Below are 57,671 nucleotides of genomic sequence, written 5' to 3' on the forward strand. Positions count from 1 at the left end.
TCGGGAGCCGAGCACGCCGGCGTCACCCCGGAGCGCGCGCGGCGGCCGCGTGGGTCCCGGCCCACCACCGCGGACGCCCTGCGCGCCAGCGGCGTCATGGACGCGATGACCGCCGGCGCGGTGACGGCGGAGGACATGCCGCAGACCTCGCTCGACGAGGCCCTGGCCACCCCGCAGGAGATCGAGCCCGACCCGTCGGCCGGCCGCACCCCCGGCACCCGCCCGGCCGGCGAGGCGGACGGGAATGCTGTGGGACACTGAATGGTTCCATCAGTGAGGACGACCCGCCGCGCCTCGATCGGCCCGCGCCCCCGCGCGGGCCTCGGCGCGGCCTGACGAGGAGGAAACGTGAGCGATCGCAGCCTGCGGGGCATGCGCCTGGGCGCGCAGTCCCTGGAGTCCGAGGCCGGCGTCGAGCCCGCCGCCCGGCAGCGGGTGGAGTACCGCACGGAGGACGGCGAGCAGGTGTTCGTGACCTTCTCCGTGGAGGCGGACGTGCCGGCCACCTGGACCTCGAAGACCGGCAAGGAGGCGTTCCTCGTCAGCGGCGAGAAGCCGGCTGAGACCGAGGGCAAGCCCGTGCGCACCCACTGGGACATGCTGCGCGAGCGCCGCAGCCTCGAGGAGCTGGAGGAGACCTACAAGATCCAGCTCAACAAGCTGCGCGCCAGCCGCGGCGAGGACGTCGACGCCTGACCCGCCGCTCCCCCATGCATGACGGGGCCGGATCCGCCATGGATCCGGCCCCGTCGTCGTTCGGGGGCTGTGCGCCTCAGAGGCCGAGGCGGGCGCGCAGGCCCTCCCAGCGCGCGGCCAGGCCCCACCGGGTCACGTTGACCACGGCCTCGCCGATGATGCCGCCGCTCATCTTGGACTCGCCGAGCTCACGCTCCACGAACGTGATCGGGACCTCGACGATCCGCTTGCCGAGGCGGGCCGTGCGGAAGGTCATGTCCACCTGGAACCCGTAGCCCTTGGACTCGATCGCGTCCAGGTCGATCGCACGGAGCGTGTCGGCCCGGTAGGCGCGGTAGCCCGCCGTGATGTCCGTCAGGTCGAGGCCGAGCATGATCCGCGGGTACAGGGACCCGGCCCACGAGATCATCTTGCGGGAGGTCGGCCAGTTCACCATCTTGCCGCCCGGCACGCGGCGCGAGCCGATCACCAGGTCCGCGGTGCGGACGGCCTCCAGCAGGCGCGGCAGCTGCTCGGGCTGGTGCGAGCCGTCCGCGTCCATCTCGACCAGGACGTCGTAGCCGCGCTCCAGGCCCCAGCGGAACCCGGCGATGTAGGCGCCGCCCAGGCCGTCCTTGGTGGTGCGGTGCAGCACGTGCACGGAGGGGTCCTCGGCGGCGCGGGCGTCGGCCCAGTCGCCGGTGCCGTCCGGGGAGGCGTCGTCCACCACGAGAACGTCGGACTCCGGGACGGCGTCACGGAGTCGGCCGAGGGTCAGCGGCAGCGACTCGATCTCGTTGTACGTGGGGATGATGGTCAGCACGCGCATGTGCGGTTCTCGCCTTCCGGCCGGGGTCGTGGGGGCGGCCCGCCGGTCGGACGGGCCATCGCATCCGTTCGAGTATAGGAAGCGGAGGTCTCAGGCCGGCGTCGCGCCATCGCGCGCGTCGCGGGCCACGTCCTCCGCGGCGATCCGGCCGTCCACCCAGGTGGCCCGCCAGCGGGGCAGGGCGGTCTCGGCGTCGAGGGCCGGCAGCAGCGGCGTGCCGGCCCGGGTGTCCGTGCTCCATGCCGCCACCCGGCCGTCCGGCGACTGCACGGCCACCGCGTCCGCGTCCCAGACGCCGAACACGGCCGGGGCCGACACGCTCAGGCGCGGGGCGACGGACAGGCCTGCCGCCGGAGCGTCGGGCAGCGCGCGCAGCGGGGTGCGGGTCGCGGCGGCGAAGGCGGAGCGGGCGGAGATGCGCTCGTCCGGGTCGGGGTGGGACAGCGCCGACCGGACGGCGGCCCACGGGTCCCCGGCCGGGCCGGCGCCCAGGCACACGGAGACGGCGTCGGCCAGCAGGCTCGCCACCGGGGCGTGCAGCACGCCGTCCGCGTCGGGGACGACGGTGGCGCTGACTCCGGCGGCGGCCAGGAAGGCGCGGTCCACGGCGGTGACGGAGTGGGTGACCACGAGCCGATGGCGCACGCGGCCCAGGGCGGCGGTGCCGAGTTCCTCCGCGACCGAGCGCAGGGCGGTCAGGGCCACGTCCTGGGCGGCGGGCCCGGCGTCCGCACCGCCGTCGGGGACGAGGTAGGCCTGCTCCCCCGCCTGGGTCGAGGCCGTCAGGAGACCGGCGAGCGTGGCGGGGTCGGTGTCGGCCCCGACGGGCAGCCACACCCCGGCCGCCTCGGCGTCCACGCGGTCCGCGTGCCGGTAGACGACGGTCTGGACGTCCTCGTCGGCGGGCGCGGCGCCCGTGTCCTCGGGCCCGGCCAGGACCGTCACGACGGCGGTGCCGCGGCTCAGCGCGTCCCGCGCGTCCGCGGGCCGGGCCAGCGGCTCGACGAACACGGGCACGACGACGGCGCCGTCGAGGTCCCGCCGTTCGTCACCCGGGTCGGCCACGCGGTCCGCGGAGTCGTCCGCGCCGAGCCAGGCGATCACCCCGTCCCGGACCAGCAGCGCCTGTGCGTACGGGTCCGTCGTCGAGTGGATGATGCCGTGGGTCAACAGGTGTGCGCTCACCCGCCCACCCTAGCCCGTGTCAGTCCTCGTCCGCGCGGGGCGCCGAGGCCGCCGGCAGCGAGGTGGCCACGACGCCGCGGGAGACGAGGTCCGCGGCCCGGCGGCAGGCCCGGCTGCGACGGGCGTCCCCGGGGACGTTGGCCAGCTGGTCCAGCACGTCGATGACCTGCCGCGCCCAGCGGACGAAGTCGCCCGCGGCGAGGTCCGCGCCCTCGAGGGTGCGGCGCAGGGTGGCCCCCCGCACCCAGCGATGCATGGGCGCCACCAGGCCGGGGTCCGTCCGGGGCGTGGGCTCGAGCCGTGCCTGGGCCTCGTCCGTGCGCAGGCGCTCCTCGATGCGCTCGGCGGCCTCCGCGACGCGTCCGAGCCGGGGGGTCGGCATCGGGACCAGTCCGGGCTCGGTCTCCCCCTTGCCCTGGTACACGAGCAGCGCGGCGACGGCGGCCCACTCCTCCGGCGTCAGGCCGTCCGTGGCCGGATCCTGCAGCACCAGGGAGGTGAACAGGTCCCGCTCGCCGTAGATCCGGCGCAGGGCCTCGCCGCGCTCCGTGAGCGCCGCACGGGGCGAGGACGCGTCCTCCTGGACGTAGCCGTAGGCGCGCAGCAGAGCGACCACGCGGTCGAACGTGCGGGCGATGGTGTTGGTGCGGCCCGCGATGCGCTCCCGCAGGACGAAGACCTCCCGCCGCATGGCCCACCAGCGGTCGCCCCAGCGGGCGTGCTCCTCGCGGTCCTGGCAGCCGTGGCACGGGTGGCGGCGCAGCGCCCGGCGCAGCTCCTCGACCCGGGGCGCGGCCGGGTCCTCCCGGAGGCGGAAGCCCGCCGTGCGGCGGCCTCCGGCGGGCGGGCGGCCCGTGCGCACGGCCTCGCGCATGAGGGCGGCGACGTCCTTGCGCTGCGTGGGCGTCTTCACCTGCACCACCTGGGGCAGGGCGGCGCCCGCCACCGGCTCGACCGGCCCGGCGACGTCGTCCACCGTGATGCGGCGCAGCTGCGCCTTGTCCGTGACGACGCCGACGCGCGGGTTCTGGGGGTTGCCGGCGGGGAACACGACGACGGCCCGTCCGAGCGAGCGGCCGGCGTCGAGTTCGACGACGTCCCCGACCGCGAGGTTCGCGAGCGAGTCCTTCACGGCTGCCAGGTGGGCTCGACGGCGCCCCTGCGAGCCGGACTTCTCCGCGGCAGCGAGCTCCTTGCGCAGGGTGAGGTATTCGGCGAAGTCGCCGAGGTGACACTGCATGGCCTCCTCGTACTTCTCGAGGCTGGCCTGCTTCGAGCGGACTTCGCGGGCCAGCCCCACCACGGAGCGGTCCGCCTGGAACTGGGCGAACGAGGACTCGAGGATGCCCCGCGCCCGCTCCGCGCCGACCTGCGCCAGCAGGTTCGCGGACATGTTGTAGGTGGGCCGGAACGAGGAGCGCAGCGGGTAGGTGCGGCGCGAGGCCAGGCCCGCGACGGCGGCCGGGTCCAGCCCGGGACGCCACATCACCACGGCGTGGCCCTCGACGTCGATGCCGCGGCGGCCCGCCCGGCCCGTCAGCTGGGTGTACTCCCCCGGCGTGATGTCGACGTGGTTCTCGCCGTTGAACTTGACCAGCTTCTCGATCACCACGGAGCGGGCCGGCATGTTGATGCCGAGGGCGAGGGTCTCCGTGGCGAACACGGCCTTGAGCGCGCCGGCGGCGAACAGGTCCTCGACGGCCTCCTTGAACGGGGGCAGCATGCCGGCGTGGTGGGCCGCGAAGCCCCGGGACAGGCCGTCCCGCCACGCCCAGAACCCGAGGATCTCCAGGTCCTCGACGGGCAGCAGACGCGCCGCCTCCTCGACCCGCTCGGCCACGAGCGCCTTCTCCCGCGCCGTGGTGAGGTCGAGCCCGGCCCGGAGGCACTGTTCCACGGCGGCGTCGCAGCCGGTCCGGGAGAAGATGAAGGTGATGCACGGCAGCAGCCCGTCGCGGTCGAGGGCCCGGATCATCTCCGGGCGCGACGTGGACAGCCGCGGTCCGCGCCGCTGGCCGCCGTCGTGACCGCCCGGCCGACCGGAGACCGGCCGCTCCCGGTCCAGCGCGGAGGAGCCGGTCCGGCCTCGGCCGCCGTCGCGACCCGTGCGCCGACCGCCCCTGGCCCGCCCCTTCGGGACGCCCCCGCGCCCGTCGCGGTGCTGCTGCCGCCCGGGGCGCCCCCAGTCGGCGCGCTGGAACCGGCGCTCGGCCTCCTCCCCCAGGCGCTTGAGCTCGGGGTTGAGCAGGGCCTCCCCGTCCCGGTCCGCGGTGTCCTCGAAGGCGATGTCCTCGGCGAACAGGTCGTAGAGCCGGCCCCCGGCCATGACGTGCTGCCACAGCGGCACCGGCCGGTGTTCGGAGACGATCACGGTGGTGGCGCCCCGGACCGTGTCGAGCCAGGCGCCGAACTCCTCGGCGTTGGACACCGTGGCGGACAGGGAGATCAGCTGCACGTGCTCGGGCAGGTGGATGATGACCTCCTCCCACACCGGGCCCCGGAACCGGTCGGCGAGGTAGTGGACCTCGTCCATGACGACGAAGCCGAGGTCGATGAGGGTGTCCGACTGCGCGTACAGCATGTTGCGCAGCACCTCGGTGGTCATCACGACGACGGGCGCGTCCGGATTGATGGAGGTGTCCCCCGTGAGCAGGCCGACGTTCTCCGCGCCGTGCACGCGGGCGAGGTCCGCGTGCTTCTGGTTGCTGAGGGCCTTGATGGGGGTGGTGTAGAACGCCTTCGTGCCGCGGGCCAGGGCCAGATGGACGGCGAACTCGCCGACCACTGTCTTTCCGGCGCCGGTGGGCGCCGCGACGAGGACGCCGTGGCCGTCCTCGACCTCGGCGCACGCGCGGCGCTGGAAGTCGTCGAGGGGGAAGCCCACGCGTGCGGCGAACCGGCCGAGCTCGGAGCCGGCGTGGTGCCGGGCCGCCCGGGCACGGGCGTAGCGCTCCGCCGGGCTCAGCTCGGGCTCGTCGTGCGGGGTCGCGGACGCGGGATGGTGGGCCATGGCCCCACCCTACTGGCGGGTCCGGACACCGTCGTGCTCGTGCGTCCGGGCGCGAGGGCTGCGGCGGGCGCCGCTCAGATCTGATCGAGCGGCTTCGGGCCTGCGGCGAGCTCCGCCTCGACGTCCATCTCGCGCTGGCCCTGCCGACGGTCGCGACGCCGGTCGCCCCACAGGCACAGGACGATGGCCACGCCGAAGAGGACGACGAGCGGGATCGCCATGTAGAACATGGAGATGGCGTCCGCACCGGGGGCGGCGATCGCGGCGATCAGCATGATCACGAAGACGGTGATGCGCCAGTGGTGGACGATCGTGCGGCCCGGCAGGATGCCGAGCATGTTCAGTCCCACCAGCAGCACCGGCAGCACCATGGCCACGCCGAACGCGAGGTAGAGACGCGTGACGAAGCTGATGTACACCGACGCCGTCGGGAGGTTCGCGCCGCCCTCGGGAGTGAAGCCCACGAAGAACTGGACGGCCTGCGGCATCACGAGCCACCCCAGCGCGATGCCGAAGATGAACAGGGGCACGGCCGCGGCGATGAAGCCCAGGGCGTACTTCTTCTCGGCCTTCTTCAGACCCGGCACGATGAATGCCCAGATCTGGTAGAGCCAGACCGGGCTGGACAGGATGAGCCCGATGAACAGGCTGACCTTGAGCATGAGGTCGAACGGCGAGGCCACCGTGTCATAGGCGACGGCCGCCGTGTGTCCCTGGCTGGCGATCTCCTTGACCGGGCGGAACAGCTCCGCCATGACCGGCTGGTAGACGAGGAAGCCGACCACCATGCCGACCGCGACGGCGAGTCCCGACTTCAGCAGTCGGTTGCGCAGCTCCGTGAGGTGCTCGCGCAGCGGCATCTCGCCGGTGGGGTTGTCCCGCCGCTTCCGGCGGCGCCGGGTGCGGCGGGCGACCTCGTCGACCTCGGTCATCGGGTGGGGGTCCTTCCGGCTCAGCGCGGGTCGCGCGGGTCGGTCTCGTCACGCTCGACGACGCGGCCCTCGACCGGCTCGTCCGCGGCGGTGGAGCCGGCGCCGGAGCGCTCGTCCGTGGTGCCCTTGCCCTCGGTGCGCATCTGCTTCACCTCGGAGGAGAAGATGCGCATCGACTGGCCGAGGTTGCGGGCCATCGCGGGCAGCTTCGGCGCCGCGAAGAGCAGGATCGCGAGCAGGATGATGATGACGAGCTGCCAGCCCTGGAGTCCAGCCATGATGAGGGGTCCTTTCGATGGGGTTCCGGGGTCAAGGCTACCGCGCCGGCAGGGCCGCGAGGGCATCGCCCAGCGCGTCCGCCACGGACGTCCGGAGGTCGGCGGGGGCCAGCACCTGGACGGCTCCGCCGTGGCGTCCGACCAGCGCGGCGGCCACGCCGGCGTCGGTCAGATGCACCCGGGTGAGCCGGTCGCCGTCGGGCAGGTCGGCCTGGGCGTCCGGGCGGTAGCCGGCGGCCGCGTCGCGGACGGGATGGGCCCAGCGCAGCAGCACGGGCACCCCCGCGGCGTCGTCGGGGTGGACCCGCCAGCGTGCGGGCCGGGCCCGGGGCGCGAACGTCTCCCCCGTGGGTGCGGGCGCGCTGATCCGGTCCACCCGGAACACCCGGTGGTCCTCGGCGCGACGACACCACGCCTGCAGGTAGAGGCGCGCCCCGTCCTGCACCAGGGCCAGCGGCTCCACGTCCCGCTCGGTGAGGGCGTCGGCATGCACGGAGCGGTAGGTCAGGTGGACGACGGTCCGCTCCGCCACGGCGGCCAGCAGGGTGCGCACCGTCGCGGGGTCCACGGCCACGTCCCAGTGGGCGGCGACGGCGACCGGGGGCTCGCCGGCGGTGTGCGCCTCGGCCTCCCGGAGCGCGGCGTCGTCCGCGTCGTCCGCGTCGTCCGCGTCCGGGGCCCCCGCGTCCAGGACCGCGGCGCGGATCCGGCGCTGAGCGGAGCGGGCGGCCTCGCGGTCGGCCTCGTCCAGCACCGGCAGGTCCGCGACCGTCTGCAGGGCGGCGACGAGGCTGTGCGCCTCGGGGCGCGTCAGCCGCACGGGACCGGCCAGGTCGGCGGCGCGCTCCACGTGGACGCGGCCGGCCACCTCCGCCACCTCGAACTGGAAGCCGGGGAAGTCGCGCTCGGGCATGCCGCAGTAGCGCAGCGTCTCGAGGTCGGCGTCGAGGCGCTCGTCGGTGATGCCGAGGCGGGCGCGCAGCTCCGCCCGGTCCACCCCACCGGCCCGGTTGGCCAGCCCCACGATGTCCAGCAGGCGGCCCACGAGGTCCTCGCTCGAGTCGCGGGCGCGGCGCCGGACGGGCGCGGCGAGCGCCACCTCGAGCAGGGCCGGGTCGGCGGGACCGGCGTGGGTCTCCGCCGCGGCGGCCAGGCCCGCGCGGACGCGGTCGGTCAGGTCCGGGTGCGCGGCCGAGGGCACGGCCCGGCCCAGCAGGCCGCCGATCTCCGCGGCGAGGCCGTCCTCGCGCGGCCCGGCGGGGGCCTCCCAGAGCTCCCAGTCGGGTCCCGGTGCGGCGCCGTCCTCGACGCGGGGCTCGGCCGGCTCACCGACCGCGCGGACGCCCTGACCCCGGCCGGGCGCGAGCCACACCCGGACCCGCTCGGCGTCGGCCTGCCCGGCCAGGCGCGCCACGAGGCCGGCGTGGTCGTGGTCCTCGGGACGGCCGGGGGCGTCCGTCGCCCGCTCGACGCGGCGCGGCTCCCCCTCCATCCGGGTGAGCCGGAAGCTGCGCTCGGCGCCGCGGTCGAGGTCCCAGCCGGTGAGGTACCAGCGGCCGCGCACGAGGGTGAGGAACCAGGCCCGCACGGTGCGCCGGGTGGCCCGCCCCCGCGCGTCGCGGTAGGGGAAGCGCAGCACGGCCTCGTCGGCCACGGCCTGGGTGAGGGCCTCGAGCCGGGGGTCGGCCCGGGGCATGAGGGTGTGGTACCCGGCCAGCTCGTCATCGCCCGTGAGGTCGGTGGCCGGCTGGAACAGCAGGCCCACGGCGCGGACGACGTCGGCGCGCAGCGGCGAGTCGCCCCACAGGCGCCGCGCCCGCACGAGGGCGCGGCGCTCGTCCACGGTCAGGTCGAGGTCGCGCAGCAGCAGCGCGTCGCGGACGACGCGGTGCCGCACCCCCGCCTCGCCCTCGTCGAAGCCCGCGGGTTCGAGCGTCTCCAGCGGGACCCCCACGGCGCGCAGCACGCGGCGGTCCCGCTGGAAGAGCTTCTCGAAGGCGGTGTCCGTGAGCCCCTCATAGCCGACGACCTGCCGTCGGATCCGGTCACGCTCGAGGCCATGCGGCGCCGAGAGCAGCAGCCACAGCAGCGAGATGATGCGCTCGGCGGCCTCGTCGCCGGCGCGCCGCGGGGTGGGTGGGGTCACGGGGCCCGGGGTCAGTCGACCGAGACGAGGTCGCAGACGAAGATGAGCGTCTCGTTCGGCCCGATCGCGGAACCGGCGCCGCGGGCGCCGTAGCCCAGGTGCGGCGGGATCTCGAGGCGGCGGCGGCCGCCGACCTTCATGCCGAGCAGGCCCTGGTCCCAGCCGGCGATGACCTGGCCGACGCCGACGGTCAGGGGCAGCGGGGTGCCGCGGTTCCACGAGGCGTCGAACTCCTCGCCGGTGGACCAGGCCACGCCCACGTAGTGGACCTGCACGCGGGATCCGGCCTCGACGGCCGGGCCGGAGCCCTCGATCAGGTCCTCCACCACGAGCTCGGTGGGCGGGGTCTCGCCCGGGAAGTCGATCTCGGGCTTGGTGCGGTCGTAGTCGCGCTGTCCGAAGGACACGGTGCTCTCCTCTGGGGTTCTCGTGGACGGGGTCAGTTCGCCGACTCGGTGGCGGGCGCCTGGGCGTCCAGGATGTCCACCACGAACAGCAGGGGCTCGTTCTCGCCGATGTCCGGCGGGCTGCCCTGCTCACCGTAGGCCTTCTCGGCCGGGATCGACAGGAGGACGCGCGAGCCCACCTTCTGGCCGGCCAGACCCTCCTTCCAGCCCTCGATGACCTGATTGAGGGAGAACGTGATCGCCTGGCCCGTCTCCCAGGACGAGTCGAAGACCTCTCCGTCGGACCACGTCACGCCCTCGTACTGCACGGTCACGGTGTCGTCCGCACCGACCTCGCGGCCCTCGCCCTGGATCAGCGGCTGGACCACCAGCTCCTGGGGCGCCTCGCCGTCGGGCTTCGCGATGCTCGGCCGGCCGCTCTGCTCGTCCACGGTGACGTCGGGCAGGCGTTCGTCCCGCTCGGTCACCTCCTCACCCTCGGCCTGCTTCGGCAGGATGGCGTCGATCTTGTAGACGAACAGCTGGGCGGGCTGCGTCTGGGTGGAGGGGGAGGCACTCGGCGACGCGCTCTCGGTCTGCGGGACGGAGACGTCGTACTGGGGGCTGTACGCGGCGACGATCGTGCCGGCACCGCTGCCCACCAGCATCTCGTGGATCTCCGGGTTCATGGACTTGAGCTGGTCGTCCACGGGCACGGCCTCCGGTTCGCCGCTGAAGTTCTCGGCGACCACCTCGCCGCTGGCCGGATCGACGACGGCGATCGACATCTTCAGGACGTCGCCCTCCTGCACCTGCTCCCCCTCGCCGGCGGTCAGCACCCGCGTGGTGGGCTGGTCGGTGTCGATCTCCCCGTCGATCTCGACCGTCGGCGCCCCGCCGTCGCCCTCCGTGAAGGTGACACCCGTCAGGGCGTCCGGCTCCCCCTGGCCCTCGCCGACGGCCGCCCGCTCGGGGGCGGCCGACGTGGAGGCCGACGCGGCGTCGCTGTGGGGCTGGTCCGCGCCGTCGTCGCCGGTGGCGCAGGCGGTGGCCAGCATCAGGCCCGCGGCGCCGAGGGACAGCAGCGGCAGCAGGCGGCGACGGCGGCGGGCCGTCGGGGGCTGGGGGGTCTCGAACGAACTCATGCGGGTCACCCTAACGGCGCGTCCTGGACGCGCGCTGTCAGGCGATCCGCTCGAACAGCCGGTCGACGGCGGCCGACGACGTGTCGAACGGGTCCTTCGTCACGATCGCGTGCAGCGGATGGTCCGTGAGCTTCAGGGTCGTCCAGTCGACGGCGTAGTCCAGGCCGCGCTCCCGGGCGCGGGCCACGAAGTCCGCGCGCACGCGGGCCCGGGTGGTGGGCGGGGCGGTCTCCACGGCGGACCGGGCGGCGTCCTCGGGCAGCAGGCGCGCGACGGCGCCGCGCCGCAGCAGCAGGCGGAACAGCCCCCGGTCGGGGTCGATGTCGTGGAACGCCAGGTCCAGCTGGGCGAGGCGGGGCGCGTCCCAGCCCAGGTCGTGGCGGGCCCGGTAGTCCTCCAGCAGGCGCAGCTTGATCGCCCAGTCGATGCGGTCCTCGATGCGGGACCGGTCACCGGTGCGGACGGCGTCGAGCACCTCGCCCCACAGGGTGAGGATCTCCCCCACCCGGTCGTGGTGGGCACCCTCCGCGGCGACGAAGGCGCGGGCCCGCTCGAGATAGTGCTCCTGCAGCTCGAGCGCGGAGGCCTCCCCCTCGCGGAGCGCGATGCGGGCCGTGCCGGTGAGGTCGTGGGAGATCTGCCGGACCGCTCGGGTGGGGTGGGCGACGACGCGGTCCCCGAGCGGGAAGCCCGCCTCGATCATCCGCAGCAGCAGGTCGGTGGCGCCGAAGCGCAGCAGGTGGGTGTGCTCGGAGAGGTTCGTGTCCCCCACGATCACGTGGAGGCGCCGGTACTCGGAGGCGTCCGCGTGCGGCTCGTCCCGCGTGTTGATGATCGGCCGGGACCGCGTGGTGGAGGAGGACACGCCGTCCTGCACGAAGTCGGCGCGCTGGGAGAACGCGAAGTGGGCCGGGCCCTCGCCCTCGGGCCACGTGCCGGCGGGCACGACGCGGCCCGCGCCCACGAGGATCTGCCGGGAGACGAGGAACGGGACGAGCGCCTCGGTGAGCCGCCGGTACTCGGTGCGCCGGCGCAGCAGGTAGTTCTCGTGAGAGCCGTAGGAACTGCCCGAGGAGTCGGCGTTGTTGCGGTAGAGGTGGATCCGGCCGCCGACCCCGTCCGCGGCCATGCGCTCCTCGGCCTGGACCACGAGGTCGTGCAGCAGCAGGTCCCCCGCCCCGTCCGAGGCGATGAGCTCGTCGAGCGTCGAGCACTCGGCGGTCGCGTACTCGGGGTGAGACCCGACGTCGAGATAGAGCCGCGAGCCGTTGGCCACGAACACGTTCGAGGACCGCCCCCACTCGACGACGGGCCGGAAGAGGTAGCGGACGACCTCCTCGGGACTGAGCGGGCGTCCCTCCGGGTTCCAGTGCTGGACGCCGTACTCCGTCTCCAGCCCGAAGATCCGGCGGGCGCGGTCCGCGTCGGTCACTGGCCGCCCTTCTGGACGAAGCCCTTGACGAACTCCTCGGCGTTGGACTCCAGCACCGAGTCGATCTCGTCCAGCAGGCTGTCCAGGCCCTGGTCCTGGGCCGCGGGCTTCACGTGCGCCTGGCCCGCCGCGGCGCCGGTCTCGTCGTCGCCGCCGGACGGGCGTGGGCGGATCTGCTCCCGGGACATGGTGGCCTCCTCGTGCGTCGACGCGGGTCGGTGTGCTCCGTCCGCGTCCACCCATCCTGCCCCACGCGCGGGCCACGTTTCAGCCCCACGTCCCCGGGTTGCCCCGCGCTGGCAGGATGGGGGCATGCGTCTGTGGACCCTTCACCCCCGCCACCTCGACCGTCAGGGCCTGACGGGCGCCTGGCGCGAGGCCCTGCTCGCGCAGGCCGTCCTGGCCGGCCGCACGCGCGGGTATCGGGACCACCCGCAGCTGCTGAGGTTCCGGGAGCACCCGGACCCGTCCGGCGCGATCGGCGCGTTCCTCTCCGGCCTCGAGGCCGAGGCCACGGCGCGCGGCTATCGCTTCGACCACTCCCGGATCGACCGGCCGTGCCCCGCCCCCGACGGCGCGGTGCGCATCCCGCCCGCCGGTCTCGCACCGATCCCGGCCACCACGGGCCAGCGCGACCTGGAGTGGCGTCACCTGTGCGCCAAGCTGGCCGCGCGCAGCCCCGCCTGGCTCGAACGGTGGTCGGACACGCCCGTCCCCGACGTGCACCCGCTGTTCACGATCGTCCCGGGGCCGGTCGCCTCCTGGGAGCGCGCCTGAGGGCGGGCCGCGGTCGGGCCCGGTCTGGCACGGTGGGCGCATGATCCGCGACGAGAGCATCGAGAGCTATCTGGGGCGCCTCGCCTCCGGCGAGCCCACCCCCGGCGGCGGCGCGACGGGCGCGCTCGCGGTCGCCGAGGGCGCCGGACTGCTGGCCATGGCGGCCCGGTTCAGCGCGGCCGAGGAGGACGCTCGGGCATCGGAGGGCCTGATCGCGGCGTGCCTCGGCCTCGCCGACGGCGACGAGCGGGGCTTCGGCGCCGTGGCCGAGGCGTTCGGGCTGCCCCGCGACACCCCGGAGGACCGGGCCCGGCGCTCGGCCGCGATCCAGGCCGCCCTGGCCGAGGCCGTCCGGCCGCCCCGCGGGATCGTCGACGTCGCCGAGCGTGCGCTGGACCTGGCCGAGCGTGTGCTGGACGCGGCGAACCCGAACGTGCTCTCCGACGTCGGTGCGGCGCTCGGCTGCGTCCGGGGCGGCCTCACCGCCGCCGCGGTCACCCTCGAGACCAACCTGGGCCCCCTCCGCGACGAGGGCCTGGAGGGCGTCCTGCGCACCGACGTCGACCGGGCGGACCGTCTCGTCGCGCGGGCGGACGCCCTGCTGGGCCGCGTGCGCGCGGCCGTCGCGGGCTGAGCGCCCGCCCTCGCCTCAGGCCCGCGCGCCGAACAGCGGCGGCAGCGTGGCCACGAGCGCCTCGTCGTCGGGCCGGGGCGCGGCGGCGTCCTCCCACCAGCCGGGCAGGTCCACGGCGGCGCCGACCAGCGGCTCGGCCAGGTGCAGCCGGTGCACCCGCTCCCCCGCCCCGCGCAGCAGCAGCGTCTCCCACGCGGCGCCGGCCACGCGGTCACCGTGGCGGCCCACGAGGTTGCCGCGGGTCCACGCGCGGGTGGCCCGCGGCGGCGTGGCGACGGCGGCACGGATCTCCGCCTCGTCGGCGAGCGTCCGGAGGGCGCCGGCGGCCACGAGGCGGCGGTGCAGGGAGCGGGCCGGGCGCAGGTCGGCGTACTGCAGGTCCACCATCGCGAGGCGGGGGTCGGTCCAGTCCGCGCCCGTGCGGGCCCGCAGGCCCTCGAGGACGCGCAGCTTGGCCGCCCAGTCGGCGCGGTCGCTCAGGGACAGCGGATCCGCGGTGGCGTCGTCGAGGTCGATGGCCCAGGCCTCCAGCACCTCGCGCGTCTGCGGATCCGTCACCCCGAAGGCGGCGCAGTGGGCGCGGGCCGCGTCCAGGTAGGACCGCAGGATCTGCAGCCCGGTCCAGTGCCGGCGCACGGGGCCGTCCGCGGTGCGTTCGAGCAGCGGCACCGTGGCCCGCAGGCCCGGGTCGTGGCTGATCGTCTGCAACGCGGCCACCGGGTCGTCCAGGGTGAGCCGGGGCGCGGTCCCGGCCTCGGCCATCGCGAGGACGAGCGCGGTCATGCCCATCCGCAGCCACGTGGCGTGCTGGCTCAGCGTCGCGTCGCCGATGATCACGTGGAGCCGGCGGTAGGCCTCGGGACGGGCGTGCGGCTCATCCCGCGTGTTGACGATCGGCCGGTGGATCGTGGTCTCCAGCCCCACGGGCTCCTCGAAGTAGTCGGCCCGCTGGGACAGCTGGAAGCCCGGCCGCTCCCCCGCCGGGCCGAGTCCCACGCGGCCCGCGCCCACGAGCACCTGCCGTGCCGCGAAGAACGGCAGCAGGACGGCGGTGAGCTCCTCGAAGTCGAGGGACCGGGCCACGAGGTAGTTCTCGTGCGCGCCGTAGGACTGGCCCTTGCCGTCCACGTTGTTCTTGTAGACCAGCACCTCCGGGGCGCCGTCGGCCTGGCCGATGTGCTCGGCCGCCGCCTGGGCGACCAGGTCCCCGGCGGCGTCCCAGACCATGGCATCCCGCGGGGTGGTCGTCTCCGGCGACGAGTACTCCGGGTGGGCGTGGTCCACGTACCAGCGCGCGCCGTTGGCCAGCACGGTGGACAGCAGCAGGTGCACGGGCTCCCCGTCCGGGCCCACGAGCGCCTCGTCGGTCAGCTGCGAGGGATGCGCCGCCGAACGCGGCAGCCGCCAGCCGCGCGCGTCCACGAGCGGCGACTCCCCCGTGTAGTCCCACTCCGTGCCGGCCACCGTCGAGCCGGACCGGGTCACCAGGTCCGCGTACGCGTTCACGAGCTCGACCGAGAGCACGCTGTGGTGCGCCCCCGGGTTGGCCGGCGCGTGGATGCCGAACTCGGTCTCCGTGCCCATCACCCGGTGCACGCCCCAGCCGGCGGCGTCCCGCCCGTTCGGGGGCACGGCCGCGCCGTGGAACAGCCGGCGCTGGCCCTCGAAGGCGGGGGTCGGGCCGACGTCGACGGCGACGGCCCGGGTGAAGCCGTCCGCGGCCCCGCGGCCGAACGCGCTCATGCCCCGACCCCCCGGACCATGCGCAGCGAGCGCAGCCGAGGACCGCGCCAGCCGGAGGTGCGCGCCCACTCGGCGGGCGCGACCGTGGCCAGCAGGTCCGTCTGGTCCTCCAGCACCGCGGCCACGGCCTCGCGCAGGTGGCCCTCGCGGACGCCGAGCGCGGCCGGGGCCTGGCCGGCGGCCAGGTAGTCGCGCACCGCGTGCCGCTTGGCGCGGTCCACGACGTCGGCCACCACGGCGCCCGAGACGAGGTCGGCCAGGTGCAGGGCGTGGGTCGTGCCGGACACGTCCGTCAGCTCCGCCAGCGCGGTGTCCGCGCCGCGGTCGTAGAGGGCGGCGACCGTCCGGGCGATGAGCGTCGCGCGGGCCGCGTCCGCGGAGCCGGCCGCGACGACGTCGTCGGCGTGCAGGGGCACGTCTACGGTGAGGTGCTTGGCCATGATCTCCGCGGCGCCGTCGGCGTCGGGACGGTCCACGCGGATCTTCACGTCCAGTCGGCCGGGGCGGAGCACGGCCGGGTCGATCATGTCCTCGCGGTTGGAGGCGCCGATGACGATCACGTTCTCGAGGGCCTCGACGCCGTCGATCTCGGTGAGCAGCTGCGGGACGATCGTGGTCTCCACGTCCGAGGAGACGCCGGAGCCGCGCGTGCGGAACAGCGACTCCATCTCGTCGAAGAAGATGACCACGGGGAAGCCGGCGTCGGCCTTCTCGCGGGCCCGGTCGAAGATGACGCGGATCTGCCGCTCGGTCTCGCCCACGTACTTGTTCAGCAGCTCGGGTCCCTTGACGTTGAGGAAGAACGAGCGCTCGCCGTCCGCGCTGCGGGCCGAGAGGGCGTTGGCCACGGCCTTGGCGAGCATGGTCTTGCCGGTGCCGGGCGGGCCGTACAGCATGATCCCCTTGGGGGCGCGCAGGCCGTGCTCGCGGTAGACCTCGGGGTGCAGGAACGGGATCTCGACGGCCTCGCGGATCCGGTCGATCTGCGGGCCGAGGCCGCCGATGTCCTCGAACGTGACGTCCGGGACCTCTTCCAGCAGCACCTCGTCCACCTCGGACAGCTCGACCCGCCGCAGCGCCCATTCGACGCGGGCGTCCACGGTGACGGCGTCCCCGTGGCGCAGGTCGACGCCCTCCAGCGCGGGCGCGCGCCGCACCACGCGCTCCTCGTCCGCCGTGCCGGCCAGGACGAGGCCGCCGTCGGGCAGCGCCTCCTTGACGCGCAGCAGCTGACCCGACCCCGTGCCCGGGGCGACGCCGACGATCGAGCTGGACTCGTCCAGCAGCACCTGGGCGCCGGGGGTGAGGCGGGCGGCGTCGAGCAGCGGGGAGACCGTCACGCGCAGCCGCCGGCCGTTCTGCACGACGTCCGCTCCCCCGCGCACCACGGCGCCGGTCTCCACGCCCTCCTCGGGCTCGCGCGGGGCGTGGACGGCCTCGAGGGTGGCGAAGGTGAACGGCGGATGCGTGACGGCGTCCAGGTTCTCCTTGAGCGTCGTGATCTCGGCGCGCGTGGCCTCGAGCAGCTCGACCATGCGCCGGTTGTTGCGGGCGGCCGTCTGCGTCTGGGCCTCGGCCGCCCGACGGCGTTCGCTCAGGCCGGCGGCGTGCCGCTGGGCGGACTGCAGCTGGTGCCGCAGCCGTTCGGCCTCGGCCTGGGATTGCCGCAGCAGCTCCCGCGCCTCGGCGAGGCGCTGCTCGGCGTGCTCCGTGCCTGATTGCGCGTGGTGGTCCACCGGTGCTCCGTCCACTCAGTCCTGCTCCCCGGTCGGGGTCCTCCCACCGTACGCGTCCACGCCCTGCTCGGCGGCGCGTGACCGCGCGGCCATGAGGCGGGCCTCCTTCGCCGCCTTGCGCGCCTTCTTGTCCGTGACCGGCCGTTCGCCGAGGGCCTCGGGCGTCCACCGGGCCTCGTCGGCCGGCTGCCAGGCCTCGACGTCCTCGGCCTTGAACTCGGAGACCTTGGAGCGCTTCTTCAGGCGCAGCGCCTCCTCGCCCGAGGCCAGGCGGCGGGCCGTGAGGAGGAAGCCGGTGTGCGCGACCATGCGGTGGTCGGGGCGCACGGCGAGCCCGTCCAGGTGCCAGCCGCGCACGAGGGTCTCGTTGGCCTCGACCTGCGTGAAGCGGCCCGAGTCCCGGATGGCCTCGGCCACGCGGGAGAGCTGGGTGGCGGTGGCCACGTAGTTCAGCCACACACCGCCGGGGGCCAGGACCTCGGCGACGGCGTCGAGGCATTCCCAGGGGGCCAGCATGTCCAGGACCACCCGGTCCACGGAGCCCGGCTCGTGGACCTTGGGCATCTCCTCCTGCGCGTCGCCGAGGTGCACCGACCAGGCGGGGTGCTCGGCGCCGAAGAAGGCCTCCACATTGGCCCGGGCGACGTCCGCGAACTCCGGGCGGCGCTCGTAGGAGTGCAGGCGACCGTGGTCGCCCACGGCGCGCAGCAGGGACATGGACAGGGCGCCGGAGCCCACGCCGGCCTCGACCACGACGGCGCCCGGGAAGATGTCCGCCTGCTGCACGATCTGCGCCGCGTCCTTCGGGTAGACCACCGTGGCGCCGCGGGGCATGGACAGGACGAAGTCGTTCAGCAGGGGGCGCAGCACCTGGTACGGCTGGCCGGCCGAGTTCTCGACCACGACGCCCTCGAAGCCGCCGATCAGGTCGTCGTGCCGCAGCACGCCCTGGTAGCTGTGGAACTCCCCGCCGGGCAGCAGGGTGATCGTGTTGAGGCGGCCCTTCGCGTCCTTGATCTGCACGCGCTGGCCGGCCCGCAGGGGGCCGCGGCGCGCGCTCACGCCGGTGGGTTCGGTCATGGGGGGCTCCTTCGGTTCAGGGACGCCGCGTCGCGTCGACGGCGGCGAGGATCGTCTCGCGGGGCACCACGGAGCGCACGAGGCCGTGCGCGTCGGTCAGCACCCACACGGGGGTCTGGGGGTCGGCCAGGCGGGCGGCCAGGTCGGGACCGGCGGCGGGGACGTCGTCGCGGACGAGGACGGCCTCCGGGGCCAGCGCGACGGCGACCGCGGCCAGGGCGGTGGTCGTGCGGCGCGCCGGGGTCAGGCCCGCCGCGGCCGTGAGGTCCAGCACGCCGCGGGGCCGACCGGCCCCGTCCACGGCCACGACGGCGCGGCGGCCGCCGTCCGCCTGGGCCAGGGCCTCGGCGACGCTGAGGTGCTCGGGCAGGGCGATGGCGGGCGCCTCGACCTGCTCGAGCCGCAGGGCCTCCAGCCGGCGGCTCCAGCGCCCGTGGCGCACGGCGTCGTCCGCGCCCCGCCACAGGGTGAGGGCGACCCAGGCCACCAGGAGGACGACGAACAGGTCCGGCGCGCGGCCCGCGAGGGTCGGGGGGCCGAGCACCGCCGCGAGGACGCCCACCGCGACGACGCGCCCGGCCCAGCCGGCCGCCTCGACGCCACGGGCCCGGGAGCCGGTGGCGGCCCAGACGGCGGACTCGACCATGCGGCCGCCGTCGAGCGGGGTGCCCGGCAGCGCGTTGAACGCGGCCAGGAGGAGGTTGGCCCACACCGTGACCTCGAGCAGCAGGGCGGGAACGGACGGGCCGGGCACGGCGCGGGCCGCCAGATGGGCGAGGCCCGCGAGCACGAGGTTCGCGGCGGGGCCGGCCATCGCGGTGAGGACCGTGTCCAGCGGTCGAGCGGACGGGCTGCGGAACTGGGTGTGCCCGCCCCACAGGGTGAGCGCGATCTCCTCGGTGCGCTGGCCGAAGGCGCGGCCGGTGAGGGCGTGGGCGGCCTCGTGGACCAGGACGGAGAGGGCCAGGAGCACGGCGTACCCCAGGGCGACCCCGTAGGCGACGCTGCCGATCGCGGGCAGCGCGCGCTGGATCTGCGGGCCGAACGCGAGGGTGATGACCGCGGCGATCAGGAGCCAGGACCAGGACAGGCGCACCGGCGCGCCGGCGATCGTGCCCAGCCGGACGGAGGCGGGCCCGCTCATCCGGCCCCGTCCGCCCCGGGCCCGCGCGCGGCGGCGATCCGGCGGACCGCGGCGAGGTCGGCCGGCGTGCGGCCGGCGAGCGTCGTCCACTCGACGGTCGCGAGCCCTGCCGGCAGCGGCAGCACGCTGGGCACGCCGACCGTCGGCAGGCCCGCGGCCACGGCCGCGCCGACGCCCACCGGGGAGTCCTCGACCGCCACACAGTCGGCGGCCGTCAGCCCCGGTGTCCGCTCGGCCAGCAGCTGCAGGCCCAGCCGGTACGCCTCCGGGTCGGGCTTGCCCCGGGAGACCATGTCCCCCGAGACGACGACGTCCAGCGTGCCCGCCGGCGCCCGCTCGGCCAGCGCGCGGGCCAGCGGGGCATGGGACATCGTCACGAGGGCGCCCGGCACGCCGGCCTCGGCGAGCGCGACGAGCAGCTCCCGGGCGCCCGGCCGCCACGGCACCCCGCTGACGACCCCCTGGACGACCTCGTCCATCGTCAGGTCGATGATCCGCTGCACGGGCAGGTCCAGCCCGGCCTCCTGCAGACGGCGCGCTCCCTCGTCGAGGGGGCGTCCCACGAGGGAGGCGGCCAGGTCCTCCGACCAGGTGCCGCCGTGCTCGACCACCAGCCGACGCTGGACGGCGTTCCACAGGGGCTCGGTGTCCACGAGGGTGCCGTCCATGTCCCACAGGACGGCGCGCGGCAGGCGGCGGGCACGGTCGTCCGGGGCGGGCGCGGGGTGGCGGGGCATGGAGTGCATCCTATCGAGCGCCGCCGCCGGGGTGTGCGGGGCGGGTCGCGGGCCGTGGCCCCGTCGTCGGGCCGTGTCTAGGCTGGCCGCCATGACCGACGCTACCTCCGAGGACCAGCCGGACGACGTCCTGGGCCCGCTGCGGACCCACCTGACGGCGACCGTGGACGAGCTCGAGGCCGGGCGGCGGGCCCCCACGGTCCTGTTGCTGGCCTTCGAGGGGTGGAACGACGCCGGGGAGGCCGCGACCGGGGCCCTGGGCGCGCTGCGGGAGCAGTGGGACGCGGCGGACGCGGGACGGGTGTGCGACGGCGAGTTCTACGACTACCAGGTCACTCGACCCCTGGTCCGGCGCGACGCCGACGGGCTGGGGACGCTGGACTGGCCGGCGGTCACCCTGCACGAGGCGCTCCTGGACCGTGAGGGTCGGCCCGTCGCGGGCGAGGCTGCCCCGCCGGACGGGGTGCGTGTGCTCCTCGCCGTCGGCGTGGAGCCGAACGTGCGGTGGCGCGCGTTCCTCGAGGAGCTGTTCACGGCGGCCGACGCGCGTGACGTGGACGCCGTCGTGACGCTGGGCGCGCTGCTGGCGGACGTGCCCCACACCCGGCCCCTGCGCGCCCGCCCGACCTCGCCGCTCGTGGACGTGCGGGTGGCCGTCGGCGCGGACCGTCCGGTCTACGAGGGGCCCACCGGGATCATCGGCGTCATCGCGGACGAGGCCGCGCGCCGCGGCCTGCCGAGCCTCTCGCTGTGGGGGACGGTGCCCCACTACGTGGCCCAGGCGCCCTCCCCCAAGACGCTGCTCGGGCTGGTCGAGGCGGTCGAGGACCTGCTGCACGTGAGCGTGTCCACGCGCGGGCTCGAGGACGACGCGAGGGCCTGGCAGCGCGGCGTGGACGAGCTGGCCGCCGAGGACCCCGACGTCGCCGCCTACGTCCGGCAGCTCGAGGAGGCCCAGGACACCCAGCAGCTGCCGGAGGCCTCGGGCGAGTCGATCGCGCGGGAGTTCGAGCGCTATCTGCGCGGGCGCGGCGGACGCTGACGCCCGGCCGCGCCCGGCGGGGTCAGCGCAGGCGCAGACCCAGCAGCGCCGCCACGACGTCGACCACCGGCAGCGGGTCGGCGGCGGCCTCGGCCAGGCCCGGCAGGGTGCCGGCCGCCCATGCGTCGATGGCCTCCAGCGCGCGGGGGGCGTCGAGGTCGTCCGAGAGCGCCGCGTGCACCGCGTCCAGCACGGCGACGCCGGCGGCGGCATGCGGTCCGTCCAGGGCGGCGCGCCAACGGGCCACCCGCGCCTGGGCGTCGGCCAGCACCTGCTCGGACCACTCCCAGTCCGACCGGTAGTGGTGCGCGAGGATCGCCGCGCGGACGGCCACCGGCTCGACGCCCCGCGCCCGCAGGCGGGAGACGAGTTCGAGGTTGCCGAGGGACTTGGACATCTTCTCGCCGTCCAGGGCCACCATGCCGGTGTGCGCGTAGGTGTGCGCGAGCGGCAGGCCGTCGACGGCGGTGGCGTGCGCGGCGGAGAACTCGTGGTGCGGGAACCGCAGGTCGGAGCCGCCGCCCTGCACCGTGAACGGAGCCGGCAGGTGGGCCCGGGAGATCACGGAGCACTCGATGTGCCAGCCGGGCCGGCCGGAGCCGAGCGACCGCCCGTCCCAGGCCGGCTCGCCCTCGCGGTGCACACGCCACAGCAGCGGGTCCAGCGGGTCGCGCTTGCCGGGGCGGTCGGGATCGCCTCCCCGCTCCGGGAACACCGCGGCCATCTCGTCCAGGCCCATCGCGGAGACCTGCCCGAGACGCCAGTCGGTCGCGGACTGGGCCGCGCGGACGTCGAAATAGACGTCCCCGTCGGGCTCGCCGTCGCCGCCCGGCACGCGGTAGGCCCGGCCCGCCGCCAGCATCGTCTCGACGGCGTCCACCACCAGGCCCACCGCCTCGGTCGCGCCGACGTAGTGGTCCGGGGCGAGCACCTCGAGGGCGGCCATGTCCGCACGGAACAGGTCGGTCTGCTCCTCGGCGAGCGCGCGCCAGTCGACGCCGGTCGCCTCGGCCCGCTCGAGCAGGGGGTCGTCCACGTCGGTCACGTTCTGGACGTAGGCGACCTCGAGACCGGCCGCGCGCCAGTAGCGGTGCAGCAGGTCGAAGGCCACGTAGGTGCTCGCGTGGCCGAGGTGCGTCGCGTCGTACGGGGTGATCCCGCAGACGTACAGCGAGGCGCGCTGGGCGTCGTTGCCCGGATGCCGGGTCCGTCCCGTGGCGGTGTCGTGCAGCCGCAGCCGGTCGGGGCGGCTCGGCACGGCGGGCGGGGCGGGGGTGCTCCAGGACTTCACGGGACTCCTCACATCGGGGTGGTTCGGCGGTGCCGGGCCGTCATGCCCGGCGGCGGGAGCGGGCTCAGGCGTTGATGACGCCCGCGCCCAGCAGGGCGAACAGGACGCCGCCCAGGAGGATGCGGTACCAGACGAACGGCAGATACGAGTTGGTGCTGATGAAGCGCATGAGCCAGGCGATGACCGCGTAGGCCACCACGAAGGCGATCGCGGTCGCGACCAGCGTCTCCCCCATGCCGTACGGACCCTGCGTGCCGGGATCGGTGAGCGAGGTGTACAGCTTGTACAGGCCGGAGGCGAACACGGCGGGCACCGCCAGCAGGAACGCGTAGCGGGTGGCGGCGGGCCGGGTGTAGCCCATGGCCAGGCCGGCCGCGATGGTGCCGCCGGAGCGCGAGACGCCCGGGATCAGCGCGAGGGCCTGGGCCAGGCCGTAGAGGACGCCGTCCCGCACGGTGAGCTTCTCGAGCGGCTTGGTCTGACGGCCGAGCCGGTCCGCCAGGGCGAGCAGGACGCCGAACACGATGAGCATGGTCGCCGTGATCCACAGCGAGCGGAACTCCGTGTCGATCCAGTCCTCCAGCAGCAGGCCCAGGACCGCGATCGGGATCGAGCCCACGATGATCAGCCAGCCCATGCGCGCATCGGGGTCCGAATGCGGGATCCGCCCCGTGACCGCGGCGCACCACCGGCCGATGATGCGGGTGATGTCGCGCCAGAAGTAGATGAGGACCGCCAGCTCCGTGCCGAGCTGCGTGATGGCCGTGAAGGCCGCCCCCGGGTCGGTCGCGGAGGGCAGGAACTCGCCCACGATGCGGATGTGGGCGGAGGAGGAGATGGGCAGGAACTCCGTGAGGCCCTGCACCAGGCCCAGGATGATGGCTTCGATCCACGTCACGGAGGGTCACTGTACGCCACGGCCCCGGGTGGGAACCCGGGGCCGTGCGATCCGTCACGAGCAGGACGGTCAGTCGTCGTCGTCCTCGTCGTCGAAGAGGTCGAGCGGGGTGACCTCCTCGGTGTCCGCGTACAGGGCGTCCTCGTAGGCCTCGAAGGCGTCGGCCACGGCGAAGAAGGCGGCTTCGACGGCGGGGTCATCCTCGCCCCGCTTGTTCTGCGCGGCCACGAGGTGTTCGTTCAGGGCGGTGGTGAGGGCCTCGAGGGCCATGCGGGCGTCAGAGCTCATGGGTGAACGGTAACCCGGTGGCCGGTGACGCGGCCAGGGGTGGGCCGTACGGGACCGGCCGCCGGACCCGACGCCGTCTGCCAGGATGGGCGGGTGCGTGAACAGCTGATGTCCTCGACCCTCGACGCGATCTCCCGCGGACAGAAGTGGGAGTACCTGGTGATGACGGTCGCCGCCCACGAGTCCCTCGCCGACGCCCGACGGCGCCTCGTGGAGCACGCGGAGTACGGCCAATGGGAGCTGCAGCGCTCCGTGCACTACCGCGACGGGGCGCGCCGCTACTGGATGCGCCGCCGGGTGATGCGCGTGGCCTCGACCCTGCAGACCCTCTGAGGCGCGGGCGCGACGACGCCGCCCCGGCCGTCGTCGCCGCCCGCGGCCCGGATCAGCGCGGCTCCAGCATCCGCTCGAGCACCCGGCAGCCGAACTCGAGCGCGTCCACGGGCACCCGCTCGTCGATGCCGTGGAACAGGGACGTGAAGGCCAGGTCGGCGGGCAGGCGCATGGGCGCGAAGCCGTAGCCGGTGATGCCCAGCCGGGAGAGGGACTTGTTGTCCGTGCCCCCGCCGAGCATGAACGGCAGCACCTGGGCCTCGGGGTCCTCCGCCTGCAGCGAGGCGATCATCAGCTCCACCAGGTCCCCGGAGAAGGGGGTCTCCAGGGCGACGTCCCGGTGCTCGGGTGCGATGGTCACGTCCGGGCCGGCGAGCTCGGCGATCGTGGCGAGGGCGGACTCCTCCTCCCCGGGGATCAGGCGCACGTCCACGGTGCCGGTGGCCGAGGACGGGATGACGTTGTGCTTGTAGCCGGCGGTCAGCCCCGTCGGGTTGGACGAGGTGCGCAGGGTGCCGGCCACCCAGGACCGGGCCTGCCCGAGCGCGTCGAGCTGCGGCGTCGGGTCCGCCTCGTCGAAGTCGACGCCCATGATCTCCGCCACCTGTTCGAGCAGCGCGCGCGTGGTCTTGGTGTACACGAGCGGCCACTCGTGCCCGCCGATGCGGGTCATGGCGCCGGCCAGCCGGGTGACCGCGTTGTCCGGGTGCGGGGCCGAGCCGTGCCCGGGGGCGCCCTGTGCGGTGAGGTTCAGCCAGGCGAGCCCCTTCTCCGCGGTCTGCACGAGGTAGGCGCGCGAGCCGTGCACCTCCGTGGAGAAGCCGCCCACCTCGGAGATCGCCTCGGTGCACCCGTCGAACACCTCGGGGTGGTGGTCCACAACCCAGCGTGCGCCGTAGACGCCGCCGGCCTCCTCGTCGGCGAAGAACGCGACCGTCAGGGGGCGCCGCGGCCGGCGGCCCGTGCGGGCCAGGTGCAGCAGCACCGCGAGCACCATGGCGTCCATGCCCTTCATGTCCACGGCGCCGCGCCCCCAGATCATGCCGTCCTTGAGCTCGGCGCCGAACGGGTCCACGCTCCACTCGTCCGCCTCGGCGGGGACCACGTCCGTGTGCCCGTGGATGACGAGCCCCGGCGCCTCCGGATCCCAGCCCGGCAGATGCCCGACGACGGAGACCCGGCCCGGCGCCGACTCGAAGAAGCGGGGGGTCATCCCCGCCTCGGCCATGAGCCGGGCGCAGTACTCCGCGGCCTCGGGCTCACCGACGGAGACGTTGCCCCCGCGGTTGGTCGTGTCGATCCGGATGAGGTCGCGGCAGATCTCCACGACGCGGTCCTCGGGGCGCGAGCGGGCGGGGTTCACGATGTTCTCGACCATGGTTTTGAGCCTAGCCCGAACCCGTGCTATCTTTCTCAAGTTGCCCGGAGCGGGACGGACCGGACAGGGCCGGAACGCGGTGGGCGACGGAGCCTCTCCCAGGGTTCCACCGATGAGCGCGAGTGGCGGAATTGGTAGACGCGCAGCGTTGAGGTCGCTGTGTCCGCAAGGACGTGGGGGTTCAAGTCCCCCCTCGCGCACCGCTCGTCGAGCAGCAGGGCCCCGGTCGTCACGACCGGGGCCCTGCGCGTTCCCCCGTCCGGCGTCCCCTCTAGAGTGGTGTCCGTGCGACGGCAGGCGCCGTCGGTGGAACCGCACGACGGCATGGAGGACCCGATGGCCCTGGAAGCCCCCGCACTGCTGCATCGGCTCGCGCGAGCCCACGGGGTGCAGCCCGAGTACGTCGGGCAGGACGGCTCGGCCCAGACCGTGCCGGACGAGGCCCTCGTGAAGGTGCTCGCCGCCCTCGGGGTGTCGGTCCGACCGGACGGGGTCGCCGCTCTGGCCGAGGCGGTGGAGGAGGCGGAGACGGCCCCCTGGCGGGACGTGCTCCCGCCCACCGTGGCCGCCCGGTCCGGTCACCGCCTGTCCGTGCCGTGCCACGTGGCCGCAGGGGAGCCGGTCGCGGCCCGCGTGCACACGGAGGACGGGCAGACCCTCGACGTGAGCGTGAGCGAGCCGGTGTCCGAGGTCCGCCTGGTCGACGGCGTCGAACGCGAGCGCGTCCACGTGCAGATCCCCGCCGACCTCGCCCCGGGCTGGCACCGGCTGGAGGTGACCAGCGGCTCCGGCTCCACCGCCTCCGCGGTCCTGGTCTGCGCCCCGACCCGGCTGAGCACGCCGCGTCCCTTCCTCGAGCGCCGCGGCTGGGGCGCGGCCGCGCAGGGCTACTCGGTGACCTCGGCGGACTCGTGGGGCATCGGAGACGCGGCGGACATGGCGTCCCTGGCCGAGATCGTCGCCCGGCACGGTGCCGACTTCCTGCTGCTGCACCCCCTGCACGCGGTCGAGCCCGGCCCCCATCCGGCGGACTCCCCCTACTCCCCCGTCTCCCGTCGGTTCCTCTCGGCGCTGATCGTGCACGTGCCCTCGATCCCCGAGTTCGCCGACCTGCCCGCCGCGGAGCAGGCGGAGCTGCGGTCGGCCGGCGCCCGCGTCCAGGCGGAGCTGGAGCGCACCGGCCGGATCGATCGGGCCGCCGTCGCCGCCGTCCTGTGGCCCGCGCTGCGCCGCGTGCACGAGGTGCCCCGCTCCCCCGAGCGCGAGGCCGCCTACGCGCGGTTCCGCGCCGAGGCCGGCCCGGGCCTGGACGACTTCGCCCTCTGGTCCGTCCTGCGCCTGGACGGCGACGGCACCGGGCCCGATCTCGCCGACCCGGCCTGGGCGCCGGGCGGGGTCGAGGCCGAGCGGGTCCGCGTCGAACGCGCGACCGACGTCGACCTGCACCGCTGGGTGCAGTGGATCGCCGCCGAGCAGCTCGCCGGCGTGCACCAGCGGGCCCGGGCGGCCGGCATGCGCATGGGCGTCATGGTGGACCTGGCGGTCGGGGCGACCCGCGAGACCGCGGACGCGTGGATGCTCGGGGACGTGCTGGTGCCGACCATGTCCGTCGGCGCGCCGCCCGAGCTGTTCAACCAGCTGGGCCAGGACTGGTCACAGCACCCCTGGCATCCGCGCCGCCTGGCCGAGACCGGCTACGCCGCGTTCCGGGACATGCTGCGCACGGTGCTGCGCGGCGCGGGCGGCATCCGCATGGACCACGTCCTGGGGCTGTTCCGCCTGTGGTGGATCCCGGAGGGCGCCGGTGCCACCCAGGGCGCGTACGTCGAGTACGACCACGAGGCGATGCTCGCCGTGCTCACGCTCGAGGCCGAGCGGGCCGGCGTCGTCGTGGTGGGCGAGGACCTCGGCACGTTCGAGCCGTGGGTGCAGCGCCGCCTGGCCGAGGCCGGCGTGCTCGGCACGTCGATCCTCTGGTTCGAGCAGGAGGACGGCGAGCCCACCCCGCCGGAGCGCTACCGGCGGCTGGCCATGGCGGCGGTGAACACGCACGACCTGCCGCCCACGGCCGGCTACCTCGAGGGCGTCCAGGTGGACCTGCGCGAACGGCTGGGCCTCTACACCGTGGACGTCGCCCAGGAACGCCGCCGGTCGGCGGAGGAGGTGCGCGCGTTCCTCGCCGCCGCGGCCCGGCGCGGGCTGCTCGCCGAGGCGGACGTGGACGTCCCCGACGCCGGCCCCGAGGTGCGCGAACGCCAGATCGTGGCCCTGCACCGCCTGCTCGCGCAGGCGCCCTCGGCCCTGCACAGCGTGGCGCTCGTGGACGCCGTGGGCGAGCGGCGCATCCAGAACCAGCCCGGCACCCTCCAGGACCAGTACCCGAACTGGACCGTGCCGCTCGGCGACGGCGCCGGACGGATGGTCTCCGTCGAGGACCTGGCGGACTCGGCGTCGGCGGCCCGACTGTTCGACGCCGTGGACGCCGAACTGCGGTCGTCCGTGCCGGTGGGGATCGGGGTCAGCCTGCACACCTCCCCCCTGGCCCAGCCCGGCCGCGGCGACGCCGGCGGCATGAACGTCTACGTGCGGCAGGCCGCCGTCGCCCTGGCCCGCCGGGGCGTGCGGATGATCCTGCTGACCCGGGCGGAGGAGCCGGTGGGAGCGGACGGCGCACGGGTCCGGATGGTGGACGCCGGCGGGCAGGCCCCGCCGGTCACGGTCGTGGACCTCGCCGCCGGGCCGTCCGCTCCCGTGCCCAAGGAGGAGCTGGCGGGACTCGGCGCCGAGTTCACCCGCGCGGCCCTGGACTGGCTCGCCTCGGACGCCGTGCCGGGCGGCCCCGTCCTCGGTGGCGCGGACGCCCCGCCCGTCGCGTTCGTGCACGGCCACTACTGGCTCTCCGGGTCCACCGCCGCGGCGCTGGCGCGGGCGGCCCACGCCCCGTACCTGCAGACCATGCACACCACGGCGGCGGCGAAGATGCTCGAGGACCCCGAGCTGCGCGAGCCGGACGCCCGGGTCGAGGCCGAACGCGGAATCGTCGAGCGGGCCGACCTGCTCGTGGTCAACTCCGCCGCCGAGGTCGCCGACCTGCGCGAGCTGCTGGACGTGCCCCGCGCCCGCACCCGGGTGCTGCCCCCCGGGGCCGACCTCGAGACGTTCACGCCGGACGGCGCCGCGCAGTGGCCGGGCGCGCCGGAGGACGACGGGGCCCTGCGCGTCCTGTTCGCCGGTCGCGTGCAGCGTCACAAGGGCCCGCACCTGCTCGTGTCCGCCCTCGGGGTGCTGCGCGAGCGGGCCGGTGGCGCGGGCGTCGACCCGGGCGTGCGCCTGCATGTGAACGGGGCCGCCTCGGGGGACAACGGACTGGACCTGGCGGGACTGGCCGCGCGGGAGGGGGTCGCCGACCTGGTGACGTTCTCCGGGCCGGTGCCCGCGCCTGCCCTGGCCGCCCAGTTCCGGGCGGCGGACGTCGTGGCGATGCCGAGCGCGTCCGAGACCTACGGCCTGGTCGCCCTCGAGGCACAGGCCTGCGGCACGCCCGTGCTGGCGCACCGGGTCGGCGGACTGGTCTACGCGGTCCTCGACGGCGTGTCCGGCCGCCACGTGACGGCGGGCACCCCCGAGGCGTGGGCCGAGGCCCTGGCCGAGATCCTGGCGGATCGTGATGCCTGGGCGGCACTGGGGACCGGCGCCGTGCGCCACGCCGCCGGTCACTCGTGGGAGGCCTACGCGGACGGGCTGCTCGAGGCCGTCGCCGCCGTGCCGCGGCGGTCGCCCGGGCTGGACGCCTGACCGCCCGAACGCACCGGCCCGCCGAGACAGCGAGTCTCGGCGGGCCGGTGCGCGGGCCCGGGGGCCGTCAGGACTCGAGCGGAGTGATCTCCCCGGAGAAGTGCGGGCGCCGGCGCCGCGCATCCCAGCCGTACACGCGCGTGCCGCCGTCAGGCCCGGGCTCGTAGCGGACGGCCACGGTGGTCGGCAGCACGACGGGCGCCTCGAAGTCGATGTGCCAGCGGAACCCGGCGCCGGCCGGCTCACGGCCCTCGAGCATCCGGGCGGCCAGGAACATCCCGTGGGCGATCGCGCCCTTCATGCCGAACAGTCGAGCCGAGACGCCCGTCAGGTGGATCGGGTTCCAGTCCCCGGAGACGCCCGCGTACCGGCGTCCGGCCCCCGTCCCGAAGCGCCACTGGGCGGTCGGCGTCGGGGGCACGAAGTCCGGGCGGGCGGGCCGCTCGGGACGCAGGCCGGAGAGGTGGACGCCCTTGGCGAGGTACCGGGAGACGCCCTCCCACAGCAGTGCCTCCCCGCCGTCGTCGCCGGGCCCCTCGACGGTCACGACGACGTCCACGGCGGTACCCGCGTGGTGCGGGACGAGACCCACCGCACGCGCGGTGACGCGCAGCGGGGTCTCCGCCGGGACGGGCCGGTGGTGCAGGACGGTGTTGCTCAGGTGCACCAGCCCGGGCAGGGGCAGCGGGAACTCGGGGTCGGCCATCAGCTCCATCGCCGCGCCGAACACCTGGGTGTGCACCAGGACCGAGGGCAGGTCCGCCGGATCCGCGGACCCGACGGCCCCGCGCCACGCGGTCACGGCCTCGGCCGGGATGCGGTGGCCGGTCACGACCACCTGACGGTCCGGGAGCTCGCGGGGACGGCGCCGACGGACGACGGCGTCCGTGGCGGCCCGCCCCGCGGCGCGGACGTAGAGCCGGCCGAGGGAGGGCGGGGCGGACAGCTGCGTGGTCTGCATCCTCACGCCCCCAGCTTCGACTGGCCGCAGACCCGCAGCGTGGCCCCGTTGGTGCCTCCGGCGGCGTCCGAGGCGAGCCAGGCCACCGTCTCGGCCACGTCCTGCGGCAGACCGCCCTGCTGCAGCGCGTTGAGCCGCCGGCCCACCTCGCGCGTGGCGAGCGGGATCTTCGCGGTCATCTCGGTCTCGATGAAGCCCGGGGCCACCGCGTTGATCGTGCCCCCGCGGGCCGCGAGGACCGGGGCGGACGCCGCCGTCAGGCCGATGACCCCGGCCTTCGAGGCCGCGTAGTTCGTCTGGCCGCGGTTGCCCGCGATGCCGGAGATGGAGGCCAGGCCCACGATGCGCAGCCCCTGACCCGCCACGTCCCGGGCGTCCTCGGCGAGGAACGCCTCGTTCATGGCCAGCTGGGCCGTGGTGTTCACGGCGAGGACGGAGTCCCAGCGCGCGGCGTCCATGTTGGCCAGCATCCGGTCCCGGGTGATCCCGGCGTTGTGCACCACCACGTCCATCCGGCCGTGCCGGGTGCGGCAGTGCTCGAGGATGCGAGCGCCCGCGTCCGGCGCCGTGATGTCCAGGGCGAGCGCCGTGCCGCCGACCTCGTTCACGACCTCGGCCAGCGCCTCGCCCGCCGCCGGGACGTCCACGCCGACGACCACGGCCCCGTCGCGGGCGAGCGTCCGCACGATGGCGGCGCCGATGCCGCGGGCGGCACCGGTGACCACGGCGACCTTGCCGGCCAGCGGGCGCGCCGCGTCGGCGGGGACAGCGCCGTCGGCGGTGGCGACGGGCACGAACTGGCCGGAGACGTACGCCGCGCGGCCGGAGAGCAGGAACGCGAGCGCGCCGGCCGCACCGGGGGCGGTGAGCGGCACGCCCTCGCCCAGGACCAGGCCGTTGGCCGTGCCGCCGCGGCGCATCTCGTGCGCGATGGAGCGGGTCAGGCCCGTCACGCCCTGGCGGGCGGCGCGCAGGGTCGGGTCCGTGGCGGCCTCGGGGTCCTCGAACACCGTCACCACGCGCGAGGAGGAGCCCAGCGAGCGCAGCGCGCCGCCGATCTCCAGCGCCACCGCGCCGAGGTCCGCGGGCGTGGCGACCCCGTCGAAGCACGCGACGATCGCCGCGTGGCGGGCGCCCTCCCGGGGGGCGTCGGCGACCTCGAGGCCCCACGAGGCCAAGAGGGTGCGGGCGTCCGCGGCTGCGGGGGTCGCGCCCAAGACGAGCACGGAGCCGGGCAGCACGGGGTCGCCGGGGGTGTGCCGGCGCAGCTCGACGGGCTGAGGCAGGCCCAGGGCGCCGGTGAGGCGGCGGCCCAGGGGCGAGGCGACGAAGGTGCCGTAACGGTCGGTCATGGTCGGTCCTCTCGGGTCGGGTCGGTCGGGGCTCAGCGGCCGCGGAGCAGGGCGACGATGCCCTGGCCGCCGGCGGCACAGACGGAGATGAGGCCGAGGGAGCCCTCCCCCTTCTCATGCAGCATCTTGGCCAGCAGGGCGACGATGCGGCCGCCGGTGGCGGCGAAGGGGTGACCGGCCGCCAACGAGGAGCCGTGCACGTTGAGCCGGGCGCGGTCCACCGAGCCCAGCGCACCCGGCAGCCCGAGGCGCTCGCGGCAGTACTCCTCGTCCTCCCAGGCGGCGAGCGTGGACAGGACGGTGCCGGCGAACGCCTCGTGGATCTCCACGAAGTCGAGGTCGTCGAGGGTGAGCCCGTGCCGGGCCAGCAGGCGCGGGACGGCGTAGGCGGGGGCCATGAGCAGGCCCTCGTGTCCGTCGACGAAGTCCACGGCGGCGTTCTCCATGTCCACGAACTCGGCGAGCACGGGCAGTCCGCGCTCGGCGGCCCACTCCTCGGAGGAGAGCAGCACCGCGGAGGCGCCGTCGGTGAGCGGGGTGGAGTTGCCGGCCGTCATGGTCGCCTCGTCCCCCAGCTGGCGGCCGAACGCGGGCTTCAGGCCGGCCAGCTTCTCCGGCGTGGAGTCGGGGCGGAGGTTGTTGTCGCGGGCCAGGCCGTGGAACGGGGTCACCAGATCGTCCATGTACCCGGCGGCGTAGGCGGCGCCGAGGTTCCGGTGGGAGGCCGCGGCGAGCTCGTCCTGGGCCTGACGGGTGATGCCCCACTTGTGGGTGGTCAGGGCCTGGTGCTCGCCCATGGACATGCCGGTGCGCGGCTCGCCCGCGCCGGCCGGCTCGGGCACGAGCTGCCCGGGGCGCAGCTGGGCGAGGGCGCGCAGGCGGTCCTTCGTGGTCTTGGCGGTGTTGAGCTGCAGCAGCACGCGGCGCGCGCCGTCCGAGAGCGAGACGGGCGCGTCCGAGATCGAGTCCACGCCGCCGCCGATGGCGGAGTCGAGCTGGCCGAGCCGGATCTTGTTGGCGAGGGTGCCCAGGGCCTCCATGCCGGTGGCGCAGGCCACCTGGACGTCGGCGGCCGGGGTGGCGGCGGAGAGCGCGGAGCCCAGGACGGCCTCGCGGGTGAGGTTGAAGTTGCGCGGGTGCTTGAGGACGGCGCCGGCGGTGACCTGGCCGATGCGCTCGCCCTGGAGCCCGAACCGCGCGACGAGGCCGTCGAGCGTGGCCGTGAGCATCTCCTGGTTCCCGGCCTCGGCGTAGGCGGTGTTGGCACGGGCGAAGGGGATGCGGTTACCGCCCAGGATGACGGCGGGGCGCAGCGCTCCACCGGCGACGGCGGGGCGGGAGGCGGTCTCGGACGCGGGGGTCTCGTGGTGGGTCATGACGGTCCTCTCGACGGCGGGCCCACCGCCGACGCGGCGGGGGCGTTTCCACCCCGGACGATACGGACGTCGGCGGGGTGGGTGACTGTGACCCACAGTACCTGATACGCTCGGTTTCGTGAACCCCGTCACGTCCACCGCCCGGGACGGTCGCAGCGTCCGCTGGGACCGGCACCGCGCCGAGCGCCGTCTGGAACTGGTCCGGGCCGCCCGGTCGGCCGTGCACGCCCTGGGCGCACACGCCTCGATGGAGGAGATCGCCGCCCACGCGGGCACCTCCAAGACCGTCTACTACCGCTACTTCGGCGACCGCGAGGGCCTGCGCCTCGCCGTGTCCGAGCGGGTCACCGCCCACATGGAGCGCCGCCTGCTCGAGGTCGCGGACGAGCCGGTCTCCGAGCCCGAGGCCCTGCGCCGCATGGTCGAGGTGTACCTCACGGTCGCGGCGACGTCGCCCGAGGTGTACGCGTTCGCCGTCGCCCCGTCCCCCGCCACGGCCGAGGCCCCCGTGCTGGGCCCGTTCCTCGAGCGCGTCTACGCCGTGCTCGAGTCGGGCCTGGCGCGCGGGATGGCCGCGCGGGGCCACGCCCCGGCGCCGGCGGACCCGCTCGCCCTGTGGCCGCGCGCCGCCGTCGGCCTCGTCCGGGCCGCCGCCGAGACCTGGCTGCGGACCCCGGCCGCCGGACGCATCCCGGTCGAGGCGATGGCCCGCGCCATCGCCGACTGGCTGCTGACCGGCCTCCTCGGCGCCGCGCCCGGCGCCTCCCTCGACCCCGCGGCGGCGGACGCCGACCGCGCCCGCCCCCACTCACGAACAGGAGCATCGTCATGACCGTCCACGAGAAGCTCGCCCCCCAGTCCCCGACGCACAGCACCGAGGCCCCCTCCGACGTCGCCGAGATCGCGCCCGAGCGGCCGACGCCCGGCTCCCTCGACGCCGCGGCCCTCGAGGAGGCCCTCCTCGGCCGCTGGGCCGCCGAGCGCCGCGAATCCCGCGAGCTCGCCAAGGACCCCGCCCTGTGGCGCGACCCGCTGCTCGGCATGGACGAGCACCGGGCCCGCGTCCTGCGGCAGCTGGGCGTCCTCGTGGAGCGCAACGCGGTCCACCGTGCCTTCCCGCGGGAGTTCGGCGGCGAGGACAACCACGGCGGCAACCTCTCCGCCTTCGGGGACCTCGTGCTCGCGGACCCCTCCCTGCAGATCAAGGCCGGTGTGCAGTGGGGCCTGTTCAGCTCGGCGATCCTGCACCTGGGCACCGCGGAGCACCACCGCCGGTGGCTGCCGGGCGCGATGGACCTGAGCGTCCCGGGCGCCTTCGCCATGACCGAGATCGGGCACGGCTCGGACGTCGCCTCGATCGCCACGACCGCCACGTACGACGAGGCGACCCAGGAGTTCGTCATCCACACCCCGTTCAAGGGCGCCTGGAAGGACTACCTCGGCAACGCCGCGCTGCACGGCAGGGCGGCCACGGTCTTCGCGCAGCTGATCACCCGGGGCGTCAACCACGGGGTGCACTGCTTCTACGTCCCCATCCGGGACGAGGAGGGCGCCTTCCTGCCCGGCGTGGGCGGCGAGGACGACGGCCTCAAGGGCGGCCTGAACGGCATCGACAACGGCCGCCTGCACTTCACCCAGGTCCGCATCCCGCGCACCAACCTCCTCAACCGCTACGGCGACGTGGCCGAGGACGGTACCTACTCCTCGCCCATCGCCTCCCCCGGGCGTCGCTTCTTCACGATGCTCGGCACGCTCGTCCAGGGCCGCGTCTCCCTGTCCCTCGCCGCCACCACGGCCTCCTTCCTCGGCCTGCACGGTGCGCTGGCCTACGCGGAGCAGCGCCGCCAGTTCAACGCCTCCGACCCGCAGCGGGAGGAGGTGCTGCTGGACTACCAGAACCACCAGCGCCGCCTCATCGACCGCCTGGCCCGCGCCTACGCGGACGCCTTCGCCTCCAACGAGCTCGTCGAGAAGTTCGACGACGTCTTCTCCGGCCGCTCCGACACGGACGTGGACCGGCAGGAGCTCGAGACGCTCGCCGCGGCCGTCAAGCCGCTGACCACGTGGCACGCCCTGGACACCCTGCAGGAGGCCCGCGAGGCGTGCGGCGGCGCCGGGTTCCTCGCCGAGAACCGGGTGGCCCAGATGCGTGCCGACCTGGACGTGTACGTCACGTTCGAGGGCGACAACACGGTGCTCCTGCAGCTGGTGGGCAAGCGTCTGCTGACCGACTACTCGAAGGAGTTCGGACGTCTCAATGTGGGCGCCGTCTCCCGCTACGTGGTCCATCAGGCCTCGGACGCCCTCCACCGTGCGGGCCTGCACAAGGCCGTCCAGTCCGTAGCCGACGGCGGGTCCGAGCGCCGCTCCGCGAACTGGTTCAAGGACCCTGCCGTCCAGCATGAGCTGCTCACCGAGCGCGTCCGCGCCAAGACCGCCGACGTCGCCGGCACCCTCTCGGGGGCCCGGGGCAAGGGCCAGGCGGCGCAGGCGGAGGCGTTCAACACGCGCCAGCACGAGCTCATCGAGGCCGCCCGCAACCACGGCGAGCTGCTGCAGTGGGAGGCCTTCACCCGCGCCCTGGAGGGCATCACGGATGAGACCACGAAGACCGTCCTGACGTGGCTGCGCGACCTCTTCGCGCTGCGCCTCATCGAGGACGACCTCGGCTGGTTCGTGGCCCACGGCCGCGTCTCGAGCCAGCGCGCCCGGGCCCTGCGCGGCTACGTCAACCGGCTGGCCGAGCGGCTGCGCCCCTTCGCCCTCGAGCTCGTCGAGGCGTTCGGCCTCGAGCCCGAGCACCTGCGCATGGCGGTGGCCACGGACGCCGAGACCCAGCGCCAGGAGGAGGCCCACGCCTGGTTCACGGCCCGCCGGGCCGCCGGCGAGGAGCCGGAGGACGAGAAGGCCGTGCGCGCCCGCGAGAAGGCGGCGCGGGGCCGCCGCGGCTGACCGCGTCCGTCCCCGGACGCACCGGGCCCCCGTCACCTCGCGGTGGCGGGGGCCCGTCTGCGTGGTCGGCCGGGCGGGCTCAGCGCAGCACGGCCTCGTAGACCTCGATCGTGCGCTCCGCGATGGTCTCCCACGAGAAGTGCTCGATCGCGCGGGCCCGGCCGGCCTCACCCATCGCGCGGGCGCGCTCCGGGTCCTCCACGACGCGGGTGAGCGCGGCCGCGAAGTCGGCGGCGAACCCCTCCTCGTCCACGGGCGCCCCCGTGCCGTCGTCGACCTGCTCGAAGGGGACGAGCAGGCCGGTCTCGCCGTCCTGCACGACCTCCGGGATGCCGCCCACGGCGGAGGCGACGACGGCGGTGCCGCACGCCATCGCCTCGAGGTTGACGATGCCCAGCGGCTCGTAGACCGAGGGGCAGGCGAACACGGTGGCGGCCGTGAGGATCTCCATCACCTCGTGGCGCGGGATCATCCCCTCGATCACGACGACGCCCTGGCGGGTGCGCCGCAGCTCGGCGATCAACCCGTTCACCTCGTGCGCCAGCTCCGCGGTGTCCGGGGCGCCCACGCACAGCACGAGCTGGACGTCCTCCGGCAGCCGCAGGGCCGCACGGAGCAGGTGGGGCACGCCCTTCTGGCGCGTGATGCGGCCGACGAACGCGACGGAGGGCTTGTCCGGGTCGATTCCGTACTTCTCCAGTGCGGCGGTGCCGGTCTGCGGGGTCCAGACCTGTGTGTCGATGCCGTTGTGGACCGTGTGCACCTTTGCCGGGTCCACGTCCGGGTAGCAGGCCAGGATGTCCCGACGCATGCCGTCCGAGACCGCGATGACCGCGTCCGCCCCGAGGTAGGCCGTGCGCTCGGCCCAGCTGGACAGGGCGTAGCCGCCGCCGAGCTGCTCCGCCTTCCAGGGGCGCAGCGGCTCGAGGGAGTGCGCGGAGAGGACGTGGGGGGCCTCGTGCAGGAGCTTGCCGAGGTGGCCGGCCAGGTTGGCGTACCAGGTGTGGGAGTGGATGACGTCGGCGCCCTCGAGGTCCCCGAGGATCGTGAGGTCGGTGGCCAGGGTCTGCACGGCCCCGTTGGCGGCGTCGAACCCGGGCGGGTTCGGGTACGTCAGGACGCGGGCCCCGTGGTAGTCCGGGTCGCGCGGCTCGCCGAAGGCATGGACGCGGACGTCGACGCGGGAGGCGAGGACGCGGGTCAGCTCGGCGACGTGGACGCCGGCACCGCCGTAGATGGACGGGGGGAACTCTTTGCTCACGATGTCGATGCGCACGCCCCCAACCTAGTTCAGCCCGGCGGGGGTCGATAGTCTGGCGGCACGGATGCCCCGCACGCCCAGAGCACGCGTGCGGGTCGCGACGACCCGGCTCATGAGGAGTGACGCAGATGGTGCAGAAGAAGGTCCTCTCGGTCGTGCTGGCGGGCGGTGAGGGCAAGCGTCTGATGCCGCTGACGGCCGACCGTGCCAAGCCGGCCGTCCCGTTCGGCGGCACGTACCGCCTCATCGACTTCGCGCTGTCCAACCTGGTCAACAGCCGGTACCGCGAGATCGTCGTGCTGACGCAGTACAAGTCGCACTCGCTGGACCGCCACATCTCCGAGACGTGGCGGATGTCCACGCTGCTGAACAACTACGTGGCCTCCGTGCCGGCGCAGCAGCGCCGGGGCAAGGACTGGTTCACGGGCAGCGCGAACGCCATCTACCAGTCCATGAACCTGATCCACGACGCACGGCCGGACATCGTCGTCGTCATCGGCGCGGACCACGTCTACCACATGGACTTCCAGCAGATGGTGGACCAGCACATCGCCTCGGGCGCCAAGGCGACCGTGGCCGCGGTGCGCCAGCCCCTCGAGCTGGCCTCCTCGTTCGGGGTGATCGAGACGGACCCGCAGGACAGGACGCGGATCTCGGCGTTCGTGGAGAAGCCGAAGACGACCCCCGGCCTGCCGGACGACCCCACGCAGTTCCTGGCCTCGATGGGCAACTACGTGTTCGACACGGACGCCCTCGTGGCGGCGCTGAACCAGGACGAGGAGAACCCCGAGTCGAACAACGACATGGGCGGGGACATCATCCCGCTGTTCGTGGAGCGCGGCGAGGCCGGGGTGTACGACTTCACCTCCAACGAGGTGCCCGGCGGCACGGCCGGCAAGCACTACTGGCGGGACGTCGGCACCCTGGACTCCTACTACGACGCGCACATGGACCTGGTGCAGCCGTGGCCGGAGTTCAACCTCTACAACCGCGAGTGGCCGCTCTACACCCGCCAGTCCGTCTCCCCGCCCGCCAAGCTCGTGCGCTCGTCCACCCGCCGCCCCGGCTCGGCGAACGACTCGATCCTCTCCCAGGGCGTGGTCATCTCCGGCGGCACCGTGGCCCAGTCCGTGCTCTCCACGGACGTGCGCGTGCACAACGAGGCGTGGGTGGAGCAGTCGGTGCTGCTGGACTCCGTCGTGATCGGCGAGGGGGCCCACGTGCGCAACGCGATCCTGGACAAGAACGTGGTCGTGCCCCCGGGCGCGCGCATCGGCTTCGACCGGGCGGAGGACGAGGCGAACGGCTACACCGTGACAGAATCCGGCCTGACGGTGCTCTCCAAGGGCCAGCCCGTCCCGAAGCCGCACTGACGCGGCCCCGGGCCGCCGGTCCCGGACCACCGCCGACGCGCGGGCACGCCCCGGTGTGTCCGCGCGTCGCCGTCCCCGCTGGATCCCCGACCGGAGGCTCGCCTTGACCGACACCACCCCCGACCTCGACGCCACCAACGTCACCCGCGCTGAGGCCGCGGAACGCTCCCGCCTGCTCACGGTGCAGGACTACGCCGTGGACGTGGACCTCTCCGACGCCCGGGACGCCGCGACCGACACCTATCCGGTCCGCACCGTGATCCGCTTCGCGTGCGCCGAGCCGGGCGCGCAGACCCACCTGGACTGGATCCACGGGGGCGTGGAGTCGGTGACCCTCAACGGCACGGCGCTGGACGTGGCCGAGGTCGTGGGCGGGGCCCGGGTGCTGCTGCCCGATCTGGCGGCGCAGAACGTGGTCGAGCTGGTCGGCCGGTCCGTGTACTCCCGGTCGGGCGAGGGCCTGCACCGCTTCACGGACCCCGCCGACGGCGAGGTCTACCTCTACACCCAGTACGAGCCCGCCGACGCGCGCCGCGTGTTCCCGGACTTCGAGCAGCCGGACCTCAAGGCCGCCTTCACCTTCTCCCTCACCGGACCCGAGGACTGGGTGCTGGCCTCGAACCGGCCCGAGGTGTCCCGGACGCGGGCCGGGGACGGCGTCGTCCGGGCGGAGTTCGCCCCGACGCTCCCCCAGTCCACCTACATCACGACGCTGCTCGCCGGCCCCTATGCGCAGTGGGAGGACGCCTGGGACGGTCACCCGGCCAGCGGTGCGCAGGCCGTGCCGCTGCGGCTGTTCACCCGGCGCACGATGGCCGACGCGTTCGACCCCGAGGCCGTGTTCGACGTGACGAAGCGGGGGCTGACGTTCTTCCACGACCTCTTCGGCGTCGCGTACCCGTGGGGCAAGTACGACCAGGCGTTCGTGCCCGAGTACAACCTCGGCGCCATGGAGAACCCGGGCCTCGTGACCTTCACCGAGGACTTCGTGTTCACCTCGCGGGCCACCGCGGTCCAGTACGAGGGCCGGGCCAACGTGATCCTGCACGAGATGGCGCACATGTGGTTCGGCGACCTCGTGACGATGCACTGGTGGGACGACCTGTGGCTCAAGGAGTCGTTCGCGGACTACATGGGCGCCCTCGGCGTGGACGAGGCCACCGACTTCCGGACCGCGTGGGTGACCTTCGCGTCCCGCCGCAAGGCCTGGGCGTACGTGCAGGACCAGATGCCGACGACGCACCCCATCGTCGCGGACATCGTCGACCTCGAGGCCGCCCGTCAGAACTTCGACGGCATCACCTACGCCAAGGGCGCCTCCGTGCTCAAGCAGCTGGCCGCCTACGTGGGCCGGGACGCGTTCCTCGACGCCGCGCACCGCTACTTCGCCGCCCACGCGTGGGGCAACGCCTCCCTCGCCGACTTCATGGCCGCGCTCGAGGCCGCCTCGGGGCGGGACATGCGCGCGTGGGCGGACGCGTGGCTGCACACCTCCGGCGTGCCCCGGCTGCGGGTCGACGTCGACGGCGACGCCCCGGTGCTGCGCCAGGAGGGCACGGACCCGGTCACGGGCGGGCCGATCCTCCGCCCGCACGTGCTGAAGGTCGGCCTCTTCACGCCCGGGCAGGACGGCGTCCTGCGCCGCACCGCCCAGGTCACCGCCGACGTGCCGGGCGGGGCGGAGGGCGCGGCCGTGCCCCTGCCGGACCTCGAGGTCCCCGGGGGCGTCCGCCTCGTGCTGCCCAACGACGAGGACCTCACCTACGCCGCCGTCGCGCTCGACGCGGGCTCGCTGCGCGCGGCCCTGACGCACCCCATCGCGGACCCGCTCGCGGAGGCCACCGTGTGGGCCGCCCTGTGGTCGATGACCCGCGACGGCGAGCTGCCGGTCGCCCGGTTCCTGGACGCGGTGGCGACGCTGTCCGCGCGGATCGCGACCGTGGGCGTGCACGCGCAGGTGCTGACGCAGGCCGCCGCGGCCGTGGGCCAGTACGCCCGCGCCGAGGACCGGGACGCGCTGCGGGCCCGGCTGGGCGAGGTCCTGGCCGAGCAGACCCGCACGCTCGAGGCCGGCTCCGACCGCCAGCGCACCGCGGCCCGCACGTGGGCGACGCTGGCGCGCGCCGACGTCGGGATGGCCGCGGCCCTCGAGGCCGCCCTGCTCGGCGAGGACGCGGCGACGTCGGCGCCGGGCCTGGCGATCGACGCGGAGCTGCGCTGGCTCGTGCTCCAGGCCCTCGCCGCGACCGGCCGGGCCGGCCAGGACCGCCTGGACGCGGAGCTCGAGGCCGGCCGCACCGCCCAGACGGTCACGTGGCACCGCCTCGCCGCGGCCGCCCGCCCCGAGGCCGAGGTCAAGGCCGCGGCGTGGGAGGCGGTCATGTCCGGCCGCACGGCCACCGGCACGGAGCTGTCCAACGACCTGCTCTCGGCCACGGCGGCCGGCTTCGCGGCGGGCGAGGTCGAGCTCCTCGCCCCCTACGAGTCCGGCTTCTGGCCGCGCCTGACCTCGGTGTGGGCCTCGCGGTCCAACGGGCTGGCCTCGCGCGCGATCGGCGGGCTGTTCCCGGGCCGCCAGGACGCGGTGGCCGGCGGCGCCGACGCGCAGGAGTCGCACCCGACGCTGGCCGCGGCCCAGCGCTGGCTGGACGAGCACCCCGACGCCCCGGGGGCCCTGCGGCGCCTGGTCGTGGAGCACACGGACGCCCTGCGGCGGTCCCTGCGCGTGCAGGCGGTGCAGCCGGCGGGCTGAGCGGTAAGCCCTCCCGCGCAGAGTGGTCACGACACGCCGCCTCCCCTCGGGCGAGGCGGCGTGTCGTGACCATTCCAGCTCAGGGCGCGGCGACGCGGAGCACGCGTTCCCGGCCCACCCGGCGCAGGCCCACGGCGTCGGCGGCGCGCTGGGCGTCCCGGTCGCGCATCCCCACCCGCTCGACGACGACGGGCCGCGTCTCCAGCACGGCCGTCAGTTCGGCGTGGCGCGCCACGTGCGCGGCCCCGCCGTCCGGGTCGAGGGACAGCGCCTGCCGGTCGGCCGCGTGGAGCCAGGCCGCCGACACGTCCTCCACCGGGCGGCGCAGGTGGGCGCCGAGGGAGGCGTCGTCGAGCAGGTCGGAGACGTCGGCGTCCGCGAGGCGGGCCACGAGTGCGGGTGGCCCGGCGACCACCGCGGTCGTGTGCAGCAGGACCACGTGCAGCAGCTCCGGGTCCGGCGTCCGCGGCGGGCGCGAGCACGACGCCCGGGTCCTCCCACGCCGTCGGCGCGACGCCGAGTCCCGCGGCCAGTCCGGTCCGCAGCGCGGCGGTCGCGTCGGCGCCCAGCACGTCGGCCGGCGCGAGCGTGCCGAGGGCCAGCGGGTGGACGCCGAGCAGCCGGTTCAGGGCGCGGGCCTCGCGGTGCGCCCGGTCCACGAGGGCGGCCAGCTCGGGCGAGGTCTCCCCCACCAGCGGCAGCTCGCGCAACGTTGCGGCCCCCACCGGCACCCCGGCCTCGGCCGCGACCGCTGCCAGCGCGTCCCAGTGTCGCGTCTCCTCCTGGGCAGGCGTGCGGCCGCCGCCCGGCTCGTCCGGCCCGGTCACCGTGGCGGCGGCCTCGTCGAGGTCGCGGACCGTGACGAGGTCCCACGTGCCGTCCGCGCTCCAGCCGCGGTCCGTGAGCAGAGGCACGCGGCGGCCGGAGGCGAGCTCCAGCTCGAGGGCGCAGTGGACGTCCACGGTCGACCGTGGGCGCCGCGGGGCGTCGGAGCGGGCGATCAGGCGGACGGGGGCGTCGTCGGGGGTCATGGTCCGATCCTGACAGAGCCGCCCCGCCACACCTCGACGCGTCGGGGGCGGTTTCGGGCGGTATTCACGTCGAATACCACCGCAAACCGCCCCCGGACGGAAGCGTGCCGGACGGTGCCGGGACGCCGTCAGGTGGCTCAGGGCACCCGCGCCGTCCACTCCGGGGTCGTGAACTTGGTGCGGGCCAGCTGCTCGGCCTCCTCGCGGGTGGCCTCGTCCAGCTCGACGCGGCGTGCGCCGTAGCGCTCCTGGAAGGTGGTCATCATGGTCTCCCAGATCTCGGCGCGCGAGACGCCGGTCTGGCGGCGGAGCGGATCCACCCGCTTCTTCGCCGAGGCCACGCCCTTGCCGCGCAGCTTCTCCCGGCCGATGCGCAGCACCTCGAGCATCTTGTCCGCGTCGATGTCGTAGCTCATCGTCACGTGGTGCAGCAGCCCGGCCGTGCCCACCCGCTTCTGCGCGGCGCCGCCGATCTTCCCCTGGTCCGTGGCGATGTCGTTGAGCGGCTGGTAGAACGCCTGCACGCCGAGTCGGGCGAGCGCGTCCATGGTCCACTCGTCCAGGAACGGGTAGGTCTCCGCCGTCTCCAGCCCGTCGACCAGCGACGACGGCACGTGCATCGAGTACGTGACGCAGTTGTCCGCCTCCATGAACATCGCGCCGCCGCCGGAGATCCGCCGCACCACGTTGATGCCGTGCCGCCGCGCCCCCTCGGGGTCCACCTCGTTGGCCAGCGACTGGAAGGCGCCGATCACCACGGCCGGCTCGTTCCACTGCCACAGGCGCATGGTCGGCTTGCGACGTCCCTCGGCCACCTGTCGGGTGAGCACCTCGTCCAGGGCCAAGGTCAGCGCGATCGGCATCGGCTCCGGCCCGATGACCTCCCACTCGTGGTCCTCCCACGTGGTCGCCTTGCCGAGGGCGCGACGCACGGCCGAGGCGACCGCGAAGGCGTCCACGCCGAACAGCTCGGCCTCGGGTCGCAGACCCCGCTCGACGGCCTCCCGGATGACGCGATGCTCGGCGTCCGCGGACAGCCCGGTCACCGCCGCGTTGAGGTCCTCGAGCGCCTCGTCCGGCTCGAGGAAGAAGTCACCGTTGATGCTGGCGGTCGCGATCCGGCCGTCCGCGAGGCTCAGGTCCGCCGCGACCAGCTTGCCGCCGATCACCTTGTATTCACCGTGGAGAGTCGTCATGCCCGCCAGCCTACGGGCGACGCGACGGGCCCCGCACCGCCCGGATCGCTCCGGGGGCGCGGGGCCCGTCGTCGTGGTGGGCGCGCGGCTCAGGCCGCCGCGGTCACTTCTTGCCGCCGAAGCCCTTGAAGCGGGCGTTGAAGCGCTCGACGCGGCCGGCGGTGTCCATGATGCGCTGCTTGCCCGTGTAGAACGGGTGCGAGGCGGCCGAGATCTCGACGTCGATCACCGGGTAGGTGTTGCCATCGGTCCACTCCGCGGTCTTCTCGGAGTTCGCGGTGCTGCGGGTGAGGATCTTCTCACCGGAGGCGAGGTCGTTGAAGATGACGTAGCGGTAATCCGGGTGGATCTCAGACTTCATGGTGCATCCTTCGTTTCAGCCGCCTGATTGGGACCAGGGGCGCGAGAGGTGTGGTCAGGGGGTCCGCCGGACGGCGGGCCAGCCGCCCACTCTACCGCACCCGGGCCGGTCAGCGTGCGCGCAGCTCCCACAGCGCGACCGCCGCGGCCGCGGCCACGTTCAGTGAGTCGACGCCGTCGGGCATGGGGATGACGACGTCGGCGTCGGTCTGGGCGAGGGTCTCGGGCCGGACCCCCGGCCCCTCCTGGCCGAGGACGAGGGCCAGGCGCTCGGCGGTCCGCAGCGGCTCGATCTCCGGCGAGTCCAGGCCCACGGCGCGGTCCGTCACCTCGAGGGCGGCCACCGCGAACCCGGCCGCCCGCAGCGCGGGCAGCGACGCGGCGACCGGGCCGGGCAGGCGCGCCCACGGCAGGCGGAACACCGTGCCCATCGAGACGCGGATGGCGCGCCGGTACAGCGGGTCGGCGGCCTGCGGGGTGAGCAGCAGCGCGTCCCAGCCGAGGGCGACGGCGGAGCGCACCACGGCGCCCAGGTTGAAAGCGGTCACGACGCGTTCTGAAGCATCTCGGACCCGTGAACTCGGTTCCTTCCGGTCGACACACCGATGAACTGAGCATTGCGTTTCCGCAGGTCAGAAGGCAAATACGGCCGCTCGGTCGTCATCGTGGGCCGGCTAGGAGTGTTCAATAAACCCTATGCCCCCACACACTGCCATGCTGGGACTGCGCAGCGGCGACCTGAGCCTGGGCTGATGGCGCTCATCGGACTCATTCGGGTCGGGACAGACCCTCAGGACGCGAGGTTGCAACGGCAAGCACTCAAGCCGATCTGCTCACGTCTCGTCGAGGAGACAGCATCGCGTCGACGCCTGATCAAGAACCGCCCCGGGCTCCTCGCTGCTGTGGCGGAGGTGGGCGACGGCGATGCGCTCACCGTGACCCACGCACGAAGCCTGAGCACGAGCATGGTCGACGGGCTCGAGACACTGCTGGACCTCGTTGACCGAGGAGTTGCCGTGAAAGTCCTCAAGGGCCTCGCCGCGGGAGAGCACACCGGAGACTCGGAGTTCCTCGATGACGTCCGCGAGCTCACCCGGCGCCGCCGAGAGCTCCAAAGCTCCCGCGTCCGGGCCGGCATCCAAGCAGCGCGGGAACACGGAGTCAGCCACGGTCGACCACGCACCATTAGTGACGAGACGCAGCGCGAGATTAGGATGCGGAGAGATCAAGGCGAGACGTTGCGCAGCATCGCCGGAGGTGCTGGCGTGTCGATCGGAACCGCCCACCGCGTGCTGGCGCGACACGCGCCCCGTCAGGGCACGTTGTCCCCTCGGCGGAAAGCTGAGTCGGCAGCGCCTTGTCGCGTGGCGGAGCAATAGCTAGGAGACGGATGACCGAGGATGAGGCACGCGCGGCAGCGCGTGCATTGCGGCCCCACGGCGGGAGCGATCGGCTGACGCTGGCGGAGCTTGAGCAGTACCTTGCCGCCGCGGCTGACCTGCTGCGCGGCAGCATCGACCAGGCCGACTTCAAGGCATACATCTTCCCGCTGATGTTCTTCAAGCGGATCAGCGACGTCTACCTCGAGGAGTACGCCCAAGCGCTGGACGAGTCCGGAGGCGACCACGAGTTCGCCCTGTTTGCGGAGAACCACCGCTTCGTGATCCCCGAGGGCAGCCTGTGGGGTGACGTGCGCAGCCACACCGAGAACATCGGCACTGCGCTGCAGACCGCGTTCCGCGAGATCGAAAAGGCCAACCCAGAGACCCTCTACGGCATCTTCGGCAGCGCCAGCTGGACCAACAAGGACAAGCTGCCCGACCGCAAGCTCGCCGATCTCATCGAGCACTTCTCGAGTAAGGCTCTGACCAACGCCGCTGTGCCGCCCGACGTGTTCGGCAACGCGTACGAGTACCTCATCAAGAGGTTCGCCGACCAGTCGAACAAGAAGGCCGGTGAGTACTACACGCCGCGCTCGGTGGTCGGCCTGCTCGTCAACATCCTCGATCCCACCGAGGGTGAGACGGTCTACGACCCGGCTTGCGGCACCGGCGGGATGCTGATCGAGGTCATCGAGCACGTGAAAGATGCCGGCGGCAGCCCCAAGACCCTGTGGGGCAAGCTCTACGGCCAGGAGAAGGTGCTCGCCACCTCCGCGATCGCACGGATGAACCTGCTGCTACACGGCGTCGAGGACTTCAAGATCGTCCGCGAGGACACGTTGCGCAGCCCCGCCTTCTACACGGGCAACAACCTCGCGCAGTTTGACTGCGTCGTGGCCAACCCGCCGTTCTCGCTCAAGAATTGGGGCGAGCCCGAGTGGGCGTCCGACAAGTGGGGCCGGAATGCGCTCGGTGGTGTTCCGCCGAAGGGATACGCCGACTGGGCGTGGGTCCAGCACATGATCACCTCCGCGAAGCCGAAGACCGGCCGGGTCGCCGTCGTCCTGCCCCAAGGGGCACTCTTCCGGCAGGGAGCTGAGGCGCGGATCCGCACCCACGTGCTCAAGTCAGACCTCGTCGACGCGGTCATCGGGTTGGCCCCCAACCTGTTCTACGGCACTGGCCTCGCCGCCTGCGTGCTGATCCTTCGAACGGAGAAGCAACCAGACGAGTACGGCAAGGTGCTCTTCATCAACGGTGAAGACCTGTTCAAGCGCGGACGCAACCAGAACACCCTCGAACCCGAGCATGCCCAGCAGATCCTCGACGCCTATGAGCTCTACGCTGACATCGAGGGCCGCTCCCGTGTCGTCGACCTGGCCGAGATCGAGAGCAACGACTACAACCTCAACGTCCCGCTGTACGTCGCGCCTCCTGACAGCGGTGAGAAGCTCACGCTCGAGGACGCGCTCGCGAATCTCGAAACGGCGCACGCCGAGGCGACCACGACGCGTGCTGCGCTGGAGGCCGAGCTGGCGAAGTGGGGGCTGTCCGTATGAGCACCCGAATCACCCAGCGTGAGCTGGAGAACTACCTCTGGGGCGCGGCAATCGTTCTCCGTGGCCTGATTGACGCCGGCGACTACAAGCAGTACATCTTCCCGCTGGTCTTCTTGAAGCGGATCTCCGACGTCTACGACGAGGAGCACGCCGCCGCGATGGAGGTGTACGAAGACGAGGAGCTCGCCGACCTCCCAGAGAACCACCGCTTCGCCATCCCCCACGGCTGCCACTGGGACGACATCCACGGCGTCACGCAGAACATCGGCGCGGCACTCCTGCACGCCATGCGCTCCATCGAGAAGGCCAACCCCGACACACTCCCCGGCGTCTTCGGCGACGGCGACTGGGGCAACAAGGACCTGCTCCCGGACTCGACTCTGGCCGACCTCATCGAGCACTTCTCCACCAAGACGCTCTCGATCGCCAACCTGCCCGAGGACGAGCTCGGCAACGGCTACGAGTACCTGATCAAGAAATTCGCGGACGACTCCGGTCACACCGCGCAGGAGTTCTACACCAATCGCACGCTGGTGCACCTGATGACGATGATGCTGGAGCCCCAGCCGGGTGAGTCGGTGTACGACCCCACCTGCGGCACGGGCGGCATGCTCATCTCCACCGCCGCCGAGCTCAAGAGGCAGGGCAAGGAGTGGCGGAATCTGCGCCTCTACGGCCAGGAGCTCAACTACGGGACCTCTGCCATCGCGCGGATGAATCTGTTCCTGCACGGGATCACAGACGGTCACATCGCTCACGGCGACACCCTCAGCCGACCGGCATTCCTCGACGGCAAGGGCCATCTGCAGACGTTCGACGTCGTGCTGGCAAACCCGCCCTACTCCATCAAGGCCTGGAACCGTGCCGCATTCGCCAAGGACCCCTACGGCCGGAACGTCTGGGGTGTCCCGCCACAGGGACGTGCCGACTACGCGTTCTTCCAGCACATCGCCAAGAGCCTCGACCCCGATACGGGCCGCGCTGCGATCCTCTTCCCCCACGGGGTGCTCTTCCGGCGTGAAGAGGCGTCCCTCCGCAAAGCACTGGTGCAGTCAGACCTCATCGAGTGCGTCCTGGGGCTCGGCGCAGGGCTCTTCTACAACAGCCCGATGGAGGCCGTGGTCGTCACGCTCCGCGCCAACAAGCCCACCGAGCACCAGGGCGAGGTGCTGTTCATCAATGCCGTGAACGAAGTCGCCCGCGAACAGGCACAGTCCTTCCTCCGCGAGGCGCACCAACAGAAGATCCTGGCCGCCTATCGCGCCTTCGAGCCACAGGACGGGTTCGCTGCAGTTGGCACCCTCGACCAGATCGCGGAGAAGGGCCACAGCCTCGCGATTCCGTTGTACGTCGCGGGCGACTCGGCGAATGAAGGCGGCGAGCACATCGATGTCAGCGATGCAGTGGCGCAGTGGCGAACTGCCGCGCAGGTTTCGGACCAGGCGATTACTGACGTTCTCGCGCTGCTGAGAGCGGAGGTGCCCGCGTGAGCCTCAACCTCGACAAGTCGCGCTGGAAGCGGGTTGCCTTCGGCGACGTTGTTCGTAACGTCAATGAGACCATCCGTGATCTCGAAGCGGCCGGCATCAACCGCGTCATCGCGATGGAGCACATGGACCCCGGCGAGCTGAAGGTTAGCCGGTGGGGTTCAACAGAGGACGGCACCACCTTCACGCGACGCGTGAAGCCTGGACAGACGCTCTTCGGCAAACGGCGCGCGTACCAGCGCAAGGTTGCCTACGCCGAGTTCGACGCCATCTGCTCCGGCGACATCTACACGTTCGAGACCGATGGGACGCAGCTCCTTGGTGAGTTGCTCCCGTTCCTCGTGCAGTCGAACGGCTTCTTCGAGCATGCTCTCGGTACGTCGGCAGGGTCGCTGTCGCCGCGCACGAACTGGCGTGACCTGAAGGATTTCGAGTTCGATCTCCCACCCCTCGACGAGCAGAAGCGCATCGCCGACCTCCTCTGGACCGTCGAGCGGCACAGACGAGCGCTGACCAAAGTGCACGCGGAGGTAGTCCGCAGCCAGTCAGAACTTGTTGAGCAGTTCGTGCGGGCCGCGCCCGGTCGCGAGGTAAACCTTGGTGACGTTCTTAAGATTGTGCGCGGCGGCTCGCCGCGACCAATCAATGAGTACCTGACCGACAGTCCCGACGGACTGCACTGGATCAAGATCGGTGACGTACCGCCGGACGGCAAGTTCATCGACAGGACGGCGCAACGAATTAAGCCGAGTGGTCTTCCCAAGACTCGCACGGTGAAGCCGGGCGACTTCATCCTGTCGAACTCGATGAGCTTTGGCCGCCCGTACATCGTTCGGATCGACGGATGCATCCATGATGGTTGGCTTTCACTTTCGGATGTCGGTGGCCGCTGGCGAACTGACTACCTGTACTACCTTCTGCGGAGCTACGGGGTGCAGTCACAGTTCCGGCAGGGTGCCGGCGGCTCGACGGTAAAGAACCTCAACACCGACATTGTGAGCCGCGTTTCTGTTGTGCATCCGTCCCTTGAGGACCAGGATTCTTTGCTCGAGCAGATGGCCTCAGCGTCATCCGCAGTTGCCTCCGTGGCAAAAGAGTCGGATGCGGTGAAAGCGATCAAGTCAGCTCTGTCTGAGACAGTTTTCGGGGGCGACTGATGGCGCAGTTCAACGAGGCAAACTCGGTACGTGACTTCATCCGGGACCTCGTCAAGTCCATCGATGTCCAGTTCGTGCCGGGTAGCGAGTTGCCGCGTCGCGTCGACGAGGTGCTGCTGGAAGGCGTACTCAAGGGTGCGCTGATCAACCTCAACCCTGAGATCGAGGCTGATCCGGCGAAGGCCGACGAGGTCATCTACAACCTCCGCGCGATCCTGATCGCGGCGCGCAACAGCCCGCACCCGGTGGTCGCTAACGAGGAGTTCATGGCGTGGCTGACCGGGCAGAAATCGATGCCGTTCGGGCCGAACGGCGAGCACACCACAGTCCGTCTGATCGACTTCGAACATCTCGACGATGACTCCTCGAACCAGTGGATCGTCTCCACCGAGGTGACCTTCACGCAGGGCCGGCTGGAGAAGCGGTTCGATCTCGTGCTGTGGTGCAACGGTCTGCCCCTGGTGGTCGGTGAGGCGAAGACGCCGATCCGGCCGGCGTACACCTGGATCGACGGGGCCGCGCAGATCCACGATGACTACGAGCAGAGCGTCCCGCAGTTCTTCGTGCCCAACGTGTTCTCCTTCGCAACCGAGGGAAAGGACTTCCGATACGGCACCATCGGCATGCCCATCGAGCTCTGGGGCCCCTGGCGCGAGGACCCCACCGACGAGGACGCGCCGGCGAAGATCGGTCTCGTCGCGGTCCAGGAAGCCGTCGAAGGTGTCCTGACGCCACGCGCGGTGCTGGACTTCCTGCGATTCTTCACGCTCTACGCGACTGACAAGAAGCATCGCAAGATCAAGATCATCGCGCGGTTCCAGCAGTTCCAGGCGACCAATCTGATCGTTGACCGGGTCCTGCTCGGCAAGGTCAAGCAGGGCCTGATCTGGCACTTTCAGGGCTCGGGCAAGTCACTGCTCATGGTCTTCACTGCGCTCAAACTGCGCGCGATGGCCGAACTCACGAACCCAACTATCCTGATCGTGGTCGACCGCATCGACCTGGACACCCAGATCACGGGCACCTTCAACGCCTCGGACGTCCCGGGCTTGGTGTCGACGGACTCGCGCGCGCAGCTCCAGACACTGCTCAGCCAGGGCGCGCGGAAGATCATCATCACCACGATCCATAAGTTCGGCGAGGCACCCGGCGTCCTCGACGCTCGGCAGAACATCATTGCGATGGTCGACGAGGCTCACCGCTCGCAGGAGGGTGACTACGGGCAGAAGATGCGTGGGGCGCTGCCCAACGCGTACCTCTTCGGTCTGACCGGCACCCCGATCAACCGGCGCGACCGCAACACGTTCAAGTGGTTCGGTGCACCCGACGACGAGGGCGGCTACCTCTCGCGATACTCCTTCCAGGATTCCATCCGCGACGGTGCGACTCTTCCGCTGCACTTTGAGCCACGCCTCTCGGAGATCCACATCGACCAGGAGGCCATCGACACGGCGTTCGAGGAGCTGGCTGCCGACCGCGACCTCTCCGAGAGCGACAAGATCACGCTTTCGAAGAAGGCGGCCTCGATCGAAGTGCTGATCAAGACGCCCTCGCGCATCGCGAAGATCGCCGCTGACATCGCCAGCCACTTCAGGGAGAAAGTCGAGCCACAGGGGTTCAAGGCACAGGTCGTCGCGTACGACAAGTCCTCCTGCGTCGCCTACAAGAACGAGCTCGACAAGCACCTCGGGCCGGAGGCATCGACCATAGTCATGTCGAAAACCCGAGGTGACTCGCCCGACTGGGCCAAGTGGACCCCAGGTGCCGAGGAGCTGGAGCAGGTTGTCGCGCGGTTCAATGACCCGACCGACCCGCTCAAGATCATCATCGTGACGGCGAAGCTGCTGACCGGGTTCAACGCTCCGATCCTCTACTGCCAGTACCTCGACAAGCCGCTGAAGGAGCACACGCTGCTCCAGGCGATCACTCGCACCAACCGCGTGTACCCGCCGGACAAGACCCACGGCCTGATCGTCGACTACCTCGGCATCTTCGACGACGTCGCCCGATCCCTCTCCTTCGATGAGCGGGCTGTCCGGGAGGTCGTCTCCAACATCGAGGAACTGAAGGCTCAGCTCGCGCCGGCCATGGCTGCCGCGCTCGCGTTCTTCCCCGGGGTCGACCGCACGGTCGGCGGGTACGAAGGCCTCGTCCAGGCGCAATCCGCGATCGCCGACGATGTCACGAAGGACGCCTTCGGAGCCGCCTACAGCGTGGTGTCGCAACTGTGGGAGGCACTCAGTCCGGACCCCATACTGGGCAAGCATCGCGACGACTACCGCTGGCTCACGGACGTCTACGAGTCGGTCCGCCCCTCAGACATCACGGGGCGACTCGTGTGGCACGCGCTCGGAGCCAAGACAATCGACCTGATCAACGAGCACGTCGCCGTCGAGATCCCGCAGAACACCGAGACGATCGTGCTCGACGCTCAGACGATCGAAGACCTCATGACCGGTCGGCGCACCGACATCCCCACCGAAGAGATCGAGCGTCAGATCACCGCACGCATCGCCCGGCACCTGCACAACCCGGTCTTCGTCGAACTCGGCCAGCGCCTCAACGACCTGCGCGAGCGCTACGCCGACATCCAACAGTCCAGCCTCGACTTCCTCCGAGAGCTTCTCGAACTCGCCCGCGACACTGTTGCTGCCGAGAAAGCAGCCGACGAGATGCCCCGGGAAGAGAAGGGCCGGGCGGCCTTGACTGAGTTATTTGACGCTCTCAAGGGCGATCAGACCCCGATCATCGTCGAGAACGTCGTCAACCGGATCGACGAGGTCGTCCGTGGGGTCCGCTTCGAGGGGTGGCAGTCCACGATCCGCGGCGACCAGGAGGTGCGCCAAGCGCTTCGGAAGACCCTCTACGTCCAATTCAAGATTCGCGACAACGACGTCTTCGAAAAGGCCCTCGGCTACGTCCGAGAGTACTACTAAGCTCCGAACCGGCTGAATGCAAGTCAAGCCGATGATAACTGGAGGACGGATCCCGAGTATGTCTCGATATGCCCCTTGCTTAACTTCCGGGTTCATCGGTCGGGTCCGGCGCGTCGTACCACGGCATGGGGCTACCAGAGATGCGGAACGGTCTAGAGCGAACGGCACGTCAGGCCGATGGGACCGTGGCACTACACATACTTAGCTAGGAAAGACCGGCTAATTCTTTGGTTCGACACCCCACGACCATCGCGACCGTTTTCACAAGTCGACGAGCCTGAACGTAGATTCCACAACGCCCAAGCGTAATTGACTATTCTTCTGGCAGGTAGTCAATACTTGCGATTCTCACTTCGATACCGCGGGCTTCCAGCTCGTCGAATACTCTGACCAGTGAGACCTTACTAAAGCTGAAGAGGTCGTCCGCTGTAAGTGATTCGCCTATGCGTTTCGAGCGAATGGCGTACACGACCTTTCGTGGTTTCGCGCCAATCAGATCCTCATTGCCGCCGCGCTGCTGGACCCGGCTGCGCAGTTGCTTGCGTGCCTCTTCGTCGTACTGCAGTGCATGGGCAGAGTTGCCGCCTTGGGCGAAGAGGTGACTCAGCGGCGCGGAGGAGGAAGCCGACTTTACGTGCACGTACACATCGTTCGTCGTAATGAGGTCACTCGGCTCGAAGCCCCGCTTATTCTGAGTTGTCTGCACGAGCTTCCGATCCATCAACACCGCGCCGAGCGCCTGCGCAGCCTTACGATTATAAGCCTCCTCGTCATCAGGCGCATACCAAGCTGGCATGGCCACGCCAGCCTGTTTCGCAAAGATGTTCCTAACGTGGTCGTCGAGCTGCTTCGCGTAGTCAAGGTCCATCGCATACCACTGCCCGTTATGCAGGAAGTAGCGACGCCCAGACTCTTCCTTCTCAAAGGCCACCCACTTTCGAAGCGGGATATCACTACTTACGGGCTCCTCGCCCTCCGCGTCACCGAACAGCTGGATTTTAATGGTATCCATGAACGAAATTTCGCGGTCTTTCATCAAGTCGATGATCAGTGCCGCAGTAGGTAGGCCGGCGCGCAGAGCGGTGCCTCCGCCTCGTTTTACTCGGAACGCTTCGGGCGGCTTATTCTCGCTTAGGTGTTCATGGGGCCACGTAACGGCGATCTTAGATACGTCGGGGGACTTCTTTAGCTCGGCTCGAAGGTGCTCTTCCAGCTTGTCATGTAACGAGGTTTTCTTCTTAACCGGTACGAGCTGCTCAAGCACTTGCAGCTCTGCGCGAGGCTTTTGAGAGAGCAGGGCCTCGAGCACCTTAAGATCCGAAACCAGCTCTGTGGGGGTGAGTCCGAGTGGCACCGAGAGGGCGTCCGCCCCTCTCACGCGAAACGGCTTGTCGATGGTAAGACCCTTGATCTCGGCCTTTCCAACGACTCGAGTGACCAGCTCACCGAAACCACCGATGCCGAATCCAGTCAGTCCTGCACCTGCGGGAATGGACGACCGATCGATCTTTGCCCTCTCGTCAAGTACTGTCCGAGTCAGGGAGCTCAGCAGGTCCGGATCAACGGATCTCAGCGCGAGTCTCTGTCCGAACGCGCCGTCGACGTGACTCTGATCCAAAAGCAGCCAACCCATACCCCAACACAATCCCCAGGTAGGCGTATCAGCTTCATCATTCGCGCGAAGCAAGAGAACGCCTGCTGCCGTTGTGTTGGTTGTTTCCACTGTCACGCCAGTGAGTTGGTGGACGCGACTTGCCCACTTCACGGGGCCATCGGCCCCTACATGGCCATATACGAGGAGGGCGTCACGATCCGCCACCTTGCAGGGCTCGGTGACGACGGAGCGTTCATCGCGGTACTTCTTCTTGACAGCATGTTCGAGCTTGGCGGTATGCCTCAATCTGTACAGGGTCGTAGATTGAGCATTCATTTTCCGGCGGGCCATGCTGTCTCCTTCGCGCGCATCTAACAGCCACCAGACTAAGTGAGCTCCACCCGACCATGCCATAAAGGCACGCAGGACGTCGGCTGGATCGGATAGCTGAATCCTTGAACTACTTCGTCGCGTAGAACGTCACCGCTGAGCTCGCCGCAACGTTCAGCGAGTCCACGCCATGCATCATCGGAATCGTCACGCGCCGATCAAGCAGTCTGTCGGTCTGCGGCGTCAGCCCATGCCCCTCACTGCCGAATACTAGTGCGAGATTGTCGTGGTCCTCGGCGACCAACTCATCGAGCGTGATTGCGCCCTCCCCCAGTGTCATGCCCGCCACGACATATCCAGCGTCCTTAAGCACCTGGATGCTGGCAGGCCAGTCATCAACGCGAGTCCACGGCACTTGGAAGACCGTACCCATCGACACACGGACAGACCGCCGGTACAACGGATCAGCACACGTCGGCGTCACCAGGATCGCGTCGACACCCAGTGCCGCAGCTGATCTAAAACATGCCCCAACGTTCGTATGATCCACCAAGCCCTCAAGCACAGCGATCCGCGAGCGGCGCTTCGTACTCGAGACAGAACGATCGTGTCGGCCCCCTGGACTCTCGCCAGGAACTCCCGTCCTACGCCGCTCCTCACCACTGGACACGCGAGAGTTGAGCTCGAACGTATCGTCGACCTCGCTTTTTGCTACCTTGGGCTGCCAAGGTCGGCTGGTATCCGAGGAACGTTCGCCAGCCTGCGGTGGTTTGGAACACTCCACGTTCGTGTGGTCCACGACGTCCTCGGCGATGAGCACGCGCCGGGCGTCCGCGAGGACGTCGGCGAGCGGCCGGGGTGCGGGGCGGTCCATCGCGGCCAGGGCGCCGCGGTGCAGGTGGAACCCGGTGAGGGCCTCGAGCACGTCGTCGGGTCCGGTGAAGACCGGGACGTCCGGATGGGCGGCGAGCACGTCCGCGAAGGACCGGCGGTAGCGGTCCCCCAGCAGGAAGGAGCGCGGGGTGTGTCCGGTGTCCAGCGCGCGGCGGACCACTTGGGATGACTCGGCGAGGAAGACGCCGTGCTCCGCGTCGACGCGACGGCGCAGGGCCGCGTCCGTCATGGTCGTGTAGGGGGCCAGGCGGGGGTCGGCGAGGTCCTCGATCCGCTCCAGGCGCACCTCGCGGGTCCCGCCCTCACCCACCCGAGACCTGCCGCATCACCATGACCACCAGCCCGACCAGGCCCACGATCACGATGGTGACGCGCAGGGCCGTCGGTGAGATGCGCCGGCCGATCCGCGCGCCCACGAGCCCGCCCACGAGCGAGGAGAGCGCGATCAACAGGACGGCCCGCCAATCGATGCGGTCGAAGGCGAAGACCAGGTAGAACGCGGCGGCGGTGAGGTTGACCACCAGCGACAGCCACGTCTTCACCGCGTTGGCGTGCACGAGGGTGCCGCCCACCAGCAGCACGCCGAAGATCGCCATGAGCATGACGCCCTGGGCGGCCACGAAGTAGCCGCCGTAGATGCCGGTCAGGAACACGAGCGTCCACAGCGTCGGGGTCACGGGGCCCACCGGCACGGGAGAGTCCGCGCCGGGGGTCGGCCCCTGGTCCTCCGCCCGACGCCGGACCCACCCCTGGATGCGCGGCTGCAGCACGACGACCGTCAGGGCCACCACGAGCAGCACCGGCGCGACGTAGCCGAACACGGCCGGGGGCAGCGTGGTGAGCAGGGCGGCGCCGATGACCCCGCCGAGCAGGGACGCGACGGTCAGCTTCGGCAGGAGCACCCGGGACTGGGCCAGCTCGCGGCGGTACCCGTACGTGCCGGAGAAGCCCGAGGCCACCAGGCCCATCGCGTTGGAGACCTGCGCCGTCACGGGCGGGAACCCGACCGCCACGAGCGTCGGGAAGGTGACGAGCGTGCCCGAGCCGATCACCGAGTTGATCGTGCCGGCCCAGAACCCCGCGAGCAGCACGAGCAGGACCTGCCACAGGTCCATGCCCAGCAGCTGCGCGGTCAGCAGCCCCGTCACCGGGCCACGGCGGTGTACCGACCGCCGGTGCGGGTCACCTTCAGGTCCGTGCCGAACGCCGCGGAGAGGTGCTCCTCGGTGAGCGTCGACTCGATGGGCCCGGCCGCCACGACGCCGCCGGCCCGCAGCAGCAGCGCATGCGTGAAGCCCGGGGGCACCTCCTCGAGGTGGTGCGTGACGAGGACCAGCGCGGGCGCGTCCTCGTCCGTGGCGAGCGCCGTCAGCTGGCGCACGAGGTCCTCACGCCCGGCGAGGTCCAGGCCCGCGGCGGGCTCGTCCAGCAGGAGCAGCTCGGGATCGGTCATCAGGGCGCGGGCGATGAGCACGCGCTTGCGCTCACCGTCGGAGAGGGTGCCGAACGCGCGGTGCGCGAGGCGGGAGAGCCCCCAGGTCGCCACGAGGCCGAGCGCGCGGGCGCGATCCTCCGTCTCGTACCGCTCGCGCCACGTGCCGGTGATCCCGTAGGAGGCGGTGACGACGGCGTCCTGCACGGTCTCGTTCGCGGGCACCTGGGCGGCGAGCTGGGCGGAGGAGAGGCCGATGCGCGGGCGCAGCTCGAACACGTCGACGGCGCCGAGCACCTCGTCCAGCACGCCGACGTCGCCGGCGGTCGGGTGCAGGCGGGCCGCGGCCAGCTGGAGCAGCGTCGACTTGCCCGCGCCGTTCGGGCCCATCACGATCCACCGCTGCCCCGCGCGGACCGTCCAGTCCAGGGGGCCGAGGATGTCGGTGGTGCCGCGGCGCACGCGCACGCGGCGCATCTGCAGCACGGCGTCCTCATCCGGGAGGAACCAGTCGTCGGGAGGCGCGGGGGTGGTCATGGGGGCCAGCCTAGTCCGGCCGGCCGGCGCGTCGCCGATGCGACGCACGCCCGGCCGCGCCCACACCCCCGCCTAGGATGCCGCGCATGAGCACCCTGCGTCGCCTCGTCGTCACCGCCGACCCCGCCCTCCTCGTCACGGACGCGCCCCCGGTCGGCGTGCCGGACGACGCCGAACGGCTCATCGACGACGGCCTGCTGGGCTGGCGCTTCGCCGCGGACGAGTGGGCGGCGGCCCCGGAGCCGAGCTCCGGGTGGGACGTGCTCACGCTGCCGGCGGCGGTCGCCGCCGCGCCGGTGCCCCTCGTGGTGACGGACGTGGACTCCACGCTGATCCGGCAGGAGGTCATCGAGCTGCTCGCCGCCCACGCCGGCCGCGAGGCCGAGGTCGCCGAGGTGACGGAGCGGGCGATGCGCGGTGAGCTCGACTTCGCCGCCTCGCTGCACGCGCGCGTCGAGGCGCTCGCGGGGCTGCCCGTGGGCGTCGTGGCGGATGTGGTGCGGGCCATCCGGCCCACCGACGGAGCCCTCGCGCTGATCGAGGCCGTCACCGCGGCCGGCGGCCGGGTGTGCGCGGTCTCCGGTGGCTTCACCCAGGTGCTCGCCCCGCTGGCCGAGGCGTGGGGCGTGCACGCCTACTGCGCCAACGAGCTCGAGGTGCGGGACGGGCACTTGACCGGGAGGGTGCTCGGCGACGTCGTGGACCGCGCGGCGAAGGCCGCCATGCTGCGCGCCTGGGCCGAGGACGCAGGGCTCACCCCCGAGCAGGCCGTCGGCGTGGGCGACGGCGCCAACGACATCGACCTGCTCGAGGCGGCCGGCTGCGGCGTGGCGCTGTGCGCAAAGCCGATCCTCC

Annotated in this window: 48 protein-coding genes and 1 tRNA gene (2 of these 49 cut by a window edge); 18 read left to right on the plus strand and 31 right to left on the minus strand. The window is 72.6% G+C overall.

What is annotated here, in order from left to right:
• Positions 1–261, plus strand: partial view of an SPFH domain-containing protein gene (locus AUV08_RS06240; RefSeq protein ID WP_061867281.1) — the final stretch only. 930 nt of this gene lie to the left of the window's left edge; 261 of the gene's 1,191 nt are visible here — the last part of the coding sequence; its start codon lies off the left edge, out of view; its stop codon occupies positions 259–261.
• 87 nt (positions 262–348) lie between these two features.
• The gene (locus AUV08_RS06245) at positions 349–696 is read left to right on the plus strand and encodes an RNA polymerase-binding protein RbpA (protein WP_012750883.1); all 348 of its coding nucleotides are present in this window, start codon (positions 349–351) and stop codon (positions 694–696) included.
• 76 nt (positions 697–772) lie between these two features.
• On the opposite strand, the gene AUV08_RS06250 is transcribed toward AUV08_RS06245, so the two are convergent.
• From AUV08_RS06250 to AUV08_RS06295, 10 genes are all read right to left on the minus strand, one after another.
• A complete protein-coding gene (locus AUV08_RS06250) occupies positions 773–1,504 on the minus strand; it encodes a polyprenol monophosphomannose synthase (protein WP_061867280.1) in 732 nt (243 codons plus the stop codon).
• 90 nt (positions 1,505–1,594) lie between these two features.
• Entirely contained in the window at positions 1,595–2,689 is a 1,095-nt protein-coding gene (locus AUV08_RS06255; protein ID WP_061867279.1) for a hypothetical protein, read from the minus strand.
• 19 nt (positions 2,690–2,708) lie between these two features.
• Positions 2,709–5,699, minus strand: coding sequence for an RNA helicase (locus tag AUV08_RS06260; RefSeq protein ID WP_061867278.1), 2,991 nt, complete (start codon positions 5,697–5,699; stop codon positions 2,709–2,711).
• Between the two features lie 74 nt (positions 5,700–5,773).
• The gene (gene tatC, locus AUV08_RS06265; protein ID WP_061873143.1) at positions 5,774–6,631 is read right to left on the minus strand and encodes a twin-arginine translocase subunit TatC; all 858 of its coding nucleotides are present in this window, start codon (positions 6,629–6,631) and stop codon (positions 5,774–5,776) included.
• Between the two features lie 20 nt (positions 6,632–6,651).
• Complete coding sequence (locus tag AUV08_RS06270; protein ID WP_002855080.1) at positions 6,652–6,909, minus strand: twin-arginine translocase TatA/TatE family subunit; 258 nt, start codon at positions 6,907–6,909, stop codon at positions 6,652–6,654.
• 37 nt (positions 6,910–6,946) lie between these two features.
• Entirely contained in the window at positions 6,947–9,055 is a 2,109-nt protein-coding gene (locus tag AUV08_RS06275; RefSeq protein ID WP_061867277.1) for a YafY family protein, read from the minus strand.
• An 11-nt stretch (positions 9,056–9,066) separates the two neighbouring features.
• Entirely contained in the window at positions 9,067–9,462 is a 396-nt protein-coding gene (locus AUV08_RS06280) for an FKBP-type peptidyl-prolyl cis-trans isomerase (RefSeq protein ID WP_010078659.1), read from the minus strand.
• A 32-nt stretch (positions 9,463–9,494) separates the two neighbouring features.
• Positions 9,495–10,586 carry an FKBP-type peptidyl-prolyl cis-trans isomerase gene (locus AUV08_RS06285; protein WP_061867276.1) on the minus strand — a complete coding sequence of 364 codons (1,092 nt, stop codon included), beginning with the start codon at positions 10,584–10,586 and terminating at the stop codon, positions 9,495–9,497.
• Between the two features lie 37 nt (positions 10,587–10,623).
• Positions 10,624–12,018, minus strand: coding sequence for a Pup--protein ligase (gene pafA, locus AUV08_RS06290; RefSeq protein WP_061867275.1), 1,395 nt, complete (start codon positions 12,016–12,018; stop codon positions 10,624–10,626).
• Complete coding sequence (locus tag AUV08_RS06295; protein WP_061867274.1) at positions 12,015–12,206, minus strand: ubiquitin-like protein Pup; 192 nt, start codon at positions 12,204–12,206, stop codon at positions 12,015–12,017. Before AUV08_RS06295 ends, pafA begins: the two co-directional genes overlap by 4 nt.
• 124 nt (positions 12,207–12,330) lie before the next feature.
• Here AUV08_RS06295 and AUV08_RS06300 point away from each other — a divergent pair, with 124 nt between their 5' ends.
• Together AUV08_RS06300 and AUV08_RS06305 are read left to right on the plus strand one after the other, a co-directional pair.
• Entirely contained in the window at positions 12,331–12,795 is a 465-nt protein-coding gene (locus tag AUV08_RS06300) for a pyrimidine dimer DNA glycosylase/endonuclease V (protein ID WP_036336875.1), read from the plus strand.
• A 40-nt stretch (positions 12,796–12,835) separates the two neighbouring features.
• Positions 12,836–13,429 carry a cyclodeaminase/cyclohydrolase family protein gene (locus AUV08_RS06305; RefSeq protein ID WP_061867273.1) on the plus strand — a complete coding sequence of 198 codons (594 nt, stop codon included), beginning with the start codon at positions 12,836–12,838 and terminating at the stop codon, positions 13,427–13,429.
• A 15-nt stretch (positions 13,430–13,444) separates the two neighbouring features.
• Here the strand turns inward: AUV08_RS06305 and dop are convergent, their stop codons facing one another.
• The 5 genes from dop to AUV08_RS06330 are packed head-to-tail and all read right to left on the minus strand — an operon-like array spanning position 13,445 to position 19,869.
• Complete coding sequence (dop, locus tag AUV08_RS06310; protein ID WP_061873144.1) at positions 13,445–15,172, minus strand: depupylase/deamidase Dop; 1,728 nt, start codon at positions 15,170–15,172, stop codon at positions 13,445–13,447.
• Positions 15,169–16,923: a proteasome ATPase gene (arc, locus tag AUV08_RS06315; protein WP_061867271.1), complete on the minus strand. Its 1,755-nt coding sequence runs from the start codon at positions 16,921–16,923 to the stop codon at positions 15,169–15,171. Before arc ends, dop begins: the two co-directional genes overlap by 4 nt.
• The gene (locus AUV08_RS06320; protein ID WP_012750880.1) at positions 16,924–17,988 is read right to left on the minus strand and encodes a tRNA (adenine-N1)-methyltransferase; all 1,065 of its coding nucleotides are present in this window, start codon (positions 17,986–17,988) and stop codon (positions 16,924–16,926) included.
• A gap of 16 nt (positions 17,989–18,004) precedes the next feature.
• Entirely contained in the window at positions 18,005–19,132 is a 1,128-nt protein-coding gene (locus AUV08_RS06325; RefSeq protein ID WP_061867270.1) for a site-2 protease family protein, read from the minus strand.
• Entirely contained in the window at positions 19,129–19,869 is a 741-nt protein-coding gene (locus AUV08_RS06330) for an HAD family phosphatase (RefSeq protein WP_049147716.1), read from the minus strand. Before AUV08_RS06330 ends, AUV08_RS06325 begins: the two co-directional genes overlap by 4 nt.
• A 91-nt stretch (positions 19,870–19,960) precedes the next feature.
• Between AUV08_RS06330 and AUV08_RS06335 the strand changes: the two genes are divergently transcribed.
• Entirely contained in the window at positions 19,961–20,911 is a 951-nt protein-coding gene (locus AUV08_RS06335; RefSeq protein ID WP_036315178.1) for a proteasome assembly chaperone family protein, read from the plus strand.
• Between the two features lie 22 nt (positions 20,912–20,933).
• On the opposite strand, the gene mshC is transcribed toward AUV08_RS06335, so the two are convergent.
• From mshC to AUV08_RS06350, 3 genes are all read right to left on the minus strand, one after another.
• Positions 20,934–22,202: a cysteine--1-D-myo-inosityl 2-amino-2-deoxy-alpha-D-glucopyranoside ligase gene (gene mshC, locus AUV08_RS06340; RefSeq protein ID WP_061867269.1), complete on the minus strand. Its 1,269-nt coding sequence runs from the start codon at positions 22,200–22,202 to the stop codon at positions 20,934–20,936.
• A gap of 64 nt (positions 22,203–22,266) precedes the next feature.
• A complete protein-coding gene (locus tag AUV08_RS06345) occupies positions 22,267–23,100 on the minus strand; it encodes an undecaprenyl-diphosphate phosphatase (protein WP_041103813.1) in 834 nt (277 codons plus the stop codon).
• A 69-nt stretch (positions 23,101–23,169) separates the two neighbouring features.
• Positions 23,170–23,388 (minus strand): hypothetical protein, encoded by a 219-nt coding sequence (locus AUV08_RS06350; RefSeq protein WP_036315190.1) that lies wholly within the window; start codon positions 23,386–23,388, stop codon positions 23,170–23,172.
• 93 nt (positions 23,389–23,481) lie between these two features.
• Between AUV08_RS06350 and AUV08_RS06355 the strand changes: the two genes are divergently transcribed.
• Complete coding sequence (locus AUV08_RS06355; protein WP_036315193.1) at positions 23,482–23,721, plus strand: DUF5703 family protein; 240 nt, start codon at positions 23,482–23,484, stop codon at positions 23,719–23,721.
• Positions 23,722–23,773: 52 nt separating this feature from the next.
• Here AUV08_RS06355 and AUV08_RS06360 read toward each other — a convergent pair whose 3' ends face one another.
• Entirely contained in the window at positions 23,774–25,099 is a 1,326-nt protein-coding gene (locus tag AUV08_RS06360) for a M20/M25/M40 family metallo-hydrolase (RefSeq protein WP_061867268.1), read from the minus strand.
• Positions 25,100–25,215: 116 nt separating this feature from the next.
• Between AUV08_RS06360 and AUV08_RS06365 the strand changes: the two genes are divergently transcribed.
• Positions 25,216–25,299: transfer RNA gene (locus AUV08_RS06365), tRNA-Leu, on the plus strand.
• A gap of 85 nt (positions 25,300–25,384) precedes the next feature.
• On the plus strand, positions 25,385–28,894 hold the full coding sequence (malQ, locus tag AUV08_RS06370; RefSeq protein WP_061867267.1) for a 4-alpha-glucanotransferase: 3,510 nt from the start codon (positions 25,385–25,387) through the stop codon (positions 28,892–28,894).
• 67 nt (positions 28,895–28,961) lie between these two features.
• Here malQ and AUV08_RS06375 read toward each other — a convergent pair whose 3' ends face one another.
• The 3 genes from AUV08_RS06375 to AUV08_RS06385 are packed head-to-tail and all read right to left on the minus strand — an operon-like array spanning position 28,962 to position 32,583.
• The gene (locus AUV08_RS06375) at positions 28,962–29,855 is read right to left on the minus strand and encodes a MaoC/PaaZ C-terminal domain-containing protein (protein ID WP_061867266.1); all 894 of its coding nucleotides are present in this window, start codon (positions 29,853–29,855) and stop codon (positions 28,962–28,964) included.
• Between the two features lie 2 nt (positions 29,856–29,857).
• On the minus strand, positions 29,858–31,207 hold the full coding sequence (locus AUV08_RS06380; RefSeq protein ID WP_036383386.1) for a 3-oxoacyl-ACP reductase: 1,350 nt from the start codon (positions 31,205–31,207) through the stop codon (positions 29,858–29,860).
• A gap of 32 nt (positions 31,208–31,239) precedes the next feature.
• Positions 31,240–32,583 (minus strand): acetyl-CoA C-acetyltransferase, encoded by a 1,344-nt coding sequence (locus AUV08_RS06385; protein WP_061867265.1) that lies wholly within the window; start codon positions 32,581–32,583, stop codon positions 31,240–31,242.
• A gap of 118 nt (positions 32,584–32,701) precedes the next feature.
• Between AUV08_RS06385 and AUV08_RS06390 the strand changes: the two genes are divergently transcribed.
• Together AUV08_RS06390 and AUV08_RS06395 are read left to right on the plus strand one after the other, a co-directional pair.
• Positions 32,702–33,415, plus strand: coding sequence for a TetR/AcrR family transcriptional regulator (locus AUV08_RS06390; RefSeq protein WP_061867264.1), 714 nt, complete (start codon positions 32,702–32,704; stop codon positions 33,413–33,415).
• Entirely contained in the window at positions 33,412–35,535 is a 2,124-nt protein-coding gene (locus AUV08_RS06395; RefSeq protein ID WP_061873145.1) for an acyl-CoA dehydrogenase, read from the plus strand. The genes AUV08_RS06390 and AUV08_RS06395 overlap by 4 nt, the downstream gene beginning before the upstream one ends.
• Before the next feature lie 79 nt (positions 35,536–35,614).
• Here the strand turns inward: AUV08_RS06395 and glgA are convergent, their stop codons facing one another.
• Positions 35,615–36,811 carry a glycogen synthase gene (gene glgA, locus AUV08_RS06400; RefSeq protein WP_002855046.1) on the minus strand — a complete coding sequence of 399 codons (1,197 nt, stop codon included), beginning with the start codon at positions 36,809–36,811 and terminating at the stop codon, positions 35,615–35,617.
• Between the two features lie 113 nt (positions 36,812–36,924).
• Here glgA and glgC point away from each other — a divergent pair, with 113 nt between their 5' ends.
• Positions 36,925–38,169 (plus strand): glucose-1-phosphate adenylyltransferase, encoded by a 1,245-nt coding sequence (gene glgC, locus AUV08_RS06405; protein ID WP_061867262.1) that lies wholly within the window; start codon positions 36,925–36,927, stop codon positions 38,167–38,169.
• Positions 38,170–38,272: 103 nt separating this feature from the next.
• Positions 38,273–40,921, plus strand: a complete 2,649-nt coding sequence (gene pepN / locus AUV08_RS06410) for an aminopeptidase N (RefSeq protein ID WP_061867261.1) — start codon at positions 38,273–38,275, stop codon at positions 40,919–40,921.
• 79 nt (positions 40,922–41,000) lie between these two features.
• Here the strand turns inward: pepN and AUV08_RS12200 are convergent, their stop codons facing one another.
• The 4 genes from AUV08_RS12200 to AUV08_RS06430 form a co-directional block, all read right to left on the minus strand.
• Positions 41,001–41,360 (minus strand): hypothetical protein, encoded by a 360-nt coding sequence (locus tag AUV08_RS12200; protein WP_230260220.1) that lies wholly within the window; start codon positions 41,358–41,360, stop codon positions 41,001–41,003.
• Positions 41,361–42,089: 729 nt separating this feature from the next.
• Positions 42,090–43,148: a biotin/lipoate A/B protein ligase family protein gene (locus tag AUV08_RS06420; protein ID WP_061867260.1), complete on the minus strand. Its 1,059-nt coding sequence runs from the start codon at positions 43,146–43,148 to the stop codon at positions 42,090–42,092.
• Between the two features lie 103 nt (positions 43,149–43,251).
• Positions 43,252–43,509 carry a type B 50S ribosomal protein L31 gene (locus AUV08_RS06425; protein ID WP_036336843.1) on the minus strand — a complete coding sequence of 86 codons (258 nt, stop codon included), beginning with the start codon at positions 43,507–43,509 and terminating at the stop codon, positions 43,252–43,254.
• A gap of 109 nt (positions 43,510–43,618) precedes the next feature.
• Positions 43,619–44,056 carry an RNA methyltransferase gene (locus AUV08_RS06430; RefSeq protein ID WP_255354991.1) on the minus strand — a complete coding sequence of 146 codons (438 nt, stop codon included), beginning with the start codon at positions 44,054–44,056 and terminating at the stop codon, positions 43,619–43,621.
• 204 nt (positions 44,057–44,260) lie between these two features.
• Here AUV08_RS06430 and AUV08_RS12390 point away from each other — a divergent pair, with 204 nt between their 5' ends.
• The 5 genes from AUV08_RS12390 to AUV08_RS06455 are packed head-to-tail and all read left to right on the plus strand — an operon-like array spanning position 44,261 to position 52,029.
• Positions 44,261–44,887 carry a recombinase family protein gene (locus AUV08_RS12390; RefSeq protein ID WP_084776553.1) on the plus strand — a complete coding sequence of 209 codons (627 nt, stop codon included), beginning with the start codon at positions 44,261–44,263 and terminating at the stop codon, positions 44,885–44,887.
• An 11-nt stretch (positions 44,888–44,898) separates the two neighbouring features.
• A complete protein-coding gene (locus AUV08_RS06440; protein WP_061873146.1) occupies positions 44,899–46,449 on the plus strand; it encodes a class I SAM-dependent DNA methyltransferase in 1,551 nt (516 codons plus the stop codon).
• Positions 46,446–47,939, plus strand: a complete 1,494-nt coding sequence (locus AUV08_RS06445) for a class I SAM-dependent DNA methyltransferase (RefSeq protein WP_061867257.1) — start codon at positions 46,446–46,448, stop codon at positions 47,937–47,939. Before AUV08_RS06440 ends, AUV08_RS06445 begins: the two co-directional genes overlap by 4 nt.
• Positions 47,936–49,093, plus strand: coding sequence for a restriction endonuclease subunit S (locus AUV08_RS06450; protein ID WP_061867256.1), 1,158 nt, complete (start codon positions 47,936–47,938; stop codon positions 49,091–49,093). Before AUV08_RS06445 ends, AUV08_RS06450 begins: the two co-directional genes overlap by 4 nt.
• Positions 49,093–52,029 (plus strand): type I restriction endonuclease subunit R, encoded by a 2,937-nt coding sequence (locus AUV08_RS06455; protein WP_061867255.1) that lies wholly within the window; start codon positions 49,093–49,095, stop codon positions 52,027–52,029. Before AUV08_RS06450 ends, AUV08_RS06455 begins: the two co-directional genes overlap by 1 nt.
• A gap of 313 nt (positions 52,030–52,342) precedes the next feature.
• Here the strand turns inward: AUV08_RS06455 and AUV08_RS11780 are convergent, their stop codons facing one another.
• The 4 genes from AUV08_RS11780 to AUV08_RS06475 all read right to left on the minus strand — a co-directional run bounded on the left by AUV08_RS11780 (position 52,343) and on the right by AUV08_RS06475 (position 56,816).
• Positions 52,343–53,974 carry a DUF6119 family protein gene (locus AUV08_RS11780; RefSeq protein WP_158530791.1) on the minus strand — a complete coding sequence of 544 codons (1,632 nt, stop codon included), beginning with the start codon at positions 53,972–53,974 and terminating at the stop codon, positions 52,343–52,345.
• 109 nt (positions 53,975–54,083) lie between these two features.
• Positions 54,084–55,133, minus strand: coding sequence for an RNA methyltransferase (locus tag AUV08_RS06465; protein ID WP_061867325.1), 1,050 nt, complete (start codon positions 55,131–55,133; stop codon positions 54,084–54,086).
• A gap of 16 nt (positions 55,134–55,149) precedes the next feature.
• Positions 55,150–55,995, minus strand: coding sequence for a sulfite exporter TauE/SafE family protein (locus AUV08_RS06470; protein ID WP_061873147.1), 846 nt, complete (start codon positions 55,993–55,995; stop codon positions 55,150–55,152).
• Entirely contained in the window at positions 55,992–56,816 is an 825-nt protein-coding gene (locus AUV08_RS06475) for an ABC transporter ATP-binding protein (protein ID WP_061867252.1), read from the minus strand. Before AUV08_RS06475 ends, AUV08_RS06470 begins: the two co-directional genes overlap by 4 nt.
• An 86-nt stretch (positions 56,817–56,902) precedes the next feature.
• Here AUV08_RS06475 and serB point away from each other — a divergent pair, with 86 nt between their 5' ends.
• On the plus strand, positions 56,903–57,671 hold the 5' portion of the coding sequence (gene serB, locus AUV08_RS06480) for a phosphoserine phosphatase SerB (protein WP_061867251.1). The gene runs 68 nt beyond the window's last position; only the first 769 of its 837 coding nucleotides appear in the window; the start codon lies at positions 56,903–56,905; the stop codon falls past the right edge of the window.

This window comes from Micrococcus sp. CH7, assembly GCF_001595485.1.
GTDB lineage: Bacteria > Actinomycetota > Actinomycetes > Actinomycetales > Micrococcaceae > Micrococcus > Micrococcus luteus.

What these genes read in the sequence shown, in the direction of transcription:
- AUV08_RS06375 (WP_061867266.1), bottom strand. Translation starts at nt 29,855, where the DNA reads ATGCAGACCACGCAGCTGTCCGCCCCGCCCTCCCTCGGCCGGCTCTAC.
- AUV08_RS06320 (WP_012750880.1), bottom strand. Translation starts at nt 17,988, where the DNA reads ATGACCGAACCCACCGGCGTGAGCGCGCGCCGCGGCCCCCTGCGGGCC.
- dop (WP_061873144.1), bottom strand. Translation starts at nt 15,172, where the DNA reads ATGAGCGCGTTCGGCCGCGGGGCCGCGGACGGCTTCACCCGGGCCGTC.
- AUV08_RS06250 (WP_061867280.1), bottom strand. Translation starts at nt 1,504, where the DNA reads ATGCGCGTGCTGACCATCATCCCCACGTACAACGAGATCGAGTCGCTG.
- AUV08_RS06330 (WP_049147716.1), bottom strand. Translation starts at nt 19,869, where the DNA reads ATGCCCCGCCACCCCGCGCCCGCCCCGGACGACCGTGCCCGCCGCCTG.
- AUV08_RS06380 (WP_036383386.1), bottom strand. Translation starts at nt 31,207, where the DNA reads ATGACCGACCGTTACGGCACCTTCGTCGCCTCGCCCCTGGGCCGCCGC.
- AUV08_RS11780 (WP_158530791.1), bottom strand. Translation starts at nt 53,974, where the DNA reads ATGGCCCGCCGGAAAATGAATGCTCAATCTACGACCCTGTACAGATTG.
- AUV08_RS06270 (WP_002855080.1), bottom strand. Translation starts at nt 6,909, where the DNA reads ATGGCTGGACTCCAGGGCTGGCAGCTCGTCATCATCATCCTGCTCGCG.
- AUV08_RS06300 (WP_036336875.1), top strand. Translation starts at nt 12,331, where the DNA reads ATGCGTCTGTGGACCCTTCACCCCCGCCACCTCGACCGTCAGGGCCTG.
- AUV08_RS06425 (WP_036336843.1), bottom strand. Translation starts at nt 43,509, where the DNA reads ATGAAGTCTGAGATCCACCCGGATTACCGCTACGTCATCTTCAACGAC.
- AUV08_RS12390 (WP_084776553.1), top strand. Translation starts at nt 44,261, where the DNA reads ATGGCGCTCATCGGACTCATTCGGGTCGGGACAGACCCTCAGGACGCG.
- AUV08_RS06350 (WP_036315190.1), bottom strand. Translation starts at nt 23,388, where the DNA reads ATGAGCTCTGACGCCCGCATGGCCCTCGAGGCCCTCACCACCGCCCTG.
- AUV08_RS06445 (WP_061867257.1), top strand. Translation starts at nt 46,446, where the DNA reads ATGAGCACCCGAATCACCCAGCGTGAGCTGGAGAACTACCTCTGGGGC.
- AUV08_RS06455 (WP_061867255.1), top strand. Translation starts at nt 49,093, where the DNA reads ATGGCGCAGTTCAACGAGGCAAACTCGGTACGTGACTTCATCCGGGAC.
- tatC (WP_061873143.1), bottom strand. Translation starts at nt 6,631, where the DNA reads ATGACCGAGGTCGACGAGGTCGCCCGCCGCACCCGGCGCCGCCGGAAG.
- AUV08_RS06285 (WP_061867276.1), bottom strand. Translation starts at nt 10,586, where the DNA reads ATGAGTTCGTTCGAGACCCCCCAGCCCCCGACGGCCCGCCGCCGTCGC.
- AUV08_RS06305 (WP_061867273.1), top strand. Translation starts at nt 12,836, where the DNA reads ATGATCCGCGACGAGAGCATCGAGAGCTATCTGGGGCGCCTCGCCTCC.
- AUV08_RS06385 (WP_061867265.1), bottom strand. Translation starts at nt 32,583, where the DNA reads ATGACCCACCACGAGACCCCCGCGTCCGAGACCGCCTCCCGCCCCGCC.
- AUV08_RS06475 (WP_061867252.1), bottom strand. Translation starts at nt 56,816, where the DNA reads ATGACCACCCCCGCGCCTCCCGACGACTGGTTCCTCCCGGATGAGGAC.
- glgC (WP_061867262.1), top strand. Translation starts at nt 36,925, where the DNA reads ATGGTGCAGAAGAAGGTCCTCTCGGTCGTGCTGGCGGGCGGTGAGGGC.
- AUV08_RS06260 (WP_061867278.1), bottom strand. Translation starts at nt 5,699, where the DNA reads ATGGCCCACCATCCCGCGTCCGCGACCCCGCACGACGAGCCCGAGCTG.
- AUV08_RS06295 (WP_061867274.1), bottom strand. Translation starts at nt 12,206, where the DNA reads ATGTCCCGGGAGCAGATCCGCCCACGCCCGTCCGGCGGCGACGACGAG.
- AUV08_RS06420 (WP_061867260.1), bottom strand. Translation starts at nt 43,148, where the DNA reads ATGACGACTCTCCACGGTGAATACAAGGTGATCGGCGGCAAGCTGGTC.
- AUV08_RS06395 (WP_061873145.1), top strand. Translation starts at nt 33,412, where the DNA reads ATGACCGTCCACGAGAAGCTCGCCCCCCAGTCCCCGACGCACAGCACC.
- AUV08_RS06335 (WP_036315178.1), top strand. Translation starts at nt 19,961, where the DNA reads ATGACCGACGCTACCTCCGAGGACCAGCCGGACGACGTCCTGGGCCCG.
- AUV08_RS06440 (WP_061873146.1), top strand. Translation starts at nt 44,899, where the DNA reads ATGACCGAGGATGAGGCACGCGCGGCAGCGCGTGCATTGCGGCCCCAC.
- AUV08_RS06325 (WP_061867270.1), bottom strand. Translation starts at nt 19,132, where the DNA reads ATGAGCGGGCCCGCCTCCGTCCGGCTGGGCACGATCGCCGGCGCGCCG.
- AUV08_RS06360 (WP_061867268.1), bottom strand. Translation starts at nt 25,099, where the DNA reads ATGGTCGAGAACATCGTGAACCCCGCCCGCTCGCGCCCCGAGGACCGC.